Raw genomic sequence first — 57,671 nt, 5'->3', positions numbered from 1 at the left:
ACGTTCAGGTGAATAAGCTAAAAATAGATCTTGTCCAATAACAAAGTTACCATTTTCTAAGATTGGTTGAACTATTTCTTCTGTTGTTCCAGGGTAAGTTGTACTTTCAAGAATAACTAAAGTATTTGAGGATACGTTCTGTACGATTGCATTTGCTGCATCAACAATATACGAGATATTAGGTGTTCCATCTGAGGTTGTAGGTGTTGGTACACAAATAATAATAATATCTACTTGTGCAAGTTTAGAAAAATCATATGTCGGCTCAAAATTCTGTTCATTAACCGCTTTCTCTATGGCTGCATTAGACATATCAGCAATATAACTATCACCGCTTTTTATTTTAGTAACTTTTTCAATGTCTTTATCGAATCCAATTACTGCAAAGCCTTTATTGACGATTTCCAAGGCTAACGGGAGCCCCACATAACCAAGTCCAACAATTCCAATTGTTGCACTTCTTGTTTTGATTTTTTTTGATAAAGCTAATCCCCTTAGCTCAATTTTTATCCCCATAAACAAATTCCTCCTTTGTCTAAGTTATGATCGATTATGATTATGTCTCGGCAAAATTACGTCCAGAATCGATTTCTTGCTTAGGCCTGCATGTCGCTACAAAAACACTTGTAGCTGGCGTTTCACTTTCGCTACTAAAATTGCTGAAAGAAATTAAAAACCTAATTCAAAGACTATCTCTACAATCGTTATTTCTTTTACGATTCATTTTTTTGTAATGTTTTCCCTCATCGCATATCCAACAAAGTAACATTATCCTATAATTCAAAATGCACCTATCTAATACATATATAGTACTAAATAAAACTTAACATTTTCTATACAATTTCCTTTATAAATGAAAAAATAACTATTTTACCAATTACCAGTATCCCAAATAAACTCACACATCCTTTCTTTAGAACTATAATCCTTCGATATATCCCTACATAAACATGTAATTTTATTAAATTTCAGCAAGTAAAAACTTTAATTACTTATCACAAAAAAATTTTCTAGTCTTAAAAAATGTGTGCTACCTCATACTATTGAATCCGTAACGCTTTATCACCATTAGCTATTTATCTTGAAAAGTAGCACCCTCTAGTTAATCTTTAAGAGAACTCCAATATTATTTCGCGACCTAAGCAAAAAAAAATCGCCGTAGCAGGCAATTTTTTTCTTTAGTGATTCTATCCGTTCACTTTGATATTTATTAATTTGCTTGTTTGTTGAAACGGTCGACAATCATGGCTAATGCACCATCTCCCGTTACATTTGTAGCTGTACCAAAGCTGTCTTGTGCTATATACAGTGCGATCATTAGTGCAACCATTGTTTCGTCGAAGCCGAGCATTGTTTGCAGTAAGCCTATTGCTGCCATGACTCCTCCTCCTGGGACACCGGGTGCCGCAACCATTGTAATACCTAGCATAAATATAAAGCCGATATATTGCACAAAGCCTATATCCATACCGTTCATCATCATAACACCTAAAGAGCAAGTTACGATTGTAATTGTACTACCTGATAAATGAATAGTTGCAAACAGTGGGATTGTAAAATTCGTTACTTTTTCTGAAGCCCCTGTTTTTTGTGATTGTCGCAATGTAACCGGAATAGCCGCAGCTGAAGATTGTGTACCTAATGCTGTAAAATACGCAGGTAGCATTGTTCGAAGTAACTTAAGCGGATTTTTCTTATTTAAAGTTCCCGCAGTAGTGTATTGCACTAGCAATATTACCCAATGCATCGCAATTATTAGTACGAAGACAATTGCAAAGACAGATAAGATTTTTGCTACTTGACCTCCATATGTCATGTTCAAGAAAATCCCAAAAATATGGAATGGTAAAAGTGGAATAATGACAAATGCAATTACCTTTTCAATGATTACATTAAACTCTTCAAAACCACGTTTCATCACATCGCCTTTGATGACTGTCATACCAATCCCTACGATGAATGCAAAAATTAATGCTGACATCACACCCATTAATGGCGGCATTTCAACTTTAAAGAATGCCTGTGCTAAAAATTCCTCTGGGTTTTTCATACTTTCCATAGCACCATTTGATATGAAGTTAGGCAACACATTTCGCGCTACTAAAAAGGCGAACATGCCTGCAATGATTGTTGAGAAATAAGCAAAGAATGTTGCCAAGCCTAATAATTTTCCTGAGCCTTTCCCAAGCTGGGCAATGCCCGGTGCAATAAATGCAATAATAATAAGTGGTACTACAAAGTTTAAGAAATTACCGAATAAGCCATTAAATGTTGCAAATATACGTACAAATGGCTCCGGCATAAAACCTCCAAGTATTACCGCTAAAAAGATAGCGACAATAATTTTTGCCAATAGACCAAATTTAAACTTCACTATAATGTCCTCCTTAAAAAAACAACTGTCTTTCTCGAATGTATTAGTAGTAATTTAACATAAACAATCGTGAGAATATACAGTTCGGAGAATAGGCGGAATTGCAAAACTTTTCTTTATTTTCTATCGGACAATAAAAAAACTTAGAATAGGTAAATAATCACCTATCCTAAGCTCTTTGTAACTTCTTTCAGCAAAGATCTCCCACCTCTAAAGATGATGAGATGAATGTGGCTTTAAGCCCTTTTCAGCGGGTGTCCAAACATCAGCTGAAAGAAGTTAAAGCCTCCGGCGGATGTCTCGGAATCGTAAAGGAGTTCTTTGTGCAAGCACAAAGCTGATTCCGGACGCAATTATGCCGAGGCATAATTGATTAATCTTTAAATAATTTTTGTAAAATATAATATGATTGTTTTAAACGCTCTTCATACTTAGGTGTTTGCCATGGCTCCCAAGTATAAGGTGAGAGTTTCGGTAAGACTTGGCCATTTTTCTCAGGTAAAGATTTTACAACTTTGCCCTCTTTATCTACAAAGACCGCACCAATATAAATATTATCGACTTTCATCGAAGCTGTCTCTCCATCTTTATATAAATCTCCCATAAACTCACGCTGGCTTGGATCTCTAGTTTGGATTAGTAGCCAAGGAATTCGTAGCTCAATCACATGATCATCCGTCCACGTATAGTCTACTAACGAATTATAATCTTTTGCTTTTGGATTGGCATTCCCTTGAAGCAGCTTCCCTGTTTCATAATAACTAAAGTCGGTAGTTCTATCTTCCTCTGGTAAGTACAGTTGTTTATTTAACACATAATAAATCGGAGTAAACTTACCACTATTTTTTGTAGGAACTGCCATACGAGGTGGAATCAGATTTATATTATGACCGTAAAAATAATCATAGAAATCATAGTATTCATCTATGACAACTCGAGAGTCTCCACTTTTATTTAATTCCACAATAAAATCTACGCCATTTGAAAACGTCATATCTTTTATGGATGTAGCTGAAGTATTCCCTTGATTTGGTACTACATCAAGTAAAATACGAGGTGAGGCTTGTTCTAAAACATCACTTTTTAATTTGAGATACAAATATCTTTCATCATAATCGACAGCAAAATCTGTTGAGTCAGAAGGTGAGGTATTGTACATTTGTGTACCTTTCCATTCCTTTGTATCGCCGTCTACTTTTACTTTAGATCGATCAAAGCTTAGTACGCCAAATTGTTGTTCATTTGTTTGTGCATTAGACCAAAACGGTCGACGGTTTGGATCATCATAATCCATCGTATTCCACGTCCGCTTAAACCACTCGTCCTGCCAAGTAAAGACAAGACCTCCGAGCAAGCCTTCATGCATAATATCTTCATATAAATGTTGTAACGTTTCACCTTGCTGCTGTTCGGACATATGGCCCTGATTCCAGCCATAAACATTTTCATGTGTCATACCACGAGCTGCAGGTATTCCAAATTCCGCAACAAGAACAGGCATATTATGCGCCTCATGTAGTTCTTTTAAATATCCTGCATAACTATTTTTATTGCCCCGGAAATCTTTATAATTTAAATATTTTTGATCGTAGTTAAAGAAGTCAGGGTAATAAGGATAAACATGATAGGAAGCAAATTGACCTGGTGCCTGCATCTCACCTTTCGTATAGATGACATTTGGATTTACGCCTACCAAATCCTCATCCTCAGAAGGCTCAGATGGATGGTCTAATAAGTCGGTTGTTACCCAGTTTGTGAAACTCATTGGACGGATCCAATTATATTTATCCTTCTCGTAAACAGTAATTAGATCCATTTGCTCTGCTAACCAATGCTCAAATGGTGAAGCACTTTTCGTTTCAAAGTACTTTCCATTATATTCGCCTATATTAGCGTGTTTTTCATTCGTACCAACAACCATATGTGGATACCATTCGATTCCTAGCACCCAGCCTATTACATATTTTGAAACGTCCACATCATATAATCCTGAGGCATGCCCTGTTACTGGCTTCACATAAGTATTACCGTGGATAACGTCTACCATTCGTTTCATTTCAAGTTGAAAATCCTTTAGAGTAGCTTCATCATAGGCATCTAATGAATCAACCAAGCCTTCTTCGTTAATCCATACACCATGCAATACATACAGTGGTTTATCTGGATGTTCTTCATTGTATTTTGCAAGTGCCCGATAAAAACCTGGCGGGTGTAATGTATATACACGAATCGTATTGGCATTCATCTCAGCAATTTGACGGAACCATCGATAGTACTCTTCTTCTGTAATAGCAGCCTCACCAGGGAATGCTCCTGGTTTACCCATACCGATATTAACGCCCTTAAAGACTATCGGCTCCCATTTTCCATCTCGTAAAATTTCAAATGACTCGCCCTTAATACGTGCGTTGTAATTTAATTTGTCATGATTAACGTTTTCTTGAACTTCTTTTTGTTCAAACGTTTCAAAAATTTTATGCATGACCGGTATATAGATTGACCAATAAAATGAACTATCTGCATATTTCTCAGCATATTTATAAATGGTCGGTAATCCTTTTATTTTGTAAAGGGTTGGTACCTGGGACATATCGTTAAAGTCTCCTGCAAAATAATAGCTTGTCGTGTAGCGTTTATCCTGTGAAACGATTGCCGCAAATTGCTGTGGAATATCGTTGTCCTCTAATAGTTTTTCCCCTTCTTTTGTTAAGTCCCATTCATAATTAGCGAGAGCATCCTCTGCATATTTAGGTGTGATAATATCAAACCAATAGCCATATTCTGCATGAGCAGAGGTGTTGAAGAACTTTTTCCCTTCTTCAGTAAATTGCACTTGAATACCTTCTGTGTTAACATGCTTGTCCAACTCTAGCACAATGAGCTTTTCTGTAATTTCATTAAATAGAAGAAAGCCTCCGCCTTTGTATGGCCAATTATCACCATGTTCATCTATAACCCATTGTGGAATTTCTGTATTTTTATGATAATCAAGCTCATCAAAATATCGCCCAATCCATCCAGACCATGAAATTCCTAAATAATCCTGTAACTCTTTTCTAACTTCCACTGACGTTGGTGACGCAAATGTATTGTATTCAGCAATCAACATACTTTTCTTGTCGCTTGCTAAACGATCTACTATAGACTGCCATTCATCCATTTCCAAGCCGCCTACAATTTTTTCTGAACGTTTACCTAAGCGCTTTTTTTCATCTAAATCATCCTTATAAACCCCGTACGTATCAGCCAAATAAATAACATCATAATTACTATAGTCAGTCGGAAACTTTTTTTCCGACACTTTCTTCGTTTTATCATTCGGAAGCGTACCATAGTAATTTTTTTGTATATCATACGGATGCTCATCGATTGTGTATTTATAATGGTTTAAAAACCAGTTCACACCTAAATGCTCTCGATAAGTTTCATTCGGAACCGTTTTATCTAGAATCGCAACATTGAGTGGTTTTTCATCGCTGAAATACCACCATGCTATAGGTGTTATAATGAGAATTAGAACGACTATAATTCCTATATATATACGCTTCATACACTTTTCTCCTTTTCACCGATGCCGACACGCTTCATATTACCCCAATCGCTTCTTCTTAGCACAAACCGGAGCAATCCCTCACAGCGCCAAAAAAGAGTGAGTGGTCGATACCAGAAAATTTCAGTAAATGCTAAAAGTATCATGCGTAGTAGCTCTCTCGGTTTCGGATAAGTATTCAAAATCCATGCTTCGAATAATATAGAAGCTATTGAAAAAATCACCCCATAAATAACGAAAAGAAGTAACAGGATTATGGCTACTTCATAATAGATTTCCCCTAAGAAAAATGCCACTACGATATAAATATAACCACCTAGCTCAACTAGTGGTCCTAGGCATTCTACTAGCCAAAAGTATGGAAATGAAAGCATGCCTATTAAGCCATATTTAGGATTCAACGTCATCGTCTTATGCTTCCATAGGCTTTCAAATAATCCTTGATGCCAACGTCTACGCTGGTTTCGCAAAACCCCTAATGACTGAGGTGCTTCAGTCCAGCATACAGGATCTGGAACAAATTCTATACGTTTCTTTTCTTTTTTCTTTCTAATCAAACGGTGAATATTCACGACGAGCTCCATGTCTTCTCCAATAATATTCGTTGAATAACCGCCCGCTTCCACAGCCCATTCCTTCGAAAACACACTAAATGCTCCCGAAATAATAAGCACAAGATTGTATTTACTTAAAGCTATTCGCCCCATTAAAAAGGCTCTCGCATATTCTATTATTTGCATGATCACTAAGTAATTATTTGATAAGTGTGTTTCAGTAACGGAACCAAGCTGCATTTTTGCGCCATTGGCAATTCGGATATTTCCTCCTGCCGCAATCACTTCACCATCAGATAAAACAATCGGTTTCATCACACGAAGCAATGATTTTTCATCTAAGATTGAATCACCATCAATAGAGCAGAAATATGGATATTGAGATACATTAATACCAACATTTAATGCATCTGCCTTACCACCATTTTCTTTATCTACTAAAATACAATTTTTATAGATTTCAGATTCATAAATTTGTTTAACTTGTTTTGTAGGGATATGTGTACGAACAATTTTATCAACGGGCTTCATTCGGAAATGCTCGATTACGGTTTGTAGTGTAGAGTCAGTAGACCCGTCATTAATAATGATAATTTCCGTTTGTGGATATCGTAAATTCAACAATGAATAGACTGTGTCTACAACGCCAATCTCTTCATTGTAAGCAGGAACTAATAAGGATACTGGTTTTGAGTAAAAGGCATCTGTATGCGCATCATCATACTCTGAGGGGTCTAATTTATAGCGTTTTCGCATAACTAACATGGCTATAACAAACATGGCGCAATACGAAACAATAACGAACAACATATAAAATAGAATAAATCCACCAAAGAACCACATACAAAAATCTAAAAATACTTTCATTTGTTCCCTCGCTTTCTGACGATTGTTTCACGAGCCATGTCAATTGCATATGGGTCATTTGAGGATTCCATAAATTGCTGTAATTTCGCAATTCCATCTCTATTTTCAGCAATTGTTTTAGCAGCCTGTGAGCGAACCCACCAATTTTCATCTTGAAGAAGTTGTTCTAAATAAGCATAGGTATAGTTTAGAGGTACATGCTTAAAGATTTTCGCAACCATTAATCTTATTTCCCACATATCTGATGTCACAAATGGAACATAAGGATCGATTTCATCAATTACACCAATTTCATAAAGACCTTTTAATGCTCTTATTTGTATTTCTGGAACCTCATGCGTTAATAGCTGTTTTAACCGATCAATGTATTGTATATTTCTTTTTACAGCTGCAGTATCAATTGCAGCAAATTGGATATTTGTTGTCCAGCTATTAAAGTCTTCAAATAATCGAATAAATACGTCATCCTCTAACAAGACAAATACTCTTCTATATTCGCTTTCAGAATAATGAATGTTCGATTCTTTAATTTTTTCGATAAACAATTCTGGTTGGAAGAGAGAGTATATTTTTAACAGTTGAAAATATTCCTCCTCCGAAATTTTGGTTTTTCCGAATTGAAGACATGTCTCTAATAAATCCTCTATCTGTAAATCAGCAATATGATATAAAGCATTCATCCTAATGCTCCATCGTTTACTGGTCAAATCCTTTTCATAATACTTTTTTAAATAGAGATTAGAAAACTCTTTTATTTTGTGTTCAACTTTCTCATTGCTTATATTTTTCAAATAAGATGAAAAGATTATTTCTATAGCTGCTACTTGAGCTCTCTCTCGGGGTACAAGCACTATAGAGAAAATTTCATCATTGATTAAATAGTTGTACCATTGCTGTGAAGAGTTTTGTAAAAAAGTATCACGCACTTCTGCAAAACGAATCTCCCGCTTGCGCTGAACAAGTATATAGATCGTAAATAAAAATAGAACTGTTAATAAAATACCGCTGACCGTTAAAAGAAAAGGAATCGACAGCTTGATCATAGCCAAAACCTCGCAAAAGTCTTCTTAATTTTTGCTTCTAACAAACGTAAATTAAATGGTTTTACGATATATTCATCGACGCCACCTTCATAAGCATTCAGTGTTGCACCCTCTGAGTTTCGTTCTGACATCATATAAATGATGAACTTTTTCTCATTCGGCATTTCTCGCAAAACGTGCAAAATTTCTAAGCCATTTTTACGTGGTAAAATATCGTTCATCAAAACTAAATGCATATGGCCAGATTTATAGTTATCGGACTGTAAAAAATCATAGCCATCTTCATAGGTCGACACGTCAAAAGTATAATGAGGAATGTCTAAATTTTCGAGTGTCGTTTCTAGCACTTTTCTAAAGATTTCATTTTGTTCAATAATGCTAACCTTTACTTGCTCCGTCGGTTGTACACGATAATCTGTAACCTGTTCTACTGACCAAGTCGGCTGTTCTTCATCTGCTAGTTTGTGCTTATTTTTCTCTAACAATGTTTCAAAATCAACATTATTATTTCTTATTTCAGTAACGGAAGCTTTTAACGCTATTTGTTGAAATTCCCTTTCTTGCGTTAGAATTGCGAAAATCCGTTTTAAAAATGCTTTTACCTCTACTTCACTACTTTGCAGAAAAAATATCCCCCAATGCATGCCATCTGCTAGTTGGAAAAGTAAATCTGTTTTTCGTATTTTAGATTTTAAAAAAGCTGAAATTTGATGATTCACTTGATTACGTTCTATATCAGTTCCTTGTGAGGAATTCGCTACTTTAAAAAAGACTGCAGTCATTGTTAGACGCGAACGAATAACACTCTCACGCAAAATTTCAAAATAACCCTTCACCTCATGCTCCTGCATGATATCTTCCGCAACGATTAATTTATTCATTTGTGTTCACTCCAGTTGATGGAAGAAGCATTTTATTCTTCTTCGTTATTTTTCTATCATTCTTTTGATTTATAAACACAACAACTATAGTAATAAATATGACTAAACAATTTCTATACAAAATTTTTGGTAAATCGATCACTTTTAAAATATTATTATATTTTTGTTATAAACTACAGAATAATACCTCTCCTGACAAAAAGTTATATTTTTCTGATAAAAGACAGCCTTTTTATAATAAGAAGAAAGGGTATGTAATCTTTTAAATTACATACCCTTTCAAACTACAAAAAACACTATTTTATTCCAGCTTGTCGACTCATCCTGTCAGCGCCAAATCGGAGTAAAAATCAGCCTTTGTTTATTATTCAATTCTTTCGATAACAAGAAAAAGGGTATGTAAGTTTTATACTTACACACCCCTTTAAATAAATTATTTAACTGACACAACTGAGCCTTTCCATTCTTCAATAATGAAGTCTTGGATTTCTTTAGATTTTAATACTTCTATCAATTTTTTAATTTCTGGTTTTGTTTCATCACCAGCACGTACAGCTACAATATTTACATAAGGAGATTCTTTATCTTCAAGAGAAATTGCATCTTTCAATGGATTAATATTGTTATCGATTGCAAAGTTCGAGTTAATTAAAACTGCATCGCCTTCATTATTTTCATACATTTGTACAAGCATTTCTGGAGCTGTATTTGCATCGAATTTGAAGTTTTTAGGGTTTTCTGCGATATCTTTTATTTCTGCTGCTGTTTTATCAACGCCATCTTTTAATTTAATTAAGCCCTTAGCTTCTAACAATGAAAGCATACGACCGTGGTCTGAAACTGAGCTAGAAAGTAAAATTGTTGCACCTTTTGGTAGATCCTCAAGAGTTTTATATTTTTTAGAGTAAATTCCGATTGGTTCAATGTGAATGGCACCAGCATTTACAAAGTCGTAGCCATTTTCTTTCATGCTAAGCTCTAAGAAAGGTAGGTGTTGGAAATAGTTTGCATCAAGTTCACCTGATTCTAAATGTTGGTTTGGTAATACATAGTCTTGATACGTTTCAATTTTAAGATCGATACCTTCTTTAGCTAAAGCTGGCTTTGCTTTTTCCAAAATAACCGCATGAGGCGTATTAGAAGCACCTATTGTTAATGTTACATTTTCTTTATTGTCTGATTTATCACCAGATGATGCGTTTGAGTTTGTATCATCTTTTTTGCCAGCACCACAAGCAGCTAAGGCTAATACTAATACTGATAAAAATAATCCTGTTAAAAATTTCTTCATTTTATTGCACTCCCTTTTAACTAATTTAAAATATGTTAGCGGCATAAAACCGAAATAACTTTTTTGATGTTCGTAGCGAGATACGCTTTTTTCTTTTTAGCGTTTATCTGTTTTGGCTGTAATTAAGTCGCCAATCCATTGAATAATAAATACTACTATTAAGATTAATATAGTCGCCATTAAAGTTACATCTTGGCGATTACGTTGGAAACCATCTAAGAATGCTAAGTTTCCTAGACCGCCTGCACCGATAATACCTGCCATCGCAGTATAGCCAACAAGTGCTACAGCCGTTACAGTAAGACCAGAAATAAGCGCTGGGAACGATTCTGGAATTAAAACTTTCCAAATAATCGTTGACGTTTTAGCACCCATTGAACGAGCCGCTTCAATAACGCCTTTATCGATTTCACGCAATGAAATTAATACCATACGCGCATAAAATGGTGCAGCTCCGATAATTAGTGCCGGTAAAGCAGCATCTGCGCCACGAATTGTGCCGAGTAAAAATTTCGTAAATGGAATTAATAAAATAATCAAAACGATAAATGGAATCGAACGGAAAATATTAACGATTGAGCCTGTTAAAAAGTTCACCAGTTTATTGGCCCATAGTTGGTTTGGACTTGATAAAAACAATAAGATCCCAATTACTAATCCAAGTATAAATGTGATCACCGTAGAGATTGTTGTCATATACAACGTTTCATACGTAGCTTCCCACATTTTTTCCCAGTCGACATTCGGAAAGAAATTAGTTAGCATTGGCAATCACCTCCGTTTGTACTTCGACTGTATGCAAGTAGCTAAGTGCAGCTGCAACATTCGACTCTGTGCCTTCAATTTGTACAATAAGTGTACCGTACGCACCATTTTTTGTTTGCGAAATATTACCATGTACTATACTTACTTCTACATCACACTGTTTTACAAGATGTGAGATGACAGGCTGCTCTGTTTTTTCTCCTACAAATATTAGCTTTACAAGTTGTCCATTAGGGTAATTTGCTTTAATTTGTGCCACAGTTTCCTGTGTCTCCTTCGTATCTGTAATTTGAGAAACGAATTTTTTTGTAATGTCCGCTTGTGGCGCTTGGAATACTTGTAATACTTCACCACGTTCTACAATTTCTCCAGCTTCCATAACCGCTACACGGTGGCAAATTTTACGAATAACATGCATTTCATGTGTGATTAACACGATCGTTAAACCTAGTCGTTCATTAATATCGACAAGTAAATCTAGGATAGCATCTGTTGTCTCCGGATCGAGTGCGGATGTTGCCTCATCACATAACAATACTTCTGGATTATTAGCAAGTGCACGAGCGATGCCTACACGTTGCTTTTGTCCCCCCGATAATTGTGATGGATACGCTTTAGCACGTCCGTCTAAGCCAACTAGTGTGATCAATTCTTTCACACGTGCCTCACGTTTTGCCTTTGGAACACCTGCGATTTCTAGTGGGAAAGCAATGTTTTCCGCAACAGTTCGAGACCAAAGTAAATTGAAATGTTGGAAAATCATACTGACCTTTTGTCTAGCATCTCTAAGCTTTTGCCCCTTTATGGATGAAAATTCTTGATTGTTAACCGTTACCGTACCAGATGTAGGCTTTTCTAAACCGTTTAACAAACGAATCATTGTACTTTTACCAGCGCCACTATAGCCGATAATGCCATAAATTTCACCTTTATCGATAGAAAGGTTGACGTCTTTAACTGCTGTTAATTCGCCATTCGAGGTCTTGTATTTCTTCGTAATATTTTGAAGCTGAATCATAGCGAATTCTCCTTTTCTTATATCAATTGTGCCTCGGCATAATTGCGTCTGGAATCGGCTTTGTGCTGGCACAAAGAAATCCTTTTCGATTCCATGACATCCGCCGGAGGCTCTAGGCCAACATGACGTTGGTCACTCAGTCGTTGCCACAGGATGTGGCGTTCTTAGACTGAGTTCCTCTATTTCAGCGGCTGAAAGAAGTAAAAAACCCCTTCAACTATAGACAAGTAGAAGGGGTCACGTAACTTATACGTTGAACCGTTCTCTCATCTTTCAAAGATAAAATCTTTGGGTGATTTGGCACCTTTTCACTTTTGTGATGGTTGCCGGGCTTCATAGGGCACTTCCCTCAGCCGCTCTTTATAAGAGTTCGATATATTTATATTTTTTAGTATATTCGTACTTTACCACGTGAGTAAAGTCCAGTCAATTTATTTTTTTAACAATTCGTATAAATACGGTACGGATTGAAAGGCATAAACCTTCTCCGTCACTTTTCCGCCTTCACATACAAGTAAACACGGTACACTTTCAATTTTATTTTCATAAGCGATTTGCTCAATAAAGTTAATATTCGCTTTACCAATCTGTAGCTGTGGCAGCAATTGTTCAACAACCGACATCATTTTCGATGCAACTACACACGTTCCACACATTGGTGTATATAAATAAAAAGCAGCCTTTTCACCAGACTGGATAGCCACGTCCCACTGCTCTTTTGACCATTCTTCCATCTTTTTTCACGCAACCTTACAAAATATATTCATTATGGATTGAGAAATGTGCACGAAGCAAAATCGCCGCTAACACCTTTCTCGGAGTTGTCTCTACTTCCTTATATGTTGGCATTGTACGTAAATGCTCGGCCTCTGGATAATGTCTGTCCATTAATGCTCGTAGCTTATCACCCGATGTATCTGCATCAAAAAATGTATAAAGCTCACAGCCTTCATATGGATCAAGTAACTCTTCTAATTGATGCACACCAATTGTACCATTCGTGCAAAGTATTTTAACATGTTCATTTAAAATAGGTTCAATTTGAAGCTTATCCGAACGGCCTTCGACAATTAAGCATTTCCCCTCGAACATAACGCCACCCCCGTTTAGACATATCCCTTATCATTATTATATCAATAAATCTTGTCATTGATACTGTTAGACACCTATTGTTAAGGGAATATACTGGCATTCACCCTCATCCACTATGATGGCAGAATGGATGAAGATAATAAAAAACGTCGGTAGTTTCCGACGTTTTTCTATTACAGGCTTGTCTTATAAGCTTGTCTTATTCTGCAATCATTTCATCGTATTGCTCAGCTGTCATAAGCTTTTCAACTTCTGATGCATCAGCAGGCTCTACAACGATCATCCATGCTTTTTCATATGGTGATTCATTAACGAATTCTGGGCTATCTTCTAAATCTGCATTTACTTCAACTACTGTACCTGAGATTGGTGCATATAATTCAGAAACTGTTTTTACAGATTCTACGCTACCAAATGGATCATCTGTTTTGATTTCGTCGCCAACTTGTGGAAGTTCAACGAAAACGATATCTCCAAGTTCAGATTGTGCGAAATGAGAAATACCGATACGTACTTTTCCATCTTCTACTTTAACCCATTCGTGCTCTTCAGAGTAACGTAAGTCTTTAGGTGTGTTCATGCAAAAACCCCTCCATAAATATGTAATATATTCACTTTCAGTGTGCCATACTTCTTTCATAAAAACAAGATTAAAAGCGATTAAAAGCGGTTATTTCCAAGCTTGCTCAAAATCTGATTCTTTAAACCCTAACGTAACTTTTTTCCCATCAGTTACGATTGGACGTTTAATTAACATACCATCTGAAGCAAGCAGTTCAAGTTGCTCCACTTCAGTCATTTCAGCAAGCTTATCTTTCAAGCCAAGCTCGCGATATTTCATACCAGAAGTATTAAAAAATTTCTTTAAAGGTAGTCCACTTACTTGCCATAAGTTTGATAGTTCATCCTTTGTTGGCGGTTGTTCGACAATGTGTACATCTTCATATGAAACTCCATTGTCATTTAGCCATTTTTGTGCTTTTTTACAAGTAGTACATTTCGGATATTGAATAAATTGAATCGTCATTTAAAGGCTCCTCTACTATCATTTTTAGGAACTACATTTTCAGTGTATCCCTCATTTTCTGTAGTATACCATCATAACCGTTACGAACCAAAATGAAACAATTATTAACTTATTCCTTCCATATCGTGGGGTTGATTTCCGTTACGGCTGGGCGCTTTGCCGCTGACGCTTCGCTTTCGCGCAGAGCTTCCTGGGAGCGTCCGATGAGCCGCTTCGCTGCAGGGTCTCATCTGTGACGCTGATCCCCAAGGAGTCGCCCAGCCTCCACTCCAATCAACCAATTCATATAGCGTGTGTTTCTTGCATATTTATCCGATTTAATGTAATAAAACCAAGCTTTAGCTACCGGTGTTTTTTCGTGCGAAAGCGAAGTGTTATCGTAGCAGAATCAACAACAGATGTACAATCGCCCTTACTATTCTGATTGATTATGATGTGTAGCCTTAGCGTTCTCATTTGCCATTCATAAAATTTATTAAAGTTCTACGATATTGTTGATTGGAGTGGAAGGCTACTCGACTCCCGTGGGAAAGTGAGACAGGCGAGATCCTGGACTGAGCCGAGCGAAGGAAGCGGCTCGACGCTCGCCCACAGGAAGCCTTGCTCTGTGCGAAAGCGTAGAAGCAGCAACAAAGCGAGTAGCCTGGAACGGAAATCACCCCCTCATTTTAAGAGCTATACTTTTACTTCCAACAAAAAAACCTAGCTATCGCAACTCTGTGGATAGCTAGGGTTTTTTTGCATATTAAACTACAAATTTTTCTGCTTCAATTAATTTAACAGAAGCTTCGCGTTTCTTCGCGATTAAATTGTATGGGTTGTTGCGAGTTAATTTACGTAGTGCAGACAATGTCATGCGTGCAGCGTCGCCGTCTGCTGAAGCAAGAATCGTATCTTTTGCTTCTTTTTCAATTTCTGCAAATGCTTCTTGGCAGAAGATTTGAGTGTACAGTAATTTTTGATGAGCTTTTTCAGCACCGTCACGAGCAATCGCCTTTTCAGTACGCAATACAGCAGATTCCATAGCGAATAGTTGGTTTGCGATATTGGCAATCTTCACTAATACTTCTTGCTCTTGATCAAGCTTCGCCCCGAAGCGTTGTGCTGCTAAACCTGATGCTAATACAGCAATTTTCTTCGCATTTTTCACAAGGTATTTTTCCTGTGCTAATGGCTCTGTGCCTACATCTTCAGGCATTAGCATAAGAAGCTCTTGTTGTAAATTTTGAGCAACTTGTAGCAACGGTAATTCACCTTTTATTGCCTTTTTCATAAATGTACCTGGTACAATCATGCGGTTAATTTCATTTGTACCTTCAAAAATACGATTAATACGAGAATCACGATAAATGCGCTCTACTTCGTATTCAGCCATAAAGCCGTAACCACCGTGTAATTGAACCGCTTCATCCGCAATGTAATCTAAAGTCTCAGAACCAAATACTTTAGCAATAGAACATTCAATAGCATACTCAGCAATTGCACTAGCAATCACTTTCCCTTGTTTTTGCTCATCTGGGCTTAGCTGACTTAAGCGGTCCTCAAATAAACCTACTGTACGATAGTTTAATGACTCAGACGCATACAATTGTGATGCCATTGTCGATAATTTTTCTTTTGTTAGATTGAAATCAGACAGCTTCGTTTTAAACTGCTGACGTTGGTTTGTATATTGAATCGCAAGCTCTAATGCACGTTTCGAGCCACCGATTGTTCCAACCCCTAATTTATAGCGACCGATATTTAAAATATTAAAGGCAATAACGTGTCCGCGACCTACTTCACCTAAAAGGTTTTCTACAGGTACTTCTGCATCTTCAAGGATTAAAGTACGTGTTGATGAAGATTTGATTCCCATTTTTTTCTCTTCTGCGCCAACTGAAACGCCATTGAAGGCACGTTCTACGATAAATGCCGAGAATTTATCGCCATCGATTTTTGCATAGACAACAAATACATCTGCAAAGCCTGCATTTGTAATCCATTGCTTTTCACCATTTAAAATATAGTGTGTTCCTGCATCGTTTAACTTCGCAGTCGTTTTTGCACCTAATGCATCAGAACCTGAACCTGGTTCTGTTAATGCGTAAGCAGCGATTAATTCACCTGAAGCAAGCTTTGGTAAATACGTCTTCTTTTGATCTTCATTTCCGAATAGGACGATTGGTAAAGAACCAATACCTACGTGTGCTCCATGTGTAATAGAGAAACCGCCAGCAACAGACATTTTTTCTGCGATTAATGCAGAAGAAACTTTGTCTAATCCTAGCCCTTCATATTCTTCAGGTACATCCGCGCTTAGTAAGCCGAGTTCACCTGCGCTTTTTAGTAGACGAACCGAATGCTCAAATTCATGGTTTTCTAAATTTTCAACGACTGGTAACACTTCATTTGCTACATACTCTTCTGTAGTTTTAGCAATCATTTTATGCTCATCTGTGAAATCTTCTGGTGTAAACACACGATCTAATTCCACATCTTCAATAATAAATCCGCCGCCTTTAATGAAATCCGTTGTTTTTTCTGTCATTCTAAATTCCTCCCTATATATCTATTTTTAATAGTTTTTATCCCCAATATATAGAAAAGCTTGAAGTACTACGTTCGGAGGCAACCGAAAACGGTGCACTCCAAGCTGATCTAGCAAAAATTATAGAAGTTCAAATACTCCCGCAGCACCCATACCGCCGCCGATACACATTGTTACGACACCATATTTCTTACCTTGACGCTTTAATTCATGAATGAGCTTTAATGTTAAAATAGCTCCCGTTGCACCAAGTGGGTGACCTAGGGCAATTGCTCCACCATTAACGTTTACTTTGTTTTGGTCAATGCCTAAATGACGGACGACTTGTAAGGATTGTGACGCAAATGCTTCGTTAATTTCCCATAAATCAATGTCATCTATTGATAAGCCTGCAATTTCAAGTGCTTTAGGTACTGCCACGATTGGTCCAATACCCATCACCTCAGGAGGTACGCCACCAACTGCAAAGCCTAAAAACTTCGCCATCGGAGTAAGACCTTGTTTTTCTGCTTCCTCGCGATCCATCACTAGTACCGCTGCTGCACCATCCGAAGTTTGAGAAGCATTACCAGCTGTAACACTACCTTTAACATGGAAGGCCGGACGAAGCTTCGCTAAACCTTCTACAGATGTACCTGGACGTACACCTTCATCCATGCTAAACGTGAATTTTTTCACCTGTAGTTTGTTGTTGTCATCTACATAATGTTGCTCCACTTCGATTGGTACGATTTCATCATTGAACTTACCTTCTTTAATCGCTTTTTCCGCAAGCTCGTGTGAACGAACAGCAAATGCATCCTGATCTTCTCTACTAACATTGTATTGACGTGCCACTTCCTCAGCTGTATGCCCCATCCCCATATAATATTGTGGAGCAGTTTCAGCTAATGTTGGATTTAAGCGAGGTGTATTACCTACCATTGGCACCATACTCATAGACTCGACGCCACCAGCAAGAATTGCCTTAGAATGTCCTAGCATAATACGCTCTGCTGCAAAAGCAATTGCTTGTAAACCTGACGAACAAAATCTATTAATTGTTAGTGCTGGCGTTGTATCTGGTAATCCAGCAAGCGCTCCAATACTACGTGCTACGTTCATGCCCTGCTCAGCTTCCGGCATTGCACATCCTAAAATTAAATCGTCAATCGGACCTTCATAGCCCGCTCTTTTTAATGTTTCTTTGACAACAACCGCTCCAAAATCATCTGGTCTAACTGTTGATAAAGAACCCTTCTTCGCTTTTCCAATCGGAGTTCGTGCTCCTGCTACAATAACGGCTTCACGCATCGTATTAATCCCCCTTTGTTTCATGTGCAAGTATAGTGAATTCAGTCTTAAAGTTAGTTACGCAATGGTTTTCCCTTTAAAAGCATGTGCTGCATTCTTTGTTGAGATAACGGATCTGCCACTAAGCTTAGGAACGCCTCACGCTCAAGGTTTAATAGGTATTGTTCATCTACTAATGTGCCATATGGAACTTTACCACCAGCAATGACATACGCTAATTTTTTAGCGATTTTTAAATCGTGTTCACTAATATAGCCTGATTCAAGCATCCCTTGCGCACCGATTAGTAGCGTACCGTATCCTGATGCGCCGACTACAGGAACTTTCGTAGGAACAGGTGGTAAATAACCTGCCTCATAAAGCGCTAGTGCAGCTTGTTTTGCATCATATAGTTGGTGATCTGGGTTAACAGAAATCCCATCAGCAAAGTTTAAGAAATTATTTTCACGTGCTTCCTCACCAGATGTCGAAACTTTTGCCATCGCAATCGATTCAAATACTTTATTAGCAATATGTTGATAGTCTACTTCCACGCCATTTGGTAACCCTTTAAGGAATTTTTGGTAAAGTGCTTTATTACCGCCTCCACCAGGGATTAATCCTACGCCAACTTCAACTAGGCCCATATACGTTTCCATTGTTGCTTGAATATGTGCAGCTGGTAAGCAAACCTCTGCTCCGCCACCTAGTGTCATAGCAAAAGGCGCTGCTACAACAGGCTTGCGAGAGTATTTAATCTTTTGCATCGCATCTTGGAATGCTTTAATAACGAAATCTAGTTCAAAAATATTATCATCCTGTGCTTCTACTAAAATCATTCCTAGATTTGCACCAACACAGAAGTTTTTCCCTTGGTTACCGATGACTAAGCCTTTATAGTTCGCTTCTACTTCATCGATTGCAAAGTTAATCATTTGGATAATATCTAAGCCAATTGCATTTGATTGGGAATGGAATTCAAGTAATGCAATTCCATCACCTATATCTATTAAACTAGCACCTGTATTTGATTTAATAACGCCGTGCTTTTTCTTATAGCGTTTTAAGTTAATTTCCTTTTCATTCACTGGCACTTTTACGTATTCAGAGCCATTATAATAGGCTAGGTCACCGTCCATGTCGGAATAGAAAGTTTCAAAGCCGCTTGCTAGCATATCTTTGACGAATGCCGGTACCTCACGACCTTCTTCCTCCATTTTAGCTACTGACTCTTTGACGCCGATTGCATCCCATATTTCAAATGGCCCTTGCTGCCAGCCGAAGCCCCATTTCATAGCATTATCAATGGCAACAATATCATCAGCAATTTCACCGTGTAACTGTGCAGAGTAAATGAGCGTCGGAGCGAAGATACCCCATAATAACTCTCCTGTACGATCCTTAGCATAAGTTAATGCTTTCACTTTATTTGCTAGTCCACGAGTTTGTTTTGCCATTTCAATAGAAGGAGTTTTTAACTTTTTAACTGGGCTATACTCTAAAGTGTTTGGATCAATTTCAAGTATTTCTTTGCCTTGCTTTAAGAAGAACCCTTGACCTGATTTTGCTCCGAGCCAGCCGTTTGTGACCATTTTCTGTAGGAAGTCTGGTACTGCAAATACTTGCTGCTCTTCACCAGTTGTTTGATCATAGACGTTTTTCGCTACATGAATAAATGTATCTAAACCAACAACATCCAACGTTCGGAAGGTTGCAGATTTTGGACGGCCGATTAATGGACCTGTTACAGAATCCACCTCGCCAACTGAATAGCTACCCTTCATCATTTCTTGTAAAGTAATTAGTAAACCGTACGTTCCGATACGATTGGCAATGAAGTTCGGTGTATCCTTAGCAAGTACGACACCTTTCCCAAGCACATCTTCGCCAAATGTTTTCATAAAGCTTACAACCTCTGGCGCTGTTGTGTTTGCTGGAATGACTTCAAGTAATTTTAAATAACGCGGCGGATTGAAGAAGTGAGTTCCTAAGAAATGCTTTTTAAAATCTTCTGAACGCCCTTCTGCCATTGCATCGATACTAATGCCCGATGTGTTTGAACTAATAATTGTGCCTGGCTTACGTACAGCATCAATTTTTTCATATAGGCTTTGTTTAATCGCTAAATTTTCAACGACAACTTCAATAACCCAATCTACATCTTTTAATTTCTCTAAATCGTCCTCAAAGTTTCCAACCGTTAGTAGTGATAAATTTTTCTTAGAAGTAAGTGGTGCTGGTTTTTGCTTTAATAACTTTTGCAGAGCTCCGTTAACGATACGATTTCTCACAGCAGGATGCTCTAAGGAAAGACCCTTCGCTTCTTCCTCTTTTGTTAGTTCCTTCGGCGCAATGTCTAATAATAATGTTGGAATACCGATGTTTGCTAAATGTGCTGCAATTCCAGAGCCCATTACCCCAGAACCTAGAACAGCTGCTTTTTTAATGTTGTAAGTCACAAGCAATTCCCCCTTATTCTCCCATTGAATGAATAGTCATTCATTTTTTGACCAAAAAAATATCAAAGTTTGCCTCGTGTATTTTTGTCCAGTATTTGAATTAGTTTAGCTCTATTCAAATTTAATCTGTGACGTACAACTAAGGCTTATCTTCGTTCAACTACCATTTTAGTTTTTGAGGTAAATTTTTCCGTCGAATGAAGATAAAACTACTTTTTCTGTTTTCAGTGTAGAATATTTTGTTTCATTTAGCAATCTTTTTTCTCCAATTATTTTTGCGATATACAACTTTTTTCGTTTTTTACGAGCGAAAACAAGACAATAAGCAGATAGCGATTATTCCAAACAGAAAACTTTCAGGATACGTTAAAAATGTGTAGAATGGAAAGCGAGGAGAGTGAAATAACAAATGAAAACAATTACAACTGCTGACCAATTTAATGAACTAATCTCTAGTGACCAAAAAGTGCTAGTAAAATTTTACGCTGGATGGTGCCCAGATTGCACACGCATGAATATGTTCATCGATCCAATTATCGAAGAGTACAACCAATTTGACTGGTATGAACTTAACCGTGATGAACTTCCAGAAATTGCGGACAAATATGATGTAATGGGTATTCCAAGCCTACTAATTTTCCAAAACGGTGAAAAATTAGCACACTTACATAGTGCTAATGCTAAAACACCTCAGCAAGTTACAGATTTCTTATCTGAACAAAAATAATTGAAAAACGGAGCTGCATTTCTTTTTGAAATGCGGCTCTTTTTAGAAAGGAGAATATGATGCGCCAGCAATTGTCGCTACTCGGAAGATCACAATATGATGCATCTATTTCACCAAACTATCGTAATTCCGCTTGTGGACCTACAACTGTACATGTAATTTTAAACTACTTGGAAGATCAAGCTCCTTCGGTAAATGATCTTTATAAACTTCTTGGTGGCACCAAAATTGGGTTATTTAAGTGGCGTCTAATTCGCAATCTTCGGCGGCTCCGGCCGACATGGGATATTCGTGATTGTACTTTAAAGGAGGCTATGCAGGAAATCGATGCAGGGAGACCTGTCGCCATACGCTTTGACCGCTATTTTAGCCTGAATTGGGGAGATAAAAAGGCTGCCTTCGCGTATCATTGGGTACCTCTGATTGGCTATGAAATACGAAATGATGAGCTGTTATTAATGTTCCATGATAATGGTGGTGCTAATCGTGAAAGTAAAATTCGAACGGCCCTTTTTAAAGATAATGAGAAAGTATTGAGCTTTGTCAAAATCACACCGAGCTAACTGACAGCGTGCCTACAATGTTAGACACGCTGTTTTTTCACTTATTTACTCTTCAAGAATAGCTTTTAGAACTTGTGCGAAAACATCCATTGTTCTATACGTTTCTTCCAGCGTATTTTCTATACTTCCAACTTCTAATAATACGGAATTATCGTGAAGATCTTGATTATAGGTGTTTTGGGGATTGACCCCTTTTTCTACTACACCTATTGATAGTCCCGGATATAATTTTTCTAGTTGTTCATGAAGCTGAGTTGCAAATTTTTTATTCGTTTCATAGTTCCCACTCGTTTTTGATACTTCCAATTTAATTCTTGCGTAATCTTTGCCTTTAATTTCAATTGTGGAGTCCCGTCTTTTTGTAGAATCTCGATGTATATCAAAAACCATGCGAATACTGTCATTTTCAGCTAAGACTTTTTGTAAATTTTCCCGTGACACTTTATATGAATCCGGAAAATGTAAACCTCTTTGTTTTAAGATTCCAGCTATATCAGTCTCATCATGAATTGATGGAACCTGCAATCCCTTCAATGCTCTACTTAACTCTTTACCTACCAATGTTACATTTTTAGTATCACTGTACGCCTGCTCTCTATACATCTGCTGTGCAGGAATCTCTGGAATATATGATTCTATATTATGTGAATGATAAATATAGACTACAGGTTCTTTTTCGTCCATTGCAGAAGACGATGAAGTCCCACCAACACTTTGGATTACCTCTGAAATTTTGCCATTTTCATTAAAGAAGAGTAACCATGAAAAAATAAATGCACAAACTAAAACACCACCTGTAATCACGGAGAATTTTGTTAAAATTCTTTTTTTACCCATGCTACGTGCTCGTTGTCTAAGCGTATTCTCAGTTGCAGAAACAAACTCCTTTCTAGGATGTTGAGGGTACATTTCTTTTAGCATATCAAAAAAGTCTTTTTCATTTTGCATTTGTCAATACCCCCTCTATTTCAATATTCAGTTTTCTTTCGAGCTCTTTTAGGGCTCTGTGATAATCAACTTTAACTTTCGATGCACTACATTGAAGAATTTCCGAAGTCTCGTTAATGGAAAATTCATTAATACCTCGAAGTATGACTACAGCTCTGTATTTTGGTTTTAATTTAGCAATAGCTTCATGAATAAATCGTTTTAATTCTGTTACCTCAAATTCCTCATCAGGCCTCTTTTCATTCGATGATAATTGATTAAAAAAACCGTCCTTAAATAGTGAGGAAAATCGTTTCTTTCTGTAGTGATCGATCGCCACATGTTTTGCGATTGAAAAAATCCATGTTTTTAACTGATAGTTTCCGTTAAAATTCGATAAACCTTTTAATACCCGAATGAATACTTCCTGGGTCAAATCCTCAGCATCATTTTGATTTCCTGTAAAACAAACAAGAAATCTATAAACGTCTAAGTAATACAAATTGTAGATTTCAACGATTCTTGATTCCAAGTTATTTGAATCAATCAATCTTTCCCCTCCTTTTACTTATTTGCTTATAATTCGTTTGAGGCTAGGAAAAGGTTACAAAAAATTATAGTTTCTTCACCATAACGTGTGGTTGATTTCCTCCGACTGGGCGCTTTGTTGCTGACGCTACGCTTTCGCACAGATAAAACATTTGTTGTTTGTCACGAAGGCGTTATCACAGGATGTGATGCTTTTAGCCTTCGTTCCTCTATATCGCTAATCCCCAAGTAGTCGCCCAGTCGTAACGAAGATCAACTTATACATGATATACGAATTAGCAAAATGTCATCCCCAACTTATGATGAAGAGCAATAAAAAAGCAGAGCATATTTCTATACTCTGCTTTGATGACCTTGATGTTTGTTAATCAATTATGCCTTGGCATAATTGCGTCCGGAATCGGCTTTGTGCTTAGGCCTGCACGATGCAGGTCAGTTAGCCGTTATCGCATGGATGCGATGATTTTAGGCTAACATCCTATGTGAACTCCTTTTCGATTTCCGTGACATCCGCCGGAGGCTTTGGGCCAACGTGATGTTGATCACTCAGTCGTTGCCACAGGACGTGGCGTTCTTAGACTGAGTTCCTTTATTTCAGCGGATGTTTGAACACCCGCTGAAATAAGTTAAATAAGTGAATACAACGAGCGCGCCTGCTTTGCGATTAATGTGTAGCCACGTTGTTCTATTTCTTTGAACATTTGCGGCTCGTAATTAGGTAATACTAAGCTTGCTAAATCTGCCTCGATTGGTACGTTTGTTTGAATTGTTGCAAGCTCATGTGACAAATTAAGCATATCTACATTCTCTTTAATTTTCGTACGTTGGCCAGGCTTTAATTCGTCAATCGATGTAAGAACATTTTCGATAGAACCATACGTTTGAATTAACGTAAGTGCCTGCTTTGGTCCAATTCCCTTTACGCCAGGATAACCGTCACTCGAATCTCCCATAAAAGCTTTGACCTGTGCAAATTGAATAGGTTCGATGCCATACTCCTCTTTAAAGCGTGAATCCGTATAAACGTCATACTCTGTGTAGCCTTTTTTCGTAAAAGCAATTTCCGTTGATGGTCTTAAAAGCTGCAGTAAATCCTTGTCTCCACTAATTACCGTAATGTCAGCCTCATCCTGAAATTTTGTAATCATTGAGCCAATTAAATCATCTGCCTCCATCCCTTTCACACCGAAGTTTTGCCAGCCGATTTGTTGAGATAAATTTTTCGCCATATCAAATTGCGGTAGCATTTCCTCTGGTGGTGATGGTCGATTAGCCTTATAGCCATCAAATAATTCATTGCGGAATGTATGTGCCCCCATATCCCAACAAACAGCTAGATGGGTCGGCTTCATAATAGATTGTGCCGTTAAAACATGACGTACAAATCCTTGAGCGCCATTCGAAGGTGTCCCATCCGCAAGGCGAATATAATGCCCCATCGCTGCAGACGCAAAAAATGAACGGAATAATAGCGCCATGCCATCAACAATTAGTAGTTTTGGTTTTGTTGTCATGATAAATAATCCTCTCTATAACAATACAATGATTGTATTCATCTATAATATTTCAGGTGTGTTGATTAACCATTTGCATCCACGCTCTTAATTAGAAAACCTGATTTCCGCTACGGGCTACTCGCTTTCCTGCGGGCGAGCGTCGAGCCGCTTCCTCCGCTTTTGTTGCTGTCGCTTCGCTTTCGCACAGGAAACATCCGCTCCGTGCAGGGTCTCGTCTGTCCCGCTTTTCCCGCGGGAGTCGAGTAGCCCTCCGCTACAATCAGTTAAAAAATGAGCATCATAAACAAAGTATCTACAAAAAAATTCTTTTGTCGATCAATAATAAACCTATAATTCCCTAATCAACAGGCCTGCCATAGTATATTAATATTAAGCATTGTTCTATTATAGCAAACTATCATCAAACTTCATTGTAAATATATACAAGCCATCATTCTACGTCTCATTTTCCAACTATCTAATTAGGGTGTTGCCTCTTTTAGAAATTCGATTGCGGTAATCCAGTCGAATACCTGTTAACCATTGTAAAAATGCTGTTACGCCCATCTTTACGGTTTCTGGGCGTAGGTCCCCCTCTTTTGGATCCGCATAAACAAAGTCAATATGGCGGACTCCTTCATTTTCTCCAATGAGCTTTAGAATATCGAATAATTCATAGGCCGTTAATCCACCTGGTGTTGCTGCAGGTACATCTGGGGCGAATGTAATATCGAGCACATCCAAATCGACAGATACATAAATGCGATCTACCTCATACATAAGCTGACGGAGCATTTCGCGAATGGTTAATTGAATGCCGTCACGACGCATTTGCTTTAACGTAATCATATGAATTCCTTGTTCTTTCGCATAGTGAATCATTTCTGGGGAATTAAAAAAGCCGTGTAGCCCGACATTATAAATATGTTTTCCCTCTACAATCCCTGCTGCAATAAGCTTCTGCATTGGAGAATCCATAGCTAAACCAATTTCCTCCTGATTCCGGGCATCCAAATGCGTATCAATTTGAATAATCCCTATGCGATCATTTGGAAAAGCATTCTTTATTCCTCTTAAGGAACAAGCTGTAATCGCATGATCTCCCCCTATAAGACAGGTGAAACTTTTAGAATATGCAGTACTTAAGCTTTCTGCAGCAGCTTCAAGAGCTGACTCTGAAAGCATTCTATCCGTCTCATGGATAGCCACATCGCCTACATCAACGACTGCCAACGAACGTAAATCTACTTGCTCATCTAAATTATAAGATTGAAAGCTTGGCCAAGCCTTTCGAAATGCTGTTGGATATAGTGCTTTTTCGGATGGTTTACTACTATACGATAATAAAGCTCCGTACAAAATAATATCTACATCACTTGGAACTGGATTTTCTTTTTGTTTAATCCATTGATGCATAGCTGAACCATTTTCTTGCTTATACTGCCATTCTGGTTGAATAAACATGTTTTCGACCCCTTCATACTATTTTTCTATATCTTAGCGTGGGGTTGATTTCAGTTCCGACAGGGCGCTTTCCTAGGGGCGTCGAGTCGGAACTGAAATCAACTTATCCACATGACATATGTTCTAACAAAATGTCATCCCCATCTTTTAGGTGATGAGCAAAATTAAAGTCAATTGCCCTGCATTAATTTATCGTCCCCTTAAAAATACCTAGAGAATTACCTTTAACATTAATAGTACCATTAGTACACACATTTTCGTCAAAGTTCAGGATTTTTCCTCTTAATTTTGAAAAATTCTCCTCACTCCATTTACCCTTAGAACATAAAAAAGAGCAAACTAGGCCATTTTCTAGTTTGCTCCTTCTTCTATACAGTGGGGGTTTTTCACCTCACTGATTATTAGTCTTCACCGATCGGGCTTTTACGGGATATAGATTGGCAAAGCTCTGCGACCTCGTGCATCGTATAGCTTTGAAAGTTATATTGATGACGTAATTCCTGATAGTACTGTAAAAGTTCCTCAAGCATTGCTAAATTTTTTTCTATGTTCTTGCCAAAATTATGAGGGTGCCACCATAAATGATAAAAAGCTTGAGACATTGCAGCTGCATGCATCCCCTCTTTTATACGTTTAATCTTGAAGCCTTCAAAAAACCGTAATGGGCTACAATAAGGTCTTAAAAATGCACTTGAACGAATGTTAATAAAGGGATCCTTTTGCATTTCTTCTAGTGTTACTAGATGATTTCCTGTTACATTCACATAGCTATCCAGCCATTTTTTCGCCCCTAATAGTCGACCTTTTTTTGTGAATTTTTGAGGGTCGTATAACGGATGTTTTTCATTTCCACGATAGCATATAAACCCTACTTCCTGACATGCTGGGAAATATGCTTCATTCACTTGATTTCGCGGAAAAACAATCGATTTCGCCGGTGCGGTATATTCTTCAGAAATCATTGCAGTTGCGTGTAAATCTGCACGAAAATCTGCTTCAGTTTGTCCACTTTCTAAACAGTAAAAATGTGAAAATGTATGACTTCCTATTTCTTGATGTGGTGTATGTTTAATTTTATCAATTAAGGATTTGCCGAAATGTAAGAGGTCATCCTGCTCATCTTCTCCTACTTTTGCAAATTGTGTATGTGCTGCATAATGCCTGTTTGTATATTTTACAGGGATCCCTCTTAAGTAGTGAGCCATTTCTGCTTTCGTTTCTGCAAACAATAGACCAACCGTGGCCCAAGTCGCATGAATGCCATATTGTTCAAACAACTCTAGTATTTTAGGCAGTGCCTCACGCACACCATATAAATTTTTATTGTATTGCCCGTACTTAAATACATCGTGGACACCCCAATTTAGCTCAAAATCCAATGATATAACAAGTCCTCCACGATTCACTTCAATTACTACTTCCTCCATTTTTGCACGCCCAATAACATTGCACGTATTTTTGATTGAGTAATGTAGCCAGAGTATACATCGACGACTTGTCCACCGAAGCCTTGCTTAAATGCACGAACATTTTGGTCATCCGTTAGCTTCCCCATATCATATAAGCTAAAGCCCTGTTCCTTTAAATGCAATAAATTGTGCCATAGTAAAAAACGATTTGCATAACGAACTGGTCTTTTTAAATGATCTGGCACCGATTGCGAATGACAAGTCGCTACATAATAGGACATTGCTTTTTTACCGTATACAATATCGAGTCTATAGCAAAGTGTTTGTCCACAAATACTTCGAATCTCAGACAACCATAACGCTCCTTTATCTTTTAAGAGCGTAATAGCTTCCATTTGAGACTTACTTATGAGCTCGAGTTTTTTCCTTTTCGCAAAATTATTATAAAACTGTTGAAAGGCTCGTAAATTTTCATCTGATGGTTCTTTATAAATAAAAACTTGATAGGACTCTTTTTGTGCACGACGAAGTATTTTTCGATTACTTTCGGAAAGAGCAAGATACAATGATAACTCACTATCTGTCAGGTGAATATGAACCGTTTCACTTTTAACAAGCTTACGGCTTGGTACAAGTGAATTTGTATAGCCAACGACCTTCATTGATTTTCTAACATTGGCTGGCTTTTCTACAAAATAAAAATGCTGCATTGCGATATTCCATCGCTTACTTTTAATGGACAGAATGAACATCGCCCCCACTCTCTGTGTATTTTTCTACATGATTTCGCTCATAACGAGCACATTTAAAATGTTTCATTCGAGAAATACGTTTATAGCCTAGCTGCAATAATCGTTTACGCTTTCGCCAGTGCCAAAAGCTTGCAGTAACCCAAAGTGTTTGTGCAGGTTTCATTTTTTGGAAAAAGGCTGTGATAATATCGATATTTTTATAAACATCATAGGTTAAAAAATATGTCTGCTTCGGCAATGCTTCAACAATTTGCAATTCATCTACACGCCAGTTCACCGCATGTAACGCAAACTCAGGCTTATTCGTTGCTGCAAAAGAATCTTTATAAATAGTGTATCCCTTATAAAATAAAGAAATAATCTCCTCATCATCGAGTTGCATCGCCTCCTGAATCGACAACTCCTCAAACAAATCACCTACAGGCCGATGTGGTATCACACTATTTGATGGGGATAATTCATATAAATCCACTTGCTTAAAACGAATAAATTTTTCTACGAATAGTTGTCCATATTCTAGCCAATCTTTCACTTTTCCATACTTTACTAAGTAACGTAATTGACCTAGAGTATTGCGTTTCCATTCAACAATACGGTGATTGCCTTTTAATAATTCCTTTAGTCGTTCCTTCAGCGTAAAACGACCCGCCAATAGCTTTGCTCGTTTCGTTCCACTACTTACGAGCATACGCCTTGTAAAATCAATATTTGAGCGCCAATCGAACTTATACGGCTCATAGCCAATACTCATATCAAACAAGCGATAGTCTTCAGAATAGATTTGCTTGATCGTTTCCTGATTCACTAATCTACCCGGCCCAAATATATTAAATGTCGGCTCATGCGCAAGTGCATAAGTGACATAACGTCCTCGACAGCAAACTCCATAGGTGAAGGCAATCCATTGGTCTTCAAAAACAAGTGCGTCTACCTTGGCTTGCAACGCTTCCCCTTGAAGAAGCGTTAACTGTTCGAAGAAATCCTTTTTCTTGCCTTTCGTAAAATCACTTGTGTCTATTTTTTTTGCCCATCGTCGATTAAATAATTTAAACATTTGCCAAAGCTCGTCCTGTGAAGGTATTTTCCTCGTTAATATGCCTAATTTCCGTAGCTTCCGTTCTCTTCTATCCACACCATGCATTTTTCTACGTTGATTGAAGTAAGTATGAAAATCTATATCGCGAAAGGCGAGATACGGTGTTACTACACGGAAAATACTCGGGCGTAACTGCCTTTCAACAAAATATTGCTCGATGACCTTTGTAGAGTCTTTACTTTCCAATAATCCATGAAACGAAAATAGTAGATGTTTATACTTTTCAATGAGTTGATCAAATACAAAGGTTGTAGCAGAAAACAACCATTCTTTTTCCGCTACAACACCGGAGTAATTTGCAATATTTTCTCCAGCAAAGGCATAAATTCGTACTCCCCATCGAAGTCGAACCGTAAAGGGGAAAAAGGCAATGATTGTACCATTTTCTTCAACAGCATAGAGTTCAATGCGCTCTCTACGCCCAACAATTTGCCACCAGTTATAAAACCAAGCAAATTCTATAAATGGATTATCATTGCCCTCCGCTTCTAAAATTCCATCCCAAATATCCTTGTACCACATAAGCTCATCATCTGTTCGAATGCGAATTAATTGCAAATTAATCACCTTTCTTAACGGACTCTGATACAGCTTGTTCGTAGACAAATAGAGTTTTCTGATACATTGGTAGAAACGTATAATCCCTTAAAAATCTACGTTCACTTGCGTCCCCCATTTTTTGACGACTGTTCTTATCCATCAACAGTTGTTTAAGCCTGTTCTTTAATAGGTCTTTATCATCTCGGTTAATTAAAAATCCATTCTCATTATCAGTAACTAACTCATTGACGCCACCTACATTCGTGGCAATAATCGGAAGCCCTGCTCGCATCGCTTCAATAATTGAGATCGGTAAGCCCTCCCAATCTGATAGCAAAATAAATAAATGACTTTCCTCAAGCAAAGAGGTGACATCTAATTGATTGCCCAAAAATGAGACACGATCCGTTAAACCTTTAGTAGCAATAAATTGTTCTAAATTAGGACGTAATGAGCCATCACCTATTAATTGAAGGCGCCAAGGTATATCAGAAAGCTCTGCTAAAGCCTCTAGCAATAAATCCTGTCTTTTTGGCACTTCAAAACGAGCAACCATCACAATTAATGGATGCTCCTGCTTCTCTCTATTAGGTGCTACTTGCTTCTCTATTTGGTCAATGCCATTATGAATCGTCAGCATTTTATGAGCAGGAGCAATTTTTTTCGTTAATGCTAACTTGCGGTCATATTCAGATACCGTAATAATTTTAGCTGTTAACGGCTGAACTGATTTTTCCATTCGACGATACACCATCTTTTTTTTATGTGGTACGCCTTCGGTAAAACTCCAGCTATGGGCTGTAAAAACAGTAGGAATATGTAAAAGCCTACCTACTACACGTCCAATTGCTCCTGCCTTTGATGAATGGGCTGCAATAATATCTGGTTTTATTTTTTTAAATGCGGTTCTTAATTGCCAAAAGGTTTGTAAATCCTTTTTTAAGTGAATCTCCCGCTGCATCGCCGGAATACTAATAACATCAATTTTTTCTTCTTGAAAACGCCACAATGATGGATCATAATGGCCCGTTACAATTGTTACCTCGTGAGCATCTTGCTTCAATTTTATGGCAAGAGCCTCCACATGCTTTTGCGCTCCGCCAATCTTATCCATCCGTGTAATAAGCTGAACGATTTTCAGTACCTAACACTCCTTAATATTTAATAAGCACCTGTTCTCGCTAAAACTACGAAAAGTGTTTTGATGATAATTTTTATATCCATCCAAAATGAATATTTAACAACGTATTCTAGGTCATATGAAATTTTTTGTCCGTGAGAAATATTAGAGCGGCCGTTAATTTGAGCAAGCCCTGTTAAACCAGGCTTCACTTCTAAACGTCGTGCCTGTAAAGTGTTATAAGCATTTGTAAAGGTTGGAACTTCTGGCCGTGGTCCAACAATACTCATATCCCCTTTTAAGACATTAATGAGCTGAGGAATTTCATCAATACTTAACTTCCGAAGAACAGCCCCAACCCTTGTAATGCGTGCATCCTGTTCGGTTTTAAAATAAAAATCATCTGGAATTCCGTCAGCACACAATCTTGGCATTTTTACCGGAACTGCCTGTATGGTCATTGTCCGCAGCTTCCAAATAATAAAGCGCTGATGTTCCTGTCCAGTACGGATTTGTTTAAAAAAAACAGGGCGACCTGTACTAATGAGTAGAATGAGGAAAACTACTAACATAAGAGGAATGGTTATGAAAAGTAATAGGAGTGCCCCCACAATATCAAAAATTCTTTTTCCGATTTTACTATAAAATGTTTTAGTCTGAGCTAACTGCCCGTGCAATACATCATCCTTTGCATTTTTTTAGCACTTAACTTTATATATTCATTTGGGACATTTATAGAACTACTTTTGATAAAGCATTTTCATAATAAAATGGTAAAAAGGGGTTCATCACCATGACATGGGTTGATTTCCGTTCCTAACTTTTGTGGATGCCTCAAAAAAGGAGTTTTTTCAAAACTAGTTTGAAAAACTCCTGCCATAAATGGATATGTTCAAATGTTACCCTTGTATAATTTGTACATCACATGCAATGTGAACATTGCCTTTTAATGCCTTACTAATCATACATGTTTGTTCAGCCTTCTCCGCTAATCGATTAATTCTCTTTTGTTCTCGCTCCGTTAAATTTTGTACAACAATTTTCGGCTTATGGACGATTCGCTCATAAGTAAAAACACCATTCGTGACATCTACATAACCTTCAGCTTGCATAGTCAAATCCAACAGAGCAACCTTCGCATTTTCAAGTAATGCAGCAAGTGTAATTAAATAGCACGTCGCTGCCGCTCCGAGCAGCATTTCATCAGGATTTGTCCCAACACCTGGTCCATTCATTTCTCGAGGAATAGAAATTTTCGTATGAAGATTGTCCGCAACAATCGTACCAGTCCCATTTCTCCCCTCCGACCATTTTAAATTCATATTAAATAAATGTTGAACCATAATAAAATCCTCCTTTTGGTTATGTGGGTATGATTAGAGCGCTTACCCGAGCAGTTCCACACGCTCGGAACAGTTTTCTTGATTACCCGACAATTCTATTACCTACCGAAACAGTTTGCAAGGTTACCCCAAGCGACTCATCGAAAGCGCCCAGCCTGAACGGAAATCACCCCCACACTATGTCGATAAACGTTTTTCTTAGAATTATTAAGCACCATAATAAAACAGCAAATATTTAAGAAAAACAGAGAAGCTGATTTTATGGTAGAATAGAAAAAACGATTCTTTAGGAGATTTAAAAAATGATTTTAACAAAGCAACAAGCAATACAAGCACTTAAAAAGAACAAATTTATCGGTTTTACTACTAAAACAGGAAATATTATTATGAAAAAAATGAATAAAACCGATTATAATATTTTCGTATTTGAAGAAGGTAAAGATAAACCAGTGCGTTATGTAGGCTCTATTATGAACATAATGGCTACAATGAGCGACAAAGCTTCTAACAAGGATTTTGTCATTATGGAACAGCTTGCACCTCAAAATAACGAAGAGGCTACGACTGTGGAGACAGAGGAAGTTAAAGAAGTAGCTACGTCTGTAGAAAAAGAAGAAGTTAAAGAAGCTACTAAGCCTGTAGAAAAAAACGAAGTCAAAGAAGCACAAAAAGAAAAGAAAGAAAAAGTAGAAAAAACAGCTGAGATTATTGAAGAAAAACGTGCCATTTCAGGTTACGAAGGCTTATATGAAGTTACAGCGAGCGGTCGAATCATTAATGTGCGTGTAAATCGTCCATTAGCTCGATGCAACGATGAATATGGTTTCCATATTGTTCGACTAACAAAAGAAGGTACTGCTTCAAGTCACAATGTGTTTGAACTTTGGAAACAAGCATTCCCTGAACTTGAGCAAACTAATTTTAAAGGTGCTCTAAAAGCGAAGTATGGTACAGGCTGCAAGCTTTCTGATAAACCAGGTATACACTTTTAATCATAAAAAATCCCTAGCGTCGTTGCATTGACGCTAGGGATTTTTTTATCAATTATGCCTCGGCATAATTGTGTCTGGAATCGGCTTTGTGCTTTGGCCTGCACGAAGGCCGACACGATGTCGGTCATTTCGGTAATGCCACAGGACGTGGCGTTTTTACCGATGCAGGTCAGTTAGCCGTTATCGCATGGATGCGATGTTTTTAGGCTAGCATCCCCTAAGAACTCCTTTCCGATTCCGTGACATCCGCCGGAGGCTTTAGGCCAACGAGATGTTGGTCACTCAGTCATTGCCACAGGACGTGGCGTTCTTTGACTGAGTTCCTCTATTTCAGCCGGTGTTTGGACACCTGTATCTGTAACTACGCATTCGGTACAAAAGACATTTGCTGAAAGAAGTTAGATTAATAAAGGTAATAGTGCTAATTGCCATAGATGGTCAATATTTTGCCCTTGTGATTGAAGATATTTTAACCAATTGTTTTCTTGGCGGTATATCTTTTTCTTTTTAAATAATTGAATTATTTTTATCCTCTCTATCCTTTGAAAACCTAATTGCGCTAGCTCTCTACGTCTTTTTCTTTCATACCAATAAACGGATGTACAGACGGCTATTCCTTCCTTCTGCACATAGGCAACAACATCGGACAGCTGTTGATTTTTTTCTTTAATGTAGGAAACATTTGATGGAAGCTTGAGTGTAAATCCTATCGCTTCTTCACGAAATAGTTGATCATGTCTTACATAAGCTATTTCATCCGCGCTATTTCTAAAGATCCGATAGCCTTTATGATAGTTTGAGACGTAATTAGCACGACCCTCCCATGCCATCACATCCTGAATAAACACTTCATTAAAATTGGATGTAGTTTTACATTGTCCATTGTTAGCAACATAAATATCAAACATATGAACAGCTATCATGCGATTAATTCCCTTTTTGAAACAATGGAACCAATCCTTTAGTCGGGCATTTTTTAAAAAATAGCACAGCTCCCCTAATCGATTTCGCTTCAATTTCACGAGCTGGTGATTATTCTTTAATTGACCTTTCAATCTGTCTCGTAAGACCATCATGAATCGTAAAATACGCTCTCTTTTGCCGTTTGTACTCATTACAAATTTTCTTGAAAAATCAACATCTGTATACCACTCAAACTTGTAGGGCTCATAACCACTGCCTAAATCATAAAAACGATAGTTTTTGGCGTGTGCTTTGAGCATATTTTCTCTCTCGATTATACGACCAGGTCCGAACATATTAAAATCAGGTTCATGTCCCATAGCTTGGCAAAAATTTCGATCTCTACAGCAAATATCGATAGTAAAGCCAATCCAATATCCTCCAAACTGGAGACTATCGATTTCTACTCGGAACGCGTTACTTTTCTCCTTTGCCAATCGCTCAAAAAAGAGTCGTGTTTTAGCTTCTGTAAACCCACTCGTATCGAGTTTCTTCCGCCATCTTCTCGCAAACAAATCAAACATGCCAGCTAGGCCTTCAGGATGTACCTCTTGAAAAGATACTTGACCAAGCACCTTTAACTTTTTTTCACGACGTTGAATCGATTTAAAATTTTTTCTATGCTTATGAAGAAAGTCCTCAAGCTTTATAGATTGAAAATCAATATAAGACGTGACCGTACGAAAAATAGAATGAGGGATCTGATGCTCTATTGCATATATTTCTAATAGTTGAGATGTTTGTTCACTCTCTAACAAGCCATTTAACGCTATAATAAACCGACCATCTTTCTGAGAAAGCTCCTTTAGTAAGTATTTTATTGCAGGTTCCTTCCATTGCTTCTCTGCAATGACGTCCATATAAGTCGCAAACCCTTGTCCTAAAAAAACATAATACTGTGTACCACCTAATCGTTGACAACGAACAAACGGGAAAAAGGCTATCGCCATACCTTTATGTTCGACTATGTAAATCTCTACGTTGTCATGAACACCTAACGTCGTCCACCATGTCGAAACCCATTCAAATTCAATGAATGGATTATTATTTTTTTCACGTTCAAGTATTTGTGACCAAGTACTTTTATAGATCTCTAACTCTTCTATCGTTGTTACGAGTCTATAAGATAGCACGTGCATAATCTCTCCCTTCTAAGTTTTTTACAGCTCATCTCCATAAAGCGGGGATCTCCATTCCTACGTAGTGTCGCTCAGGCTCTGCACCAAAACTTATAGTTAACATGCATTTCGATAAATATTATCCCTATTTTTGGGTATGAACCAATTTTACACTTAATTGAATCTATATTCGTATCTATTAACTTATAGAACCCTTTATTCAATAATCAATTGAATGAAGATCAAACAAAAAACCTAAATCCAGTAAAATACTGAACTTAGGCATTATTACAATGTTAAACTTTTAATAAAGGCAATTGTTCCTTATTACCTTCTTTCGCCATATGCGTTGTTGCAATATAGCTTAATGTCATACCAGGGCCCAATGTTGCACCTGGTCCCGGATAAGTCTCTCCCATTATAGAGGCTGAGCAATTGCCTGATGCATATAACCCTCCAATTGCCGTACCGTCTGCCTTTAAAACGCGCGCATGCTCATCCACCACTAAGCCCCCCTTAGTCCCTATATCTCCTGGATATAAAGCGAGTGCATAAAATGGAGCATTTGTAAGCTCTGCTAGGTTCGGATTCTTCAAAGTAGGATCTCCATAATACTTATCATAAGCACTATCTCCTCGAAGGAAATCTTCATCTCGGCCATTACGAGCAAAGGTATTGAAACGCTCTACAGTTTCCACTAAATTCTCCACCGGAACATTCATTTGCTCTGCAAGCTCTTCGATTGTTTGTACACTTTTCACTACGCCGTTATCAAACCAACTTTTTGGGAAAGCTTGGCCTGGAAATAATCCTGTGAAAATATAACGGCTCTTTGCTGTTGCATCGATGACGATCCAAGAAGGTATAGCCTGATTTGTTTCTTGATGATGAATATACATATTATCTACAAATTCATGATAAGGTGCAGCTTCATTCAAATATCGTTTCCCAACACCATCCACAACTATCATATTAGGCACTCCGCGGTCTGCAACAAGGAAGAAAGGTTGCCCTTGTGGATCAATAACGGAAGGAGCTCCCCATACTTTATCCATTAAATCTAGCGTCGCCCCTATTTTCACACTTGGTTCGATAATATCTCCCGTTTGTCCCTCTGGCGTAGAAGTCCATTTTGAGTTTGTTGGTGCCGGCAAATATTTTTCGCGATATGCTTGATTATGAGAAAATCCACCTGAAGAAAGGACTACCCCACGTTTCGCCTCAATCCGCATCTCCTGCCCATCTCGTACAACTACAATACCGGTCACTCGATTATTTTCGACGATAAAATCTTGAAATGCAGTCGAGATCCACAGTTCTCCATTCGCTTCTGCAAGTGACATTCGTAAACGAGCAATGAGCGCTTCCCCTAATGCAACAGGCAGACTTCCTGTTAATTTCGATTTCACTAATCGTAAGCCTAGTTTTAATGCAGTTGTTTTCCCTTTTGTCGTACGTCTAATCATATTTACCTTATGAAACTCAGAGCTATTCATCGTAAAACCTTTAGTGGATAATGAAGAACGACGCATCGTATCTACTAATGCCCCCATTTTCTTCAAATCAAAAATAAGTGGCTCAATCGACCGTCCTTGAGGGAAGCCACCTGGTTTTTCAGGATAATAATCCGAATAACCTTTCGCATATTGGAAACGCATATGCCGAGTATGATTATTGAAATACCTTAACATTTCTGGTCCTCGTTTAATATAAGCTTCCTTTAAAGCCTCTGGTACACGATCACCTATAGTTGAATCTAAGTATAAACGCGCTAGTTTATGTGTATCAGGAACACCTTCACTCTTAATCACATGATTATTTGGAATCCATAGTGCTCCACCATACAAGGCAGATGCCCCTCCATAACGCTCTGTCTTTTCAATAACTAATGATTTCATCCCATGTAGCTTTGCTGTCAGACCTGCCGTTAGCCCTGCTGCGCCTGAACCTACTACTACCACATCATAACTCGCATCCCATTTCATACTTCCATTCCTCACCTTCATTAGTAGTTACTAAATCAATGAATCTGGTATTACTACTAAAAAGTATAAAATTTAAACAATATTCAGTCAATTCAATATCACCAACATGTCAATGACGCAAAATTCGATAATAAAACGACAAAAAGAGATTCATCGAAAAATGATCTTTTAATTTTAGTAATGAATACAATGAATCTTTTTCTAAAAACTGACTATTATCATATTCGTTTCTATTTAGCATATATTTTAAAACAGCTTAAAGTATATATAGGGTGGAGGAATTTTGCAGTTGAGTGCAATGATACTTGGTGGTTTTCTATTTTTTAGTGCTAGCATTGGAGGAGCCCTAGCTTGGGTATTCTCAAGGCTATTTCAACATACAACGCATGGATTATCATTATTATGTGGCGGATTTTTAGTGGGCTTACTTGTAGTAGACGTCATTCCTTCTTCTTTTCAATTATATAATTCACTAGGCCTTATACTCGGAATTTTGATGGGCTATTTAATATTTGAAATACTGAATAGTGTATTTCACACTTCACATACACAAAATCCCTCTGTATCACTACTTGCCATCGCTATCATTATCCATACGATTCCGATGAGCCTTACTGTCGGACAGTTACTAGGGAAATCCGCATTAAGTATTGCAATAACAGCTTCCATTATTCTACATCATCTACCAGAAGGCTTTGCACTTTCAACAGCATTACTATCACAGGGAGAAAAGCTATGGAGACTTTTTATTTATTTTGTAGCATTTTCGATTTTCTTCAGTATTTTTATACAGATCGGTCAATATTGGCAGTTATCCGATAATGCACAAGGCGTACTAATGGGTGTATCGATTGGGTTAATCGCAACCGCCAGTATTTCAGAATTTATTTTGCATCATATTCGATCAGTATCACGAACATCCTTTATAGCATATATTTTATTAGGTTATTTATTAAGTCACGTATTTCATATGCTAGTCGAATAAAAAAGCAATCCACCAAATATGTGGATTGCTTTATATTAATTACTCAGCATCATCAAATAACGCTAATGTTAGTGTAAAAATTTTAGAGAACTCGGCACGTGTAAGATTACCTTTTGGATTAAATTGACCGTTCACTCCATCAATTATACCTAATTGCTTTAATAATCCGATAGATTCAACAGTTTCTTGACGCATTTTACTTTTGTCTGTAAATGGGTTATTTTTACTAACCTTACTTACATCATAGTCCGTTCCTTCTATATATCTTGCTGTTACAAATGCCATTTCCTCACGTGTAGCAGGTTTATTTGGCTCAAAATTAGCACCATCAAAAATATCAAGTAAGCCATATGCCTCTAAAACCGCTACTTCTTTTGCACCTGCAAAATTCCCCAAATCCTTATATGAAGCAGGACCTTCATAATCTTCCTTCACATCTAATCCAGAAGCACGGAAAATCATAGAAGCTAATTGTCCGCGTGTTACTTTTCCGTTTGGATTAAATGTTGTAGCAGATGTACCATTAATAATGTCAAATTGATAAAGTACTTGGATATAGCTCTCAGCCCAGTGACCTATAGAATCTGTGAAGTAACCGCCTGGTTTTAAATCAATAGTTTCATCTCGGAATATCTCTTTAATAAAATCATTTAATTCTTCCTTATCTAAAGGTATCCATTTTCCTTTAATCAAAACTTCTCCTTTAAATGAATTCCCAGATGGAGTAAATTTTACTTGCATAGCGTTACCGTACAACTCTTTAAATTCTTTTTGTTCCTGTGGAGTCATTGTAGGATCTATTGCCCACTTTGCTGTAATACTATTTTTTGTTGTTACAATACCACGATGATCAATAGCTAATTCGGAAATTAACAGTTGTTTATAAAGGTCCTGGTAAGTCAATGATTGCCATGGAATAACTACAGCAACTTCTTGTTTTGGATGGATAATGCTAGCAACATTTAAATTTTCTCGTACTTGTTCTTGTGCATTTGCTTGTAATCCAAAACCTCCTGTAAAACATGCAATACTAAGTGCACCAGCTATAAGTGTCTTTTTCATTATTAATCTTGCCCCTTTCAATTCATAAATTTAGTGTACTAAAACAACTGTTAGTAAATCTATAAAATTATGTAAGTTATTCAAAATTATAAGAAAGTCCTATTTTTCATAACGTAAAAAATTACTAAATCCCCATGTAAACCCAGAGAACATATTGCATATTTCTACTATGCATTATGAAGTTTTTTCAGTAAATCCAACGTATTGTATCATTATTTCTTATTTTGAATTAACACCCTATTATAAATATGCTTTATCCCTCTTATTAAATTATGTAGAAAAAATAGTAAACTTGTTCAATCTTTATTAGGTATAAAGAATAGTAAATATGAATATATTCCCAGTCAAAAAGACTCTAAAGAAATAGCAGAGGGTAAAACTATGTAGATTGTGGGGCTAAATAATGGAGAATCATTTGATATAAAATCTCTTTGCCAAAAAATAAACCTACGCCAAGCTAATGAACACCGCCATTATTTTGGCGGTGTCTTTAAAACTAATTAGCTCGACGTTGCTGAATTGTAATATACAGACCTAATAACCGATCAGTTGTCATTACACCATTTTTTAAATCTTTTAAATGCGAATCTTGAATAATACCTTCTTTAATTGCTTGCGCTATATAATTTTCTGTTTCTGTGCGCATTGTTGGTGATGCAGGATTCCATACTTGTGTCACTTTGTTGTCCTCCTTCTTGTCTTCTACAAGTAATTGCACTGTTGTTTTGCTACTGCTAGGAACGATTACTTGACCTTCTAACTTATAACCTGTAGCCATTTTCCAAGTTGATCTAACTTCGAAATGTGGTCGGTCAATGCTACCGATCCAATCCCTGCCCCATGTAATGCCAAGCTTGCGAGCGATAGTACCTACTTTATTAAGTGTAGCTACATCATAAAGTGTTTTTGGAGGACCAACGGCAATATCCCAAGCTAAACGACTGCTATGGTTGCTTTTAAGCGTCCAAGTAACGACATGCCCTGGCCGAGTACGTCCTTGGGAATATAAATAATTTTGTCTTTCTTGAGAGCGATATGTTTCGGTATACCAAATGGCTCTAAGGTTTTGATTAGAGAGCAAAGTGAAGTTGAATACGGTGAGATAGCAGCTGTACTTGTAAACGGAGATACAGAAGCAACTCTTAAGCGTGTTAAAAAACAAGGTAATACCATTTTACTTATGCCAGATAACCCTAAACATGAACCTTATATAGTAGACAAAAATAATCCTGCAAAGATTATTGGAAAAGCGATCAGTTTTAAAGTTACACTATAAGTAGCAAGTGGAATTTTGTTTAGTGCAAGGGCAGCTCGAGAGCTGTTCTTTTTTATAGCATAAAATTTCAGCTAGATTGTAGTTCTATTTTATTCTATATATTAAAATATTTGATAAACAGAAGAGTTCGATCTAAAGAAAGGAGTTTTTTATAATTGGTAAATACCCTTGTAAATATATTAGTCCTTATTACTCTTATTAGTATCATTATGATAGTTGTATTTCTTCTTCTTGCCGTTTTCCATTTCATCAAATTGGACAGAATTAAAGCTCTGAAAATGCTGAAATTTACTGCGATTCCCATAATCTTTATGATTTTATGTATGTTAGCCTATTGGGATATTTCCCCTGAATATGAAGTAAATAAAGCAAATGTAGCTAATACGTCTGAAAAAGAGCCTGTAGCTAAAGTAGAAACAGAAGATGTAACTTGGCAGGATAACGTAAAGGAAATTGCGTCTCTTAATAGTCCTCCTACTGAAAAGTTCGATACAATTGTAGCCTACGCTAAAAAGTATCCAGCTACAAAGGCTGAAATCAAAGAATTCGAGGATTACATTATTGCCGAATATAAAAACAAAAAATATTTGGCAGACGTACAAAATGATGAATATATGCTAGGAAATATTTTTAAGTCAACTGTAGTGAATAGATATTATGGAGAGGAAGAAACACCTATCAACGATTTTGTCTTTGGGTTTTATCAAAATTCTAATTATACTTTTAAGGGACTCGAATCGACTAATAGTAATGCAATAAAATATAATGAACGCCAAATGGATAATGCTTTAGTAGCTATTGAAAATTAAACGTCACTCTATGGCGTTTTTTTTATTGTTATGCTCCCGGAAAAATTAATGCAGCTTAGAATTTTTTTTATCATTGGCTATCATTTGATTTTTCAAAATTGAAAGGAGTAGTATGGGATTGTAATAAGGAAAAAAATAACAAAGGAGGAATTTAGGATGGATTATCAAAATATTACCGTTGCAGGTAGCGGTGTTCTAGGTAGTCAAATTGCTTATCAATCAGCTTTTAAAGGATTTAATGTAACAGTATACGATATTAATGATGAAGCATTAAAAAATGCACAAGATCGTATTACAAAATTAAAACCGTTATACCAAAAAGATCTAGGTGCCACTCAAGAAGAAGTAAATGCTGCTTATGCACGCTTATCATTTAAAAGTGATTTATCGGAAGCCGTTGCAAATGCTGATCTTGTCATTGAGGCGATCCCAGAAGTTGTTACAATTAAAACAGAATTTTACACAAATCTTGGTAAAGTTGCCCCTGCTAAAACAATTTTCGCAACAAACTCTTCAACTTTATTACCAAGCCAATTTGCAGAAGCAACTGGTCGCCCAGAGAAATTTTTGGCGCTTCACTTTGCAAATACGATTTGGAAAAACAACACAGCCGAGATTATGAAACACCCTGGCACTGATATGAACGTATTCGATGAAGTCGTAAAATTTGCACTTGCAATCGGCATGGTTCCACTACAGTTATATAAAGAACAACCAGGCTATATTTTGAATTCATTACTAGTTCCCTTTTTAGATGCTGCTGAATCACTACTAGTAAAAGAAATAGCAGACCCAGAAACAATCGACAAAACATGGATGATCGCAACAGGAGCACCACTAGGTCCATTCGCAATCCTTGACATTATCGGTATTAATACTTCCCTCAACATTGTAGAAGCGAAAGCCGCTGCTACTAATGATGAAAGCTTGAATAAATTAGCTAACCTTTTAAGAACAAAGTATATCGAAAAAGGCAAACTAGGTCGAGCATCAGGCGAAGGCTTCTATAAATATCCAAACCCAAGCTTCGAAAAGCCTGATTTCCTAAAAGGCTAATCCATTAATAAAACGATGTACATAATATCTTTACTATGTACATCGTTTTATTTTAAGGTGTTGGAATTTAGGTTGCCGGGTGGCCACTCGAGATAACCGAGTATAAAGTTCACGAGAGAATATCCCAAAAACTAGGGGCATCCTGAAAATCTACTGTTGCAAGCTTTTCTATAATTTTCAATTTAATTTCTTGTTCCAAGTCTTCTCTTTCCTGAAAGTCGGTATTGTGCAAACATTGTTTTATTTTCGGTATGAAATTCTCTATAATCGTTAGCGTCTCTTCATTGTATCGATTTTCTAAAATCGCCATAAACTATTCCTCCTTTTCCCTGAGTGTAGTTTTGAGTTTATTTAAAGCCTTCCGATGAAGGTTTGATATATTCTGTGGTGTAGTTTGTAATGTGTGAGCTATATCTTTTATAGAAAGCTCTTTTACATAAATCATCTCTAATATTTGAAGCTGTTTAACCGTTAGTTTTTGCAAAGACTTTAAAAGCAGTTCATCTTCAATATTGTCCAATAATCCTCCACCAACTAAATAATCCAGTCCCGTTCCAACGCTTGCATCTTCCATTAGCTCTTTCGCGGTCGTGCCACCTTCTTCTGATAAGCCCTTATCTAATATTAATAAAGCACGATTTTGCAGCCTTCTCCTTTTTTTATCAAAATCTAAGCTAAAGAAATAAATTAAATTACTGACATATTTGATTTTCCTAACATTTATATAGTGCAATTGGAAAGATTCATCGACAAGTTTCTTATTATGTTCGGTTGGATATAAAATCGCCTGTTGCACCAAATAAAGATTATTGGAATCCGACAAAAAGCTTTTTATGATTGGATTGTTAACCTGCTCATTATTTCTATAGAAGAATTCCTCTACTTTTTGATTCTCCATTTATTATCCCTCCAATATATCCGCCTTCTTTCTATTTAAAGTGAATGTCGTATCTATATTATAAACCAAAACGAGAACAAATGTTCTTGAAAGGAGTAAAAAAATCACCTTTTATACAAAAAAAGGTGATTTAATCCAACTCATTCAACTACTAATATAGCTTTTATTTTTTCTGGCTGATAACCAATAATTCTCTCTTCTTTATGATCAGCTACTAATAAAGTAAATGGGATAGCGCTACTATTAAATTGCTTAAACTCCTTTAATACGTGCTCTTCATTAATATCTTTATTAATATAAGTAATATTATTTCCCTCTAACCATTCCTTCAACCTAACACAATATTGACATCCATCGCTTGAATATACCGTTATATCATACTTCATCTTAGAGACCTCCTTTTTACTATAAAGAGGACAAAAACATAAGAAATGAAACCAAGACAAAATAATATGTTTTTACTGAAAGGTTGTTTTTAATATAGAAAGATCCTCTTTACATAATACAGTTACAATTTTGCTGATATAGCCAAGCGGTAGGGCAAGGGTCTGCAAAACCTGGATTCTCGGTTCGAATCCGAGTATCACCTTATATTACTAATTTGGAGTAAGAGGGAGGGTGATTTACATTATGACACCAGAAAATGTTCCAATTTGGATTAGCCTAATAGGAAATTTTGGATTCCCTATTGCTATTACAGTCTATCTATTCATTCGCTTTGAAAGGAAAATAGATAAATTAGAAGCGGTCATCATGGAGTTATCTGAAGTTATTAAATCTCTTAATTACAAAAAAGGAGGGTAATCCACATAGAAATTGAAAAATTAATGGCCTGTTACTGTAAAGCAAGAGAAGTTCAATCATTTTATACAAATTGTTTAACGAATGACAGTCTGTCTCTAAAAGAAAGCGACTTACTAATAAATCTTATACAAAATTCCAGTATTTCTTCTAATTTATTGAGGGAATATTGTCAGATTCATGCTAATGAAATATGATCTATTAACAAAATAAACCCACCAAGTATTCTAGGTTAAGAAATACCTAATTTTATTTGGTGGATTTTAATTTTAAATAAGTGATATAAGTGCCGAATTTGACTACGATAGCAAAACAGGTAAAGAAAGGTTTATTTGATACGATAAAAACTGTAAATAAATAACATATGTGGTATAGTTGTAATAGAGTCAAACCTTAACATTAATTATGTTAAGGTTTGATTTTGTATAAGCTAAATTCATGTAAATGTGTAGTCAACTTTTATATTCTTTACATACAAGGGGCGGTGCTATTTGCAAAGAAAAATTTTTACGTATTTATCAATAACTTTCTTGTTTTTAACATTTCTTATTGGATTAGCTCCACAATACATTCTGGAAATTAGCTTAACAATTCCATTTATTTCAGGAATTTCAGGATTAATATTCGCTATTTTAGGGATAAAAGGGCCCACTCGTATGATTTTAGTCGTCCTAAATTCGTTTATATTAGTAGTATTTATTTGGATTTATCTAATGGCTTTTTATGGATTTAATGAACCTTAAAAGAACCAAAATTTATTTTTAGAAATCATAACTATTAATATTAGTGAGGGGAATTTTATGATAGCCTACAAAAGAATAGCTATACTATATCTTCTTATTATGTTCCTTAGCATTTTTATCGCTACACAGATGGACAGTATATTAACTGGTGTGTTCATTCTTGCTTTTATGTATTGGTTTTTTATTGGCCTTCCATATTTATTACAAGAAAAAGTGAAGTTTTTCGAGATATGTTGGAGTTGGTTAACAAGAGGTGAAAGAGTAGGTCCTAAAAGCTAAAGAGATGTATCTATTGAGTTTACTGAATATTACGACTAACTATACGTATCCTGTTCTGCCCCGAAAATGTTAGACATTTACTAACATTTTCAGGGTATTTTTTTGCTAGCTGAAAATATAGAAATGGCTATCATTTAACAAATGATGATAAAGGTAATCCCGGGATCTACAAGGACACTTATAAATAAATTCTTTATCAGATTTTTATTTCATGCATACTATACATCAAGAAGAGGATCGATTGGAGGCAATTATGATTAGCAACAATAAAATTGCATCGACCAATATCGTGCTGTCAATTTTACTTGTTCTAGGTATCACCTATTATTATTTTTACAATCAATCACCCATACAAATTGAACGATTAGGTCATTTAGGGTTTTGGCTAGCATTCCCTTTATCAATAATTAATATAGTACTAAGTCTAAAGCTATTGAAAAATAAAACGAGCAACGCTAGCAGCTACGTCGCTTTTATGATTACTGTGATTATTTTAATTACTGCTTTGCTTTCATTTTTTCTTTGGGGATCTCCATAAAAATTAAAGCTCCAATGGCTAAAAAGCTATTGGAGTTTTTTCATTAAAGAAACAAAACCATATAATCCTCATCAAAATATTGCTGATCTATTTTTAATGCCTTCTTCTCCGTCCCAAAAACCTCAAACCCTAAAGAGGAATACAGTCTCTTCGCTGAAGCATTCGTTGACACAACTGTTAAATTAAGCTGCTCAACTCCCTCTAACTCTTTTGCCTTATTAATTGCTTCAACCATTAAATGCTTGCCAATGCCAAGTCCACGCTTTTCGGGAGAAACATAAACGGCATAGATACCTGCTTTATGGTTTAGCTTAAGCATACTTTCCTGAACTAACGTCGCTACGCCCACTAATTCTTCTTGATCAAATACCCCTATCGTATAAGAACTCTGTGATTTTAATCTGCTGGCAATCAGCTCGATCGGAGAATCCTTTTCCTCCTCAAAGCTAGAACCAAATGCCTCTGGATTATGTTGTAATCCCTCTAATCGTAATTTCTGATAGGCTTTAGCATCTGTAGCTGCTAAACGTCTACTATTCATTCGTTCCCCTCCTCCGATATTTTTTATTTTTATGACAATTATAAATAATGTTTCATGTACTTTCACCACAAAGTTTCCTAAAATAGGAATAACAGCATAAAGGAGATTCCAACTATGAAATCGAACAATATGGCGCATCATTTTCATACATTACAAGAGCAGCGAACTCACTACCTACCTTGCATTCACTCACTCTCGCAGGAGCAACTATGGCATCGCGAGAAAGAAGATAAATGGTCGATTGGCGAACATTTCTATCACCTTTATCTCATCCTAAAAATGTTGAAAACAGCAACAAAATTTTCACTACTACTTACCCCTTACGCGAAAATGCGGAGAAACAAGCCATTCGCCACTGAAATACATGATATTTACGACGAATATAAAAGCAAAAAAGGACGAGGCATGAGAGCTCCAGGAATATTAGTGCCTCCCTCTAAAATACGTTTTACGCTGAACAGTGATGAGATAGAACAATTACTAATAAATGAAACGAGCGCAATGCAAAAATTAGTAAAAAATATTGAGGAGGATATTGCCGGGCATATTGTCTTTCCTGACCCCATCGCCCACTACCCTAATCTTATTCAATCGATCCAGCTACTTGCCATCCACGAAAAGCATCATTTTAGAATGATGCGGGAGCAATATAATAGATTGATTGCGTCCAGCGAAATATTAACTTAAGAAAATTATGTCCAGTTCATTTAAGAAAAGAGGTTAGAACTATGATTATTCTAGGAAATGTTATTGATGATCAAGGAAGATGTACACACTATTCTAATAAGCAAGATACTATTTCGATTAAATTCAAATGTTGTGGCGAATATTATCCTTGCTATAAATGCCATGAGGAAAATTCAAATCATACAATCCAGCCATGGGATAAAGAGGATTTTGATGAAAAGGCAATATTTTGTGGTGTCTGCAAAAAGGAATTAACGATTCATGAATATATGAATAGCACAAACTGTAAGCATTGTCATACTCTTTTTAATCCAAATTGCAGCAAGCATTTTCATATATACTTTGGGACGGATCATAATTCTACATGTAGTTTTTAAATAGTTGTGTGTTCAACATGTCTAAATAAAGCGTTTAGCAAAGCCATTTGAAGAGTTAGTTTCTTCGAAGCTTTTTCTTTTATCTTTGAGGAAGAATGCCCGTACCATCAATCGTGGCTACGGGCTGTTTACAATTTTCTGGATTTAGAGAGATAGGTTGAAGTTCAATCAAAAACTACATAAAAAAAGAACCGAAAAGATTCGATTCGACTTTTATTCAAACATTCCTAAACTGAGCTCCCTACAAAATGATTCTATAGTGTCACGCTCTTCTTTTGGCAATGCTTCGTACTCAATCAGATATTGTGCTGAAAGATCTTCTAGCTCCTTATAACTGACGTCTCTTGTCAGGACGATTCCATTAATCTCATGAGCCAATTCGTTTGCTGCCACAATATCCGTAAACGTAAAGGCCTGTTCTTCATCATCTGTGCATGATTGAAGGTCTATTTCGCCCTGGTAATAGAGATCATTTACTTGCACTACGTAATATCTAATTGAATCCATTATACACCTCCCCAATTCATGAAGTTCATTATGTCCTTTTTACAAAAAATCCATCCCCCGTTAAATAGAAGACGTGAAGTATAGCCGGTACCACCAATTAACGTATTAAAAAGATATCTAAAGGAGCATTCGTAAAAACTTTTCAAAATTCACGCCTGCTTCGCGCGGAATTTGCTCTTTTGACGTAGCTTCAATCGAAGCGGCTAAAAACGTCTCAGCAAGCTTCATCGATTCAACTATATCCTGCCCGCGCATCATGCCACCCATAATGACGGATGCAAACAAATCACCTGTGCCTGAATAACTCTCGCCGTTATATTCTCGGATGCTAGAAAATGAACGTTGTGCATCGACATACATATTGCCTACATAGCGCTTGTTCGCATCTGCTGGCGGCGGATTCAAACCGGTAATAATGACGTTTGCCCCTGTCGCCTGCTGTAGCTGCTGGCCCGCTTCCTCTAACGTCTGAAGATAATCTGAATCATCTTGATAGCTTTGTAGCTTCTCGTATGACAATCCTGTAAGCAAACAACATTCCGTAACATTTGGCGTAATAATGTCTGCACACTTCGCTAGCGCTTTCATACGATCAAGCAACTCGCCTGTATACATTTTATACACCTCGCCCAAATCGCCCATTACCGGATCGACAAGCAGCTTCGTTTCACTTGAGTGGAACACATTTAAAAATCGAAAAATATTATCGATTTGCTCCTTCCCTGTCACAAAGCCTGTGTGTATGCCATCAAAGGTCGCGCCAAGCTTGCTCCACTCATCCACAAAGTAATCCATCTTTGACGTTAAATCCTCACAATAAAAACTCGGATACCCTGTTTGTGCCGTTAAAATCGCTGTTGGTAGTGGCACCGCCTGAACTCCCATCACTGACAGCACAGGCATCGCGGCAGTTAACGAGCACTTCCCAAAGGATGACATATCTTGAATTACAGCAACTTTTTTCATCATACTCCCCACCTAACTAATCCTGCTTGTACTCTCTTCATCGTATCACAATTAGAAAGATGCGAAAATGTGCATATTTATAAAAAATTAAACTGACCTTTAATATTTTTATCAAATTGGCACTTTTACGATAGTCAGCCCTTTGCTAAATTAAAATTATCAAAAAATTCATCATAGTGAGGACATGCAAATGCAAACAATACAAAGTCGATCCTATACAAAACCACGCACGAAAACATTTGATTTGGTGATTACGTCCATTTTAGCAGCACTTGTTTTCGTCGCCACAATGTTTATTAATATTAGGCTACCATTTGGGCAAGGTGGCCTTATACACTTAGGCACATCCATGCTATTAATCACGTCGATTTTATTCGGTCCTAAAAAAGGCGCTCTTGCTGGAGCAATAGGAATGGGCTTATTCGATATTGTAGGTGGCTGGTTAATTTGGGCGCCAACTACAATTATCTCCCGTGCATTACAAGGCGCCATCGTTGGAAAAATCGCTTGGTCTAAAGGACGTAGAGGCGACGACATCCGACTAAACATTTTAGCAGCCGTTGTAGCTATGCCCGTAATGATTGGGGTTTACTATATCGGGCAAGCGATTATGTTCAAAAGCTGGGTTGCCCCGATGGCATCCATTCCAGGAGACATCATCCAAAACGTTGTCGGATTAATCATTGCAATTCCAGTATGTATCGTGATGAAAAAAACACCGTACTTCAAAAAGAATTTTTAATACTACCCTATAAATACACCTTCTTGCCGTTTTGCCGACAGCATAGATGGTGTGTTTTTTAGTTGTCGATACGTTTAAATTTTCAAATGACAATAATGAAGGCTCTTTTTCATACTATATGGTGGAGGTGAAAAAATGCCAAGAGTAAAATATATAGATTCTGACATTGGCTTGGTGGCAAGGATGATGAGAGCGGAAGCGGAAGGTGAAGGAAATCAAGGAATGCTATATGTTGGCAATGTCATTGTGAATCGTCTTGTAGCAGAATGTCCAGACTTCAAAGATTTAAGAACCATTAATGATGTTATTTATCAGGTACAAGGAGGAAATTTTTCTTTTGAAGCGGTTCAAAAAGGGAATTTATTTTACCAAAGAGCGCGACCTAATGAAAAAAGATTAGCCAAACTGACGCTGGATTACTGGAGAGAACATCCAGCGAAATTCGCACTTTGGTACTTCAATCCATACGCACCATGCCCACCAACATGGTACGGTCAACCCTTTACTGGTCAATTTAAAAATCATTGCTTCTATGAACCAGCACCTGATACATGTGAGAGTGTTTATCGGGGATAGGTAGTTACTTTAAAAAGAAATCCCACGGAAAAGGCTACACCCTTTCCGTGGGATTTTGTGTGGTTGCTTAATAGTTTATAAATAATTTTTATTACCTATAAGATTTGTTTGAACGTATATTAACTTGCTATAAACACGAAAATGTTGAATAATTGTACACTATTCTTTTAAATAAATCCATTTTCACAGTTTTCATAAACTCTCTCACTCCTCAAATAACTTTCTACAAAGTCCATTACAATAGCTTTTTTCCTATTTTTATCAATTTTAGTTCAATTTATAACAAAAGTTGATTTTTTATTATTTAAAGCTACTGATATGCTTGTAATATACTCGGGGAAAATAAAGAAGGAGGAAATATCATGGATGTGACTAAATACAATGTGAAGAAATATAATGGAGCAGGAATATACAATGGTTCCACGACAAAATATGTAAGCAATGCTCAAGTACATATGTTACGAGTAGAAATAAATAGAGAGTAGTGTTCCGTATGAAAAACAAAAAAACATTTTGGATTATTAGTATAACAATACTTATAGTTGCCTTGCTTATAACTTATGATAAGGTTTACGAGAGCAAACACAATCTTGTAGAGATGCTAAAAATTCAAGATACAGTCTATGTCGTAACCTGGGAACCAGTTGAAAATTCCCAAGTAGTAAGAAAATTGGGGGAGATTAAGCAAAAAATAAATAGATATCAAATTCCGGATAATAATTTTGAGTCTAATTCTTTAAATAAGGGTACTCCTATATATGAAAGAAAAAACGGAGATGAATTTCCAAAATCTGTAGTGTATAAACGAGAGGGTAAATTTTATATTGCTAATCAAGTAGTAAACCTAAACCGTAGTGATTGAGGAAATTGATTGAGCAACAACCTCATTTTTAGAAATAAATTGTAAAAGTGGCTGACCTTTTTTGAAGGTTAGCCTCTGAAATACTTGTACCATATTTGTGCCAACTCAATCTAAAAAAGTATGATTTAATTTGAAATAGTGATATAAAAAATGCTGATCCGTATTTGAACTGCGCTCCAATTGTTAGACATACCATCTTACAATTGGAGGTGCAGTTTGGAGTTCCATGTCAAAAATCATCAATCCAAACTCTTCACCACCAGCTCCCATAACAGAAACAAGTACTTTGTAATCTGCATCTTCAAAGTCAATGATAAAGACTTCATCATCTCTTAAATATTGCCAAGGCTTTAATTTTTTTAGGTCATTCGTAAGCTCGAATAAAGAAAGTAAATCTGGTTTTAGGCTTTCTAGTAAACTATCTACCTCTTCATCCTCCTGTAGCAGTTCATTATCAATTCCTGCAAATACCCCTACATTTTTTATTATCCTCAGGTTCTTTAACTAAACAATCTAGATTGGTTATTGTATGTTTGGCCCTAAGAATACACCCGCATAGTTTTAACTAAGGGAATGGTTAGGTGCACGAGACTATTATTAGAAAATTTAATTTTATAAAAAAAGGTATCAATAAAGAGTATTAATTGTTTGATATCCTTTTTTAATCGTTTAAAAGAAGGTGAAGACTTTGGGTTATGTATTAATAAATATATTTATTTTATTACTTATTATTTTATTTGCTGAATCATTAATGTATTTAATTACAATAAAAAATACAAAATTAAAAAGCATTTTAACTTATATAGTAATGGCAGTAATAGCGTTTATCACCAGTCTACATATACCTAACGATTATAAAGGATTGACAAAAACATTAGCTACAGCATATTTAATTGTAACATTAGTATCTTTACTTAAAAAAATACCGATTTAGATTAAACAAATTAAACTAGTTTAAATTAAATATATTTATGTTTTGTTAGATGATCAGTCAAATTTATTGTATTAATCATGTGGAAATTCTCTGAATATAAAAAGCTCAATAGTTATGGCATACCTATTGAGCTTTTTATATATGTCTCTTTTTTTATTCGTACTTTTCATAATCACTTTGTTGCATCATTTTCTTACATTTACGCCCGAAACCAGATGGTGATTATTGGTAACAAAAAAATATAATAAAAAAACTGTATTTACAATAAAAAGGTAAAAATGTATATTTATATAAACAACTAAGATTTTCCATATGATAATTAAAAAATATCAGATTAAAGGAGGAGGCTAATGGAACATTCGAGGAAAAGTTTCATGTATTTAAAGAATAAAAATTGACTTCTATAGTTTCCCTTTCACAGGATTCAGCTGTCCGGAACGGCTCTTACTAAATAATGTACAAGAAGGTGAGCTCTATGAGTAACTTTAGTAAAGGAGCTGTATATGCTGTTATTTCAGCTATAGGCTATGGGATTATGCCTATTTTTACTGTCAAAGCTTATGAGCACGGGGTGACAGTTTACACATTGCTTTTTTTAAGATTTGCATTAAGTTCCGTGATATTTTTTTCGTTTTTCCTTTTTAGAGGCATAAATATAAAAATAGGAAAACAAGATATTAAAAATCTTTTCTTATTAGGTGGTGTATTATTTACACTATTATCTATTTTTCATTTTGAATCAATAAAATATATCTCCTCATCTATGGCAGTCCTACTCCTCTATTGTTTCCCTTTATTGGTTTGTATCATTTCCTATTTTTTATATAAAGAAAAGTTGAATATTGGATCTATGATCTCTTTAGTGGCAGCTTTCATTAGCATGATTTATTTACTGGGAGTTTCATTAGATAAAATGAATATTTATGGAGTAGTATTATCCCTTCTAGCAGCTTTAGTATTTGCCATATATATGATTGTTGGAAAAAAAGTAACGATCAATAATTCTCCTGTGATAATCAGTGCTTATACAACGCTATTTGCAGGAATGGGTGTTTTCACATTTGGTTTAGTAAAGCAGGAAATTTCTTTTGATTTTAATGCTCATGCATGGCTATACATAGCATGTATGGTATTTCTCTCAACCATTATTGCTGAAATAGCATTTTTTAAGTCACTAGAATTATTAAGTTCTTCTAACGTATCGATGATTAGTATGGTAGAACCTGTCTTTACCTCTGTATTTGCTCTTGTATTTTTAAATGAACGGTTACATTTTTCTCAAATTACTGGAGGTTTCTTTCTCTTAATCAGTTTAACAATATTGATTTACTTCCAAAATAAAACTGTTACTAGCCAAGAGATAAAAGAGGACATGATTCAGAATGAACATATATTAACAAAATAGAACACGGCTCCTATATACAATGGTATGAAATATATTATTAAAGGGGATGACATTAATGCAAGTTGCAAAGCAAGATACAAAGGACAAGTATTGGAAAACTATTTTACAAGAGTTTGAATTGAAAACGGTTGTACCTTTAGGCACATTTAATAATAATGGTTTCCAATTGACAAGAGAAAACTTTATTTTAGACGAGGAAACCAAACAGTCAATTTGGAAATTTGCTAGAACTTACAGTGTTAATGTTACTTCTATTTTATATTCAGCATGGGGAATTTTACTACAAAAGTATAATGATATAAATCATGTTATGTTCGGTACAATGACTATTGATAAAAATATTTTACCTTTTTGTGTTAGATCTAATATTAATACAACAGGATTAGAATACGTTAAGCAAATTGAATACGAGACGAAACTAAGACAGCAATATGAAGATCTGGCTTTAGAAGAAGTTGCATCTTATAGTCAAATAAAATTTAAAAATGGACTATTTGGTTCTGCTTTATTGATTGGTGAAAAGGATGAAAACATTCAACGACTCTGTGAAACTTACAAGATTGATATAAGTTTAGAGGTAGATTCTTTATTGGAATGTACTGTCCTTTATAATGTTGAATTATTTAATACTTTTACAATTTCTAAAGTGAACGAACATTTCATTAATATATTAACTGACCTACTATCAAACCCACATAAAACATTTAATGCCATCAATATTCTTTCAGAAACAGAAAAACATCAAGTATTATATGATTTTAATTCCCATCTACTTAATTACGATTCAACTAAAACCATTGATGAATTTTTTGAATATCAAGTTAAAAAAGGGCCAGATAGAATCGCATTGATTTGCCAAGATAGAAAATTAACCTATAAAGAACTAAATGAAAAATCAAATCAATTAGCACATTTATTACGCCAAAAAGGTGTTAAACCAGAAAAATTAGTTGGTTTAATAGTAGAACGATCAGAAGATTTGATAATTTGTATGTTTGCTGTCCTTAAAGCGGGAGGAGCATATCTCCCAGTTGATCCAGCTTACCCGTTAGAACGTATTAATTATATGTTTGAACAAGCAGATATAAATTTACTATTAACTCATAGCCATATAAATATAGAATTATCAATTCCTTGCGAGAAAATATATTTAGACGATTCCCCTTTACATCATTATCCTACTAGTAATTTAGATAAATTACATGATGTAAATAATCTAATGTATACTTTATATACTTCTGGTTCAACCGGCCAACCAAAAGGAGTTGCTGTTGAACATAGAAATGTTGTAGGCTATTGTCATAGTTTTAGAAATGAATTCAACATAAACGAAAATGATATTATGCTACAACAATCAACAGTATCATTTGATATTTCTGTAGAAGAAATTTTCCCAATCTTGCTTACAGGCGGAACTTTAGTTATAGCTTGTAGGGATGATGTAGCCTCTACAGAAAAACTTCTAGATATAATGAGAAATAATAAAGTCACAATGATTAGTGGATTTCCACTATTATTGAATGAATTAAATAAATATCCTCTTGTTGAATCATTGCATACAATGATTAGCGGCGGCGATGTGTTAAGAAAAGAATATATCAGTAATTTGATTGACAAAGTAAAAATATATAACACCTACGGCCCTTCTGAAACTACTGTTTGTATTTCATATTATGAAGTAACAAGTGAGAAGGTAGGAAATAATATTCCAACTGGTAAACCTATTGCTAACTATAAAGTCTATATTTTAGATAAAAATCGTCAGCCTGCCCCTATTGGTGTTCCTGGAGAAGTATGTATATCAGGCGTAGGCGTTTCTCGAGAATATTTAAATCGTCCTGATTTGACTAGTGAACGTTATACGCAAAATCCATTCGTAGAAAATGAGAAAATGTATATTTGTGGTGATTTAGCACGATGGTCACCTGATGGGAATATTGAATTTTTGGGTAGAATTGATAATCAAATTAAAATTGGTGGGAGAAGAACTGAGCCTGGTGAAGTTGAAGAAAAACTTTTACAACATCCTTCCATTGAAGAGGCTTGTGTTATTGCAAGAGAAAATAAAAATAAAAATAAATATCTAACGGCTTATATAGTGATGAATGAGCAAAATTCTGCCGTAGAATTAAAAGAATACTTGCTGCAATTTTTGCCTGATTTTATGGTACCGTCTTATTATGTTGAATTAAATAAATTACCTTTAACGTTAAATGGTAAAGTCGATAAAAATAATTTAGCAGTTATTTTAGACTAATTATACAGAATTTCAGGAATGTTAAAATCTTCATTGTAGTATAAAACCTATATTAAAGATTATGCCAAATTAATAGAGCGTGGGATTAATGAAATTTAATCTCTATCTTTTAAAGTTTAAAAAGCTGAATACAAAAAGCTCAATAGTATTGGTCGTTCTTACCATATCTATTGAGTTTTTTTGTCTTATAATACTCAGATTTTATAACTTATATATCTTCCTTATCCCATATCTTATACAATTATCGTAAAATAAAAGTATAGGTTTTTTAACATTAATACAAAGGGATGACTCACTTGCAAATACCTACTTATGAACAGTTTATGTTTCCGTTTTTAGACTATCTCAAAGATGAAAATGAGCATACATTAAAAGAATTATATGAATTCCTACCTCAATATTTCAATTTATCAGAAGAACAAGTAGAAGAACTTCTCCCTAGTGGAAATCAAACAGTTGTCGTCAATCGAATAGGTTGGGCACGTACATACCTTAAAAATGCTGGTCTCATTAGTAGTCCAAAACGCGCTGTATTTAAAATTACACCCGAAGGCTTAAGACTTCTTCTAGATTCGTCTGTTAAAGAAATCAATCAGAAAGTATTAGAACGTTACCCCCAATTTTTAGAATTTAAAAACCGGACAAAACCTGCCACAGGTTCTTATATAAAAACAATTATTTCTGAGGATTCCAGAACCCCCTTAGAAATTATGAATGAAAACTATCAAATCTTAAAGCAGTCATTGCAAACTGAACTATTAGAAAAAATTATGGAATGCTCCCCTCAATTTTTTGAGCAATTAATTGTTAACTTAATTGTCGCAATGGGTTACGGTGGATCGATTTCTGATGCTGGGAAAGCAGTAGGGAAATCGGGTGATGGAGGAATCGATGGCATCGTGAAGGAAGACATCCTAGGGTTAGATAAAATCTACTTACAGGGAAAACGTTGGACAAATCCAGTTTCAAGGCCGGATATCCAAGCATTTGTTGGAAGCTTGGTTGGCTTTAAAGCTAACAAAGGAATTTTTATTACTACATCTCGTTTTACAAAAGAAGCATTTGCATATTCCGAGAGTATCGATAAATCATTAATATTAATTGATGGAATGAAACTTACTGAGCTTATGTTTTTATACAATGTAGGTGTATCGAATGTACAAACCTTTACAATAAAGCGCATGGATTTAGACTTTTTCGAGGAAAGTTTATAAACCGAAAGAAAAATGCAGCAAGCTCCTTTTGAAGATTGCTGCATTTTTTATGTATGTCGAGTCTTTCTTATGTAGTGAATTTTCAAACCCTATTTTTTATCTATATTTATTACTCTCCACTCGTGTGCCATATACATCAATAGTTGATGGAATATATGCATACTTACGTGTCAGCAAATCACTTACTGAGTGATAACTACTAAAGTCATTATCTATTTCCATTTTCATTTCACTTTTCTTGCCTACACCATATACACGTACTAGCCACATTTCATCCTTATACTGAATAAATTTTTCCAATTCAGGATAAGAAATTGAATAGACTGCGCTTGAACTTGTTGATGTTGTACCCTTCACTTCAATTTTTATTGGTCTTGGTGGAGACTGTG

General features: G+C 36.2%; 57 protein-coding genes, 1 tRNA gene, 1 pseudogene and 1 riboswitch (2 of these 60 cut by a window edge). Of the genes and pseudogenes, 21 read left to right on the top strand and 38 right to left on the bottom strand.

Features of this window, described 5'->3' with window-relative positions; genetic code table 11:
• The 16 genes from B1B04_RS10795 to B1B04_RS10720 all read right to left on the bottom strand — a co-directional run.
• Positions 1-516 carry the start of a nucleotide sugar dehydrogenase gene (locus B1B04_RS10795; protein WP_079561474.1) on the bottom strand. 810 nt of this gene lie to the left of the window's left edge, so only the first 516 of its 1,326 coding nucleotides appear in the window; its start codon is at positions 514-516; the stop codon falls past the left edge of the window.
• Positions 517-1,210: 694 nt separating this feature from the next.
• Positions 1,211-2,374 (bottom strand): dicarboxylate/amino acid:cation symporter, encoded by a 1,164-nt coding sequence (locus tag B1B04_RS10790; RefSeq protein ID WP_079561473.1) that lies wholly within the window; start codon positions 2,372-2,374, stop codon positions 1,211-1,213.
• 373 nt (positions 2,375-2,747) lie between these two features.
• Positions 2,748-5,924 (bottom strand): hypothetical protein, encoded by a 3,177-nt coding sequence (locus B1B04_RS10785; RefSeq protein ID WP_079561472.1) that lies wholly within the window; start codon positions 5,922-5,924, stop codon positions 2,748-2,750.
• Entirely contained in the window at positions 5,921-7,345 is a 1,425-nt protein-coding gene (locus B1B04_RS10780; protein ID WP_079561471.1) for a glycosyltransferase family 2 protein, read from the bottom strand. The genes B1B04_RS10785 and B1B04_RS10780 overlap by 4 nt, the downstream gene beginning before the upstream one ends.
• Complete coding sequence (locus B1B04_RS10775) at positions 7,342-8,388, bottom strand: HEAT repeat domain-containing protein (protein WP_079561470.1); 1,047 nt, start codon at positions 8,386-8,388, stop codon at positions 7,342-7,344. Before B1B04_RS10775 ends, B1B04_RS10780 begins: the two co-directional genes overlap by 4 nt.
• Positions 8,385-9,269 (bottom strand): response regulator, encoded by an 885-nt coding sequence (locus tag B1B04_RS10770; RefSeq protein ID WP_079561469.1) that lies wholly within the window; start codon positions 9,267-9,269, stop codon positions 8,385-8,387. The genes B1B04_RS10775 and B1B04_RS10770 overlap by 4 nt, the downstream gene beginning before the upstream one ends.
• 433 nt (positions 9,270-9,702) lie before the next feature.
• Positions 9,703-10,560 (bottom strand): MetQ/NlpA family ABC transporter substrate-binding protein, encoded by an 858-nt coding sequence (locus B1B04_RS10765; RefSeq protein ID WP_079561468.1) that lies wholly within the window; start codon positions 10,558-10,560, stop codon positions 9,703-9,705.
• A gap of 96 nt (positions 10,561-10,656) precedes the next feature.
• Positions 10,657-11,325, bottom strand: coding sequence for a methionine ABC transporter permease (locus B1B04_RS10760; protein ID WP_079561467.1), 669 nt, complete (start codon positions 11,323-11,325; stop codon positions 10,657-10,659).
• Complete coding sequence (locus B1B04_RS10755; protein ID WP_079561466.1) at positions 11,315-12,343, bottom strand: methionine ABC transporter ATP-binding protein; 1,029 nt, start codon at positions 12,341-12,343, stop codon at positions 11,315-11,317. The genes B1B04_RS10760 and B1B04_RS10755 overlap by 11 nt, the downstream gene beginning before the upstream one ends.
• 263 nt (positions 12,344-12,606) lie before the next feature.
• Positions 12,607-12,712, bottom strand: a riboswitch (SAM riboswitch).
• A 62-nt stretch (positions 12,713-12,774) separates the two neighbouring features.
• Positions 12,775-13,077, bottom strand: a complete 303-nt coding sequence (locus B1B04_RS10750) for a thioredoxin family protein (protein ID WP_079561465.1) — start codon at positions 13,075-13,077, stop codon at positions 12,775-12,777.
• A gap of 16 nt (positions 13,078-13,093) precedes the next feature.
• Positions 13,094-13,435 carry a toprim domain-containing protein gene (locus tag B1B04_RS10745; RefSeq protein ID WP_079561464.1) on the bottom strand — a complete coding sequence of 114 codons (342 nt, stop codon included), beginning with the start codon at positions 13,433-13,435 and terminating at the stop codon, positions 13,094-13,096.
• A gap of 199 nt (positions 13,436-13,634) precedes the next feature.
• Entirely contained in the window at positions 13,635-14,015 is a 381-nt protein-coding gene (gcvH, locus tag B1B04_RS10740) for a glycine cleavage system protein GcvH (RefSeq protein ID WP_079561463.1), read from the bottom strand.
• 90 nt (positions 14,016-14,105) lie between these two features.
• On the bottom strand, positions 14,106-14,462 hold the full coding sequence (locus B1B04_RS10735) for an arsenate reductase family protein (protein ID WP_079561462.1): 357 nt from the start codon (positions 14,460-14,462) through the stop codon (positions 14,106-14,108).
• A gap of 745 nt (positions 14,463-15,207) precedes the next feature.
• Positions 15,208-16,992: an acyl-CoA dehydrogenase family protein gene (locus B1B04_RS10730; RefSeq protein WP_079561461.1), complete on the bottom strand. Its 1,785-nt coding sequence runs from the start codon at positions 16,990-16,992 to the stop codon at positions 15,208-15,210.
• A 120-nt stretch (positions 16,993-17,112) separates the two neighbouring features.
• Positions 17,113-18,285, bottom strand: coding sequence for an acetyl-CoA C-acetyltransferase (locus tag B1B04_RS10725; protein ID WP_079561460.1), 1,173 nt, complete (start codon positions 18,283-18,285; stop codon positions 17,113-17,115).
• Positions 18,286-18,338: 53 nt separating this feature from the next.
• Positions 18,339-20,723: a 3-hydroxyacyl-CoA dehydrogenase/enoyl-CoA hydratase family protein gene (locus B1B04_RS10720; RefSeq protein ID WP_079561459.1), complete on the bottom strand. Its 2,385-nt coding sequence runs from the start codon at positions 20,721-20,723 to the stop codon at positions 18,339-18,341.
• A 409-nt stretch (positions 20,724-21,132) separates the two neighbouring features.
• Between B1B04_RS10720 and B1B04_RS10715 the strand changes: the two genes are divergently transcribed.
• Together B1B04_RS10715 and B1B04_RS10710 are read left to right on the top strand one after the other, a co-directional pair.
• Positions 21,133-21,450, top strand: coding sequence for a thioredoxin family protein (locus B1B04_RS10715; RefSeq protein ID WP_079561458.1), 318 nt, complete (start codon positions 21,133-21,135; stop codon positions 21,448-21,450).
• Positions 21,451-21,509: 59 nt separating this feature from the next.
• Positions 21,510-22,013: a C39 family peptidase gene (locus tag B1B04_RS10710; RefSeq protein WP_079561457.1), complete on the top strand. Its 504-nt coding sequence runs from the start codon at positions 21,510-21,512 to the stop codon at positions 22,011-22,013.
• Between the two features lie 45 nt (positions 22,014-22,058).
• Here B1B04_RS10710 and spoIIP read toward each other — a convergent pair whose 3' ends face one another.
• The 10 genes from spoIIP to B1B04_RS10660 all read right to left on the bottom strand — a co-directional run bounded on the left by spoIIP (position 22,059) and on the right by B1B04_RS10660 (position 32,709).
• Positions 22,059-22,961, bottom strand: a complete 903-nt coding sequence (spoIIP, locus tag B1B04_RS10705; RefSeq protein WP_079561456.1) for a stage II sporulation protein P — start codon at positions 22,959-22,961, stop codon at positions 22,059-22,061.
• A complete protein-coding gene (locus tag B1B04_RS10700; protein ID WP_079561455.1) occupies positions 22,951-23,490 on the bottom strand; it encodes an RNA polymerase sigma factor in 540 nt (179 codons plus the stop codon). The genes spoIIP and B1B04_RS10700 overlap by 11 nt, the downstream gene beginning before the upstream one ends.
• 625 nt (positions 23,491-24,115) lie before the next feature.
• Positions 24,116-25,003 (bottom strand): 5'-3' exonuclease, encoded by an 888-nt coding sequence (locus B1B04_RS10695; RefSeq protein ID WP_079561454.1) that lies wholly within the window; start codon positions 25,001-25,003, stop codon positions 24,116-24,118.
• Between the two features lie 456 nt (positions 25,004-25,459).
• Complete coding sequence (locus B1B04_RS10690; RefSeq protein WP_079561453.1) at positions 25,460-26,449, bottom strand: agmatinase family protein; 990 nt, start codon at positions 26,447-26,449, stop codon at positions 25,460-25,462.
• Between the two features lie 401 nt (positions 26,450-26,850).
• Positions 26,851-27,876, bottom strand: coding sequence for a polysaccharide deacetylase family protein (locus B1B04_RS10685; protein ID WP_240518271.1), 1,026 nt, complete (start codon positions 27,874-27,876; stop codon positions 26,851-26,853).
• Positions 27,864-28,610: a hypothetical protein gene (locus B1B04_RS10680; RefSeq protein ID WP_240518270.1), complete on the bottom strand. Its 747-nt coding sequence runs from the start codon at positions 28,608-28,610 to the stop codon at positions 27,864-27,866. Before B1B04_RS10680 ends, B1B04_RS10685 begins: the two co-directional genes overlap by 13 nt.
• Positions 28,591-30,273 (bottom strand): GNAT family N-acetyltransferase, encoded by a 1,683-nt coding sequence (locus B1B04_RS10675; protein WP_240518269.1) that lies wholly within the window; start codon positions 30,271-30,273, stop codon positions 28,591-28,593. The genes B1B04_RS10680 and B1B04_RS10675 overlap by 20 nt, the downstream gene beginning before the upstream one ends.
• Complete coding sequence (locus tag B1B04_RS10670; protein WP_079561451.1) at positions 30,266-31,360, bottom strand: glycosyltransferase family 4 protein; 1,095 nt, start codon at positions 31,358-31,360, stop codon at positions 30,266-30,268. Before B1B04_RS10670 ends, B1B04_RS10675 begins: the two co-directional genes overlap by 8 nt.
• Positions 31,361-31,407: 47 nt before the next feature.
• Positions 31,408-32,043, bottom strand: coding sequence for a sugar transferase (locus B1B04_RS10665; RefSeq protein ID WP_079561450.1), 636 nt, complete (start codon positions 32,041-32,043; stop codon positions 31,408-31,410).
• A 222-nt stretch (positions 32,044-32,265) separates the two neighbouring features.
• Positions 32,266-32,709 (bottom strand): SACOL1771 family peroxiredoxin, encoded by a 444-nt coding sequence (locus B1B04_RS10660; protein WP_079561449.1) that lies wholly within the window; start codon positions 32,707-32,709, stop codon positions 32,266-32,268.
• 302 nt (positions 32,710-33,011) lie between these two features.
• Between B1B04_RS10660 and B1B04_RS10655 the strand changes: the two genes are divergently transcribed.
• A complete protein-coding gene (locus B1B04_RS10655; protein WP_079561448.1) occupies positions 33,012-33,701 on the top strand; it encodes an NUMOD4 domain-containing protein in 690 nt (229 codons plus the stop codon).
• Positions 33,702-34,099: 398 nt separating this feature from the next.
• On the opposite strand, the gene B1B04_RS10650 is transcribed toward B1B04_RS10655, so the two are convergent.
• Together B1B04_RS10650 and B1B04_RS10645 are read right to left on the bottom strand one after the other, a co-directional pair.
• Entirely contained in the window at positions 34,100-35,803 is a 1,704-nt protein-coding gene (locus B1B04_RS10650; RefSeq protein WP_240518268.1) for a GNAT family N-acetyltransferase, read from the bottom strand.
• A gap of 275 nt (positions 35,804-36,078) precedes the next feature.
• Entirely contained in the window at positions 36,079-37,767 is a 1,689-nt protein-coding gene (locus tag B1B04_RS10645) for an FAD-binding protein (RefSeq protein WP_079561447.1), read from the bottom strand.
• Between the two features lie 298 nt (positions 37,768-38,065).
• Here B1B04_RS10645 and B1B04_RS10640 point away from each other — a divergent pair, with 298 nt between their 5' ends.
• Positions 38,066-38,752 carry a ZIP family metal transporter gene (locus tag B1B04_RS10640; RefSeq protein ID WP_240518274.1) on the top strand — a complete coding sequence of 229 codons (687 nt, stop codon included), beginning with the start codon at positions 38,066-38,068 and terminating at the stop codon, positions 38,750-38,752.
• 39 nt (positions 38,753-38,791) lie between these two features.
• Here the strand turns inward: B1B04_RS10640 and B1B04_RS10635 are convergent, their stop codons facing one another.
• The gene (locus B1B04_RS10635) at positions 38,792-39,814 is read right to left on the bottom strand and encodes an S-layer homology domain-containing protein (RefSeq protein ID WP_079561445.1); all 1,023 of its coding nucleotides are present in this window, start codon (positions 39,812-39,814) and stop codon (positions 38,792-38,794) included.
• Positions 39,815-40,310: 496 nt separating this feature from the next.
• Complete coding sequence (locus tag B1B04_RS10630; protein WP_079561444.1) at positions 40,311-40,895, bottom strand: M15 family metallopeptidase; 585 nt, start codon at positions 40,893-40,895, stop codon at positions 40,311-40,313.
• Here B1B04_RS10630 and B1B04_RS10625 point away from each other — a divergent pair.
• The 3 genes and pseudogenes from B1B04_RS10625 to B1B04_RS10615 all read left to right on the top strand — a co-directional run.
• A pseudogene (locus tag B1B04_RS10625) lies at positions 40,860-41,090 on the top strand (LexA family protein); the annotation flags it as partial. The gene B1B04_RS10630 and the pseudogene B1B04_RS10625 overlap by 36 nt on opposite strands.
• Before the next feature lie 278 nt (positions 41,091-41,368).
• Positions 41,369-41,899: a hypothetical protein gene (locus B1B04_RS10620; RefSeq protein ID WP_205756638.1), complete on the top strand. Its 531-nt coding sequence runs from the start codon at positions 41,369-41,371 to the stop codon at positions 41,897-41,899.
• A gap of 156 nt (positions 41,900-42,055) precedes the next feature.
• Positions 42,056-42,955: a 3-hydroxyacyl-CoA dehydrogenase gene (locus tag B1B04_RS10615; RefSeq protein WP_079561442.1), complete on the top strand. Its 900-nt coding sequence runs from the start codon at positions 42,056-42,058 to the stop codon at positions 42,953-42,955.
• Positions 42,956-43,064: 109 nt separating this feature from the next.
• Here the strand turns inward: B1B04_RS10615 and B1B04_RS10610 are convergent, their stop codons facing one another.
• The 3 genes from B1B04_RS10610 to B1B04_RS10600 form a co-directional block, all read right to left on the bottom strand.
• Positions 43,065-43,265: a hypothetical protein gene (locus B1B04_RS10610; protein ID WP_079561441.1), complete on the bottom strand. Its 201-nt coding sequence runs from the start codon at positions 43,263-43,265 to the stop codon at positions 43,065-43,067.
• Between the two features lie 3 nt (positions 43,266-43,268).
• Positions 43,269-43,853, bottom strand: a complete 585-nt coding sequence (locus B1B04_RS10605; protein WP_079561440.1) for a sigma-70 family RNA polymerase sigma factor — start codon at positions 43,851-43,853, stop codon at positions 43,269-43,271.
• 140 nt (positions 43,854-43,993) lie between these two features.
• Positions 43,994-44,239 (bottom strand): glutaredoxin family protein, encoded by a 246-nt coding sequence (locus B1B04_RS10600; protein WP_079561439.1) that lies wholly within the window; start codon positions 44,237-44,239, stop codon positions 43,994-43,996.
• Between the two features lie 134 nt (positions 44,240-44,373).
• Between B1B04_RS10600 and B1B04_RS10595 the strand changes: the two genes are divergently transcribed.
• The 4 genes from B1B04_RS10595 (at position 44,374) to B1B04_RS10575 (ending at position 46,214) form a co-directional block, all read left to right on the top strand.
• A tRNA-Cys gene (locus B1B04_RS10595) sits at positions 44,374-44,442 on the top strand.
• 41 nt (positions 44,443-44,483) lie between these two features.
• Positions 44,484-44,657: a YvrJ family protein gene (locus B1B04_RS10590; protein WP_016993736.1), complete on the top strand. Its 174-nt coding sequence runs from the start codon at positions 44,484-44,486 to the stop codon at positions 44,655-44,657.
• Between the two features lie 488 nt (positions 44,658-45,145).
• Positions 45,146-45,397 carry a hypothetical protein gene (locus tag B1B04_RS10585; RefSeq protein ID WP_079561438.1) on the top strand — a complete coding sequence of 84 codons (252 nt, stop codon included), beginning with the start codon at positions 45,146-45,148 and terminating at the stop codon, positions 45,395-45,397.
• 532 nt (positions 45,398-45,929) lie between these two features.
• Entirely contained in the window at positions 45,930-46,214 is a 285-nt protein-coding gene (locus tag B1B04_RS10575; RefSeq protein ID WP_079561436.1) for a hypothetical protein, read from the top strand.
• Between the two features lie 43 nt (positions 46,215-46,257).
• Here B1B04_RS10575 and B1B04_RS10570 read toward each other — a convergent pair whose 3' ends face one another.
• Positions 46,258-46,755, bottom strand: a complete 498-nt coding sequence (locus tag B1B04_RS10570; protein WP_079561435.1) for a GNAT family N-acetyltransferase — start codon at positions 46,753-46,755, stop codon at positions 46,258-46,260.
• Positions 46,756-46,869: 114 nt separating this feature from the next.
• On the opposite strand from B1B04_RS10570, the gene B1B04_RS10565 reads away from it, so the two are divergent.
• Both B1B04_RS10565 and B1B04_RS10560 read left to right on the top strand, forming a co-directional pair.
• Positions 46,870-47,442 carry a DinB family protein gene (locus B1B04_RS10565; RefSeq protein ID WP_079561434.1) on the top strand — a complete coding sequence of 191 codons (573 nt, stop codon included), beginning with the start codon at positions 46,870-46,872 and terminating at the stop codon, positions 47,440-47,442.
• Between the two features lie 41 nt (positions 47,443-47,483).
• Complete coding sequence (locus B1B04_RS10560; RefSeq protein WP_079561433.1) at positions 47,484-47,819, top strand: CHY zinc finger protein; 336 nt, start codon at positions 47,484-47,486, stop codon at positions 47,817-47,819.
• Between the two features lie 213 nt (positions 47,820-48,032).
• On the opposite strand, the gene B1B04_RS10555 is transcribed toward B1B04_RS10560, so the two are convergent.
• Together B1B04_RS10555 and B1B04_RS10550 are read right to left on the bottom strand one after the other, a co-directional pair.
• Positions 48,033-48,326: a hypothetical protein gene (locus B1B04_RS10555; RefSeq protein ID WP_079561432.1), complete on the bottom strand. Its 294-nt coding sequence runs from the start codon at positions 48,324-48,326 to the stop codon at positions 48,033-48,035.
• A 117-nt stretch (positions 48,327-48,443) separates the two neighbouring features.
• On the bottom strand, positions 48,444-49,292 hold the full coding sequence (locus B1B04_RS10550; RefSeq protein WP_079561431.1) for a pyridoxamine kinase: 849 nt from the start codon (positions 49,290-49,292) through the stop codon (positions 48,444-48,446).
• 190 nt (positions 49,293-49,482) lie between these two features.
• Here B1B04_RS10550 and B1B04_RS10545 point away from each other — a divergent pair, with 190 nt between their 5' ends.
• The 4 genes from B1B04_RS10545 (at position 49,483) to B1B04_RS10535 (ending at position 51,472) form a co-directional block, all read left to right on the top strand.
• On the top strand, positions 49,483-50,034 hold the full coding sequence (locus B1B04_RS10545; protein WP_079561430.1) for an ECF transporter S component: 552 nt from the start codon (positions 49,483-49,485) through the stop codon (positions 50,032-50,034).
• Between the two features lie 135 nt (positions 50,035-50,169).
• Positions 50,170-50,610 carry a cell wall hydrolase gene (locus B1B04_RS10540; protein WP_079561429.1) on the top strand — a complete coding sequence of 147 codons (441 nt, stop codon included), beginning with the start codon at positions 50,170-50,172 and terminating at the stop codon, positions 50,608-50,610.
• 362 nt (positions 50,611-50,972) lie between these two features.
• Complete coding sequence (locus B1B04_RS26435; RefSeq protein ID WP_276207753.1) at positions 50,973-51,095, top strand: hypothetical protein; 123 nt, start codon at positions 50,973-50,975, stop codon at positions 51,093-51,095.
• 8 nt (positions 51,096-51,103) lie between these two features.
• On the top strand, positions 51,104-51,472 hold the full coding sequence (locus B1B04_RS10535) for a hypothetical protein (RefSeq protein ID WP_079561428.1): 369 nt from the start codon (positions 51,104-51,106) through the stop codon (positions 51,470-51,472).
• Between the two features lie 183 nt (positions 51,473-51,655).
• On the opposite strand, the gene B1B04_RS26705 is transcribed toward B1B04_RS10535, so the two are convergent.
• Entirely contained in the window at positions 51,656-51,919 is a 264-nt protein-coding gene (locus B1B04_RS26705) for a DUF7309 domain-containing protein (RefSeq protein WP_481817180.1), read from the bottom strand.
• Positions 51,920-52,160: 241 nt separating this feature from the next.
• Between B1B04_RS26705 and B1B04_RS10530 the strand changes: the two genes are divergently transcribed.
• The 4 genes from B1B04_RS10530 to B1B04_RS10515 all read left to right on the top strand — a co-directional run bounded on the left by B1B04_RS10530 (position 52,161) and on the right by B1B04_RS10515 (position 57,282).
• Positions 52,161-52,406, top strand: a complete 246-nt coding sequence (locus B1B04_RS10530; RefSeq protein ID WP_079561427.1) for a hypothetical protein — start codon at positions 52,161-52,163, stop codon at positions 52,404-52,406.
• Positions 52,407-52,881: 475 nt separating this feature from the next.
• Complete coding sequence (locus B1B04_RS10525) at positions 52,882-53,811, top strand: DMT family transporter (RefSeq protein ID WP_170938961.1); 930 nt, start codon at positions 52,882-52,884, stop codon at positions 53,809-53,811.
• 55 nt (positions 53,812-53,866) lie between these two features.
• Entirely contained in the window at positions 53,867-56,068 is a 2,202-nt protein-coding gene (locus tag B1B04_RS10520; protein ID WP_170938960.1) for a non-ribosomal peptide synthetase, read from the top strand.
• 296 nt (positions 56,069-56,364) lie between these two features.
• Positions 56,365-57,282, top strand: coding sequence for a restriction endonuclease (locus tag B1B04_RS10515; protein WP_079561424.1), 918 nt, complete (start codon positions 56,365-56,367; stop codon positions 57,280-57,282).
• 96 nt (positions 57,283-57,378) lie between these two features.
• On the opposite strand, the gene B1B04_RS10510 is transcribed toward B1B04_RS10515, so the two are convergent.
• Positions 57,379-57,671, bottom strand: partial view of a protein NO VEIN domain-containing protein gene (locus B1B04_RS10510; protein WP_079561423.1) — the 3' end only. Its footprint extends 784 nt past the window's final position; the window shows 293 of its 1,077 coding nt (coding positions 785-1,077); its start codon lies beyond the right edge, outside the window — the gene reads right to left on this strand; its stop codon occupies positions 57,379-57,381.

Source organism: Lysinibacillus sp. KCTC 33748 (assembly GCF_002237755.1).
Lineage (GTDB): Bacteria > Bacillota > Bacilli > Bacillales_A > Planococcaceae > Lysinibacillus.
The sequence above is the reverse complement of the archived record's forward strand: the minus strand, read 5'-3'. Positions and strand labels throughout refer to the sequence as shown.

What these genes read in the sequence shown, in the direction of transcription:
- B1B04_RS10680 (WP_240518270.1), bottom strand. Translation starts at nt 28,610, where the DNA reads ATGTTCATTCTGTCCATTAAAAGTAAGCGATGGAATATCGCAATGCAG.
- B1B04_RS10660 (WP_079561449.1), bottom strand. Translation starts at nt 32,709, where the DNA reads ATGGTTCAACATTTATTTAATATGAATTTAAAATGGTCGGAGGGGAGA.
- B1B04_RS10770 (WP_079561469.1), bottom strand. Translation starts at nt 9,269, where the DNA reads ATGAATAAATTAATCGTTGCGGAAGATATCATGCAGGAGCATGAGGTG.
- B1B04_RS10545 (WP_079561430.1), top strand. Translation starts at nt 49,483, where the DNA reads ATGCAAACAATACAAAGTCGATCCTATACAAAACCACGCACGAAAACA.
- B1B04_RS10620 (WP_205756638.1), top strand. Translation starts at nt 41,369, where the DNA reads ATGCTGAAATTTACTGCGATTCCCATAATCTTTATGATTTTATGTATG.
- B1B04_RS10655 (WP_079561448.1), top strand. Translation starts at nt 33,012, where the DNA reads ATGATTTTAACAAAGCAACAAGCAATACAAGCACTTAAAAAGAACAAA.
- B1B04_RS10785 (WP_079561472.1), bottom strand. Translation starts at nt 5,924, where the DNA reads ATGAAGCGTATATATATAGGAATTATAGTCGTTCTAATTCTCATTATA.
- B1B04_RS10555 (WP_079561432.1), bottom strand. Translation starts at nt 48,326, where the DNA reads ATGGATTCAATTAGATATTACGTAGTGCAAGTAAATGATCTCTATTAC.
- B1B04_RS10725 (WP_079561460.1), bottom strand. Translation starts at nt 18,285, where the DNA reads ATGCGTGAAGCCGTTATTGTAGCAGGAGCACGAACTCCGATTGGAAAA.
- B1B04_RS10570 (WP_079561435.1), bottom strand. Translation starts at nt 46,755, where the DNA reads ATGAATAGTAGACGTTTAGCAGCTACAGATGCTAAAGCCTATCAGAAA.
- B1B04_RS10755 (WP_079561466.1), bottom strand. Translation starts at nt 12,343, where the DNA reads ATGATTCAGCTTCAAAATATTACGAAGAAATACAAGACCTCGAATGGC.
- B1B04_RS10650 (WP_240518268.1), bottom strand. Translation starts at nt 35,803, where the DNA reads ATGCACGTGCTATCTTATAGACTCGTAACAACGATAGAAGAGTTAGAG.
- B1B04_RS26435 (WP_276207753.1), top strand. Translation starts at nt 50,973, where the DNA reads ATGGATGTGACTAAATACAATGTGAAGAAATATAATGGAGCAGGAATA.
- B1B04_RS10605 (WP_079561440.1), bottom strand. Translation starts at nt 43,853, where the DNA reads ATGGAGAATCAAAAAGTAGAGGAATTCTTCTATAGAAATAATGAGCAG.
- B1B04_RS10565 (WP_079561434.1), top strand. Translation starts at nt 46,870, where the DNA reads ATGAAATCGAACAATATGGCGCATCATTTTCATACATTACAAGAGCAG.
- B1B04_RS10690 (WP_079561453.1), bottom strand. Translation starts at nt 26,449, where the DNA reads ATGTTTATTCAACCAGAATGGCAGTATAAGCAAGAAAATGGTTCAGCT.
- B1B04_RS10540 (WP_079561429.1), top strand. Translation starts at nt 50,170, where the DNA reads ATGCCAAGAGTAAAATATATAGATTCTGACATTGGCTTGGTGGCAAGG.
- B1B04_RS10685 (WP_240518271.1), bottom strand. Translation starts at nt 27,876, where the DNA reads ATGGAGGAAGTAGTAATTGAAGTGAATCGTGGAGGACTTGTTATATCA.
- B1B04_RS10615 (WP_079561442.1), top strand. Translation starts at nt 42,056, where the DNA reads ATGGATTATCAAAATATTACCGTTGCAGGTAGCGGTGTTCTAGGTAGT.
- B1B04_RS10550 (WP_079561431.1), bottom strand. Translation starts at nt 49,292, where the DNA reads ATGAAAAAAGTTGCTGTAATTCAAGATATGTCATCCTTTGGGAAGTGC.
- B1B04_RS10710 (WP_079561457.1), top strand. Translation starts at nt 21,510, where the DNA reads ATGCGCCAGCAATTGTCGCTACTCGGAAGATCACAATATGATGCATCT.
- gcvH (WP_079561463.1), bottom strand. Translation starts at nt 14,015, where the DNA reads ATGAACACACCTAAAGACTTACGTTACTCTGAAGAGCACGAATGGGTT.
- B1B04_RS10610 (WP_079561441.1), bottom strand. Translation starts at nt 43,265, where the DNA reads ATGGCGATTTTAGAAAATCGATACAATGAAGAGACGCTAACGATTATA.
- B1B04_RS10735 (WP_079561462.1), bottom strand. Translation starts at nt 14,462, where the DNA reads ATGACGATTCAATTTATTCAATATCCGAAATGTACTACTTGTAAAAAA.
- B1B04_RS10730 (WP_079561461.1), bottom strand. Translation starts at nt 16,992, where the DNA reads ATGACAGAAAAAACAACGGATTTCATTAAAGGCGGCGGATTTATTATT.
- B1B04_RS10590 (WP_016993736.1), top strand. Translation starts at nt 44,484, where the DNA reads ATGACACCAGAAAATGTTCCAATTTGGATTAGCCTAATAGGAAATTTT.
- B1B04_RS10535 (WP_079561428.1), top strand. Translation starts at nt 51,104, where the DNA reads ATGAAAAACAAAAAAACATTTTGGATTATTAGTATAACAATACTTATA.
- B1B04_RS10560 (WP_079561433.1), top strand. Translation starts at nt 47,484, where the DNA reads ATGATTATTCTAGGAAATGTTATTGATGATCAAGGAAGATGTACACAC.
- B1B04_RS10670 (WP_079561451.1), bottom strand. Translation starts at nt 31,360, where the DNA reads ATGGATAAGATTGGCGGAGCGCAAAAGCATGTGGAGGCTCTTGCCATA.
- B1B04_RS10780 (WP_079561471.1), bottom strand. Translation starts at nt 7,345, where the DNA reads ATGAAAGTATTTTTAGATTTTTGTATGTGGTTCTTTGGTGGATTTATT.
- B1B04_RS10525 (WP_170938961.1), top strand. Translation starts at nt 52,882, where the DNA reads ATGAGTAACTTTAGTAAAGGAGCTGTATATGCTGTTATTTCAGCTATA.
- B1B04_RS10715 (WP_079561458.1), top strand. Translation starts at nt 21,133, where the DNA reads ATGAAAACAATTACAACTGCTGACCAATTTAATGAACTAATCTCTAGT.
- B1B04_RS10745 (WP_079561464.1), bottom strand. Translation starts at nt 13,435, where the DNA reads ATGTTCGAGGGGAAATGCTTAATTGTCGAAGGCCGTTCGGATAAGCTT.
- B1B04_RS10520 (WP_170938960.1), top strand. Translation starts at nt 53,867, where the DNA reads ATGCAAGTTGCAAAGCAAGATACAAAGGACAAGTATTGGAAAACTATT.
- B1B04_RS10640 (WP_240518274.1), top strand. Translation starts at nt 38,066, where the DNA reads ATGATACTTGGTGGTTTTCTATTTTTTAGTGCTAGCATTGGAGGAGCC.
- B1B04_RS10775 (WP_079561470.1), bottom strand. Translation starts at nt 8,388, where the DNA reads ATGATCAAGCTGTCGATTCCTTTTCTTTTAACGGTCAGCGGTATTTTA.
- B1B04_RS10645 (WP_079561447.1), bottom strand. Translation starts at nt 37,767, where the DNA reads ATGAAATGGGATGCGAGTTATGATGTGGTAGTAGTAGGTTCAGGCGCA.
- B1B04_RS10600 (WP_079561439.1), bottom strand. Translation starts at nt 44,239, where the DNA reads ATGAAGTATGATATAACGGTATATTCAAGCGATGGATGTCAATATTGT.
- B1B04_RS10760 (WP_079561467.1), bottom strand. Translation starts at nt 11,325, where the DNA reads ATGCTAACTAATTTCTTTCCGAATGTCGACTGGGAAAAAATGTGGGAA.
- B1B04_RS10635 (WP_079561445.1), bottom strand. Translation starts at nt 39,814, where the DNA reads ATGAAAAAGACACTTATAGCTGGTGCACTTAGTATTGCATGTTTTACA.
- B1B04_RS10765 (WP_079561468.1), bottom strand. Translation starts at nt 10,560, where the DNA reads ATGAAGAAATTTTTAACAGGATTATTTTTATCAGTATTAGTATTAGCC.
- spoIIP (WP_079561456.1), bottom strand. Translation starts at nt 22,961, where the DNA reads ATGCAAAATGAAAAAGACTTTTTTGATATGCTAAAAGAAATGTACCCT.
- B1B04_RS10695 (WP_079561454.1), bottom strand. Translation starts at nt 25,003, where the DNA reads ATGACAACAAAACCAAAACTACTAATTGTTGATGGCATGGCGCTATTA.
- B1B04_RS10575 (WP_079561436.1), top strand. Translation starts at nt 45,930, where the DNA reads ATGATTAGCAACAATAAAATTGCATCGACCAATATCGTGCTGTCAATT.
- B1B04_RS10750 (WP_079561465.1), bottom strand. Translation starts at nt 13,077, where the DNA reads ATGGAAGAATGGTCAAAAGAGCAGTGGGACGTGGCTATCCAGTCTGGT.